Source organism: Streptomyces sp. NPDC054883 (genome assembly GCF_053610645.1).
Window position 1 is genome coordinate 1 of sequence record NZ_JBSGYT010000063.1, and the last position, 41,692, is coordinate 41,692.

The 41,692-nt window shown below is 73.3% G+C and carries 45 protein-coding genes; 13 read left to right on the forward strand and 32 right to left on the reverse strand.

What is annotated here, in order from left to right; translation table 11 throughout:
* Nucleotides 1–54: 54 nt before the first annotated feature.
* From ACWGH1_RS31830 to ACWGH1_RS31865, 8 genes are all read right to left on the reverse strand, one after another.
* Complete coding sequence (locus tag ACWGH1_RS31830; protein WP_453409225.1) at nt 55–525, reverse strand: MarR family winged helix-turn-helix transcriptional regulator; 471 nt, start codon at nt 523–525, stop codon at nt 55–57.
* Between the two features lie 54 nt (nt 526–579).
* Nucleotides 580–1,899: a PP2C family protein-serine/threonine phosphatase gene (locus tag ACWGH1_RS31835; protein ID WP_453355993.1), complete on the reverse strand. Its 1,320-nt coding sequence runs from the start codon at nt 1,897–1,899 to the stop codon at nt 580–582.
* Complete coding sequence (locus ACWGH1_RS31840) at nt 1,896–2,900, reverse strand: SpoIIE family protein phosphatase (RefSeq protein ID WP_453355994.1); 1,005 nt, start codon at nt 2,898–2,900, stop codon at nt 1,896–1,898. The genes ACWGH1_RS31835 and ACWGH1_RS31840 overlap by 4 nt, the downstream gene beginning before the upstream one ends.
* Nucleotides 2,901–2,914: 14 nt before the next feature.
* Nucleotides 2,915–3,388, reverse strand: a complete 474-nt coding sequence (locus ACWGH1_RS31845) for an anti-sigma regulatory factor (RefSeq protein WP_453355995.1) — start codon at nt 3,386–3,388, stop codon at nt 2,915–2,917.
* Nucleotides 3,372–3,779, reverse strand: a complete 408-nt coding sequence (locus tag ACWGH1_RS31850) for an STAS domain-containing protein (RefSeq protein ID WP_453355996.1) — start codon at nt 3,777–3,779, stop codon at nt 3,372–3,374. Before ACWGH1_RS31850 ends, ACWGH1_RS31845 begins: the two co-directional genes overlap by 17 nt.
* On the reverse strand, nt 3,776–4,663 hold the full coding sequence (locus ACWGH1_RS31855) for an STAS domain-containing protein (protein WP_453355997.1): 888 nt from the start codon (nt 4,661–4,663) through the stop codon (nt 3,776–3,778). Before ACWGH1_RS31855 ends, ACWGH1_RS31850 begins: the two co-directional genes overlap by 4 nt.
* 210 nt (nt 4,664–4,873) lie before the next feature.
* Nucleotides 4,874–5,026, reverse strand: a complete 153-nt coding sequence (locus ACWGH1_RS31860; RefSeq protein ID WP_453355998.1) for a hypothetical protein — start codon at nt 5,024–5,026, stop codon at nt 4,874–4,876.
* A gap of 206 nt (nt 5,027–5,232) precedes the next feature.
* Nucleotides 5,233–5,577 (reverse strand): hypothetical protein, encoded by a 345-nt coding sequence (locus ACWGH1_RS31865; protein ID WP_453409226.1) that lies wholly within the window; start codon nt 5,575–5,577, stop codon nt 5,233–5,235.
* Nucleotides 5,578–5,716: 139 nt separating this feature from the next.
* Here ACWGH1_RS31865 and ACWGH1_RS31870 point away from each other — a divergent pair, with 139 nt between their 5' ends.
* From ACWGH1_RS31870 to ACWGH1_RS31880, 3 genes are all read left to right on the forward strand, one after another.
* Complete coding sequence (locus tag ACWGH1_RS31870; protein WP_453357121.1) at nt 5,717–6,130, forward strand: hypothetical protein; 414 nt, start codon at nt 5,717–5,719, stop codon at nt 6,128–6,130.
* A 148-nt stretch (nt 6,131–6,278) separates the two neighbouring features.
* The gene (locus ACWGH1_RS31875; protein WP_453357120.1) at nt 6,279–7,445 is read left to right on the forward strand and encodes a PLP-dependent cysteine synthase family protein; all 1,167 of its coding nucleotides are present in this window, start codon (nt 6,279–6,281) and stop codon (nt 7,443–7,445) included.
* Nucleotides 7,442–8,704 (forward strand): MFS transporter, encoded by a 1,263-nt coding sequence (locus ACWGH1_RS31880; protein WP_453409227.1) that lies wholly within the window; start codon nt 7,442–7,444, stop codon nt 8,702–8,704. The genes ACWGH1_RS31875 and ACWGH1_RS31880 overlap by 4 nt, the downstream gene beginning before the upstream one ends.
* A 473-nt stretch (nt 8,705–9,177) precedes the next feature.
* Here the strand turns inward: ACWGH1_RS31880 and ACWGH1_RS31885 are convergent, their stop codons facing one another.
* Nucleotides 9,178–10,092, reverse strand: coding sequence for a hypothetical protein (locus ACWGH1_RS31885; protein WP_453409228.1), 915 nt, complete (start codon nt 10,090–10,092; stop codon nt 9,178–9,180).
* A 215-nt stretch (nt 10,093–10,307) separates the two neighbouring features.
* Nucleotides 10,308–11,747 carry a hypothetical protein gene (locus ACWGH1_RS31890; RefSeq protein ID WP_453357175.1) on the reverse strand — a complete coding sequence of 480 codons (1,440 nt, stop codon included), beginning with the start codon at nt 11,745–11,747 and terminating at the stop codon, nt 10,308–10,310.
* Between the two features lie 166 nt (nt 11,748–11,913).
* Between ACWGH1_RS31890 and ACWGH1_RS31895 the strand changes: the two genes are divergently transcribed.
* Nucleotides 11,914–12,522 carry a LysE family translocator gene (locus ACWGH1_RS31895; protein WP_453357176.1) on the forward strand — a complete coding sequence of 203 codons (609 nt, stop codon included), beginning with the start codon at nt 11,914–11,916 and terminating at the stop codon, nt 12,520–12,522.
* Between the two features lie 31 nt (nt 12,523–12,553).
* On the opposite strand, the gene cutA is transcribed toward ACWGH1_RS31895, so the two are convergent.
* Together cutA and katG are read right to left on the reverse strand one after the other, a co-directional pair.
* Nucleotides 12,554–12,880: a divalent-cation tolerance protein CutA gene (cutA, locus tag ACWGH1_RS31900; protein WP_453357177.1), complete on the reverse strand. Its 327-nt coding sequence runs from the start codon at nt 12,878–12,880 to the stop codon at nt 12,554–12,556.
* A gap of 97 nt (nt 12,881–12,977) precedes the next feature.
* The gene (gene katG, locus ACWGH1_RS31905; RefSeq protein ID WP_453409229.1) at nt 12,978–15,209 is read right to left on the reverse strand and encodes a catalase/peroxidase HPI; all 2,232 of its coding nucleotides are present in this window, start codon (nt 15,207–15,209) and stop codon (nt 12,978–12,980) included.
* Between the two features lie 395 nt (nt 15,210–15,604).
* Between katG and ACWGH1_RS31910 the strand changes: the two genes are divergently transcribed.
* From ACWGH1_RS31910 to ACWGH1_RS31920, 3 genes are all read left to right on the forward strand, one after another.
* A complete protein-coding gene (locus ACWGH1_RS31910) occupies nt 15,605–16,015 on the forward strand; it encodes a Fur family transcriptional regulator (protein ID WP_453355420.1) in 411 nt (136 codons plus the stop codon).
* A gap of 240 nt (nt 16,016–16,255) precedes the next feature.
* A complete protein-coding gene (locus ACWGH1_RS31915; protein ID WP_453355421.1) occupies nt 16,256–16,747 on the forward strand; it encodes a hemerythrin domain-containing protein in 492 nt (163 codons plus the stop codon).
* Nucleotides 16,744–17,763, forward strand: coding sequence for a cation diffusion facilitator family transporter (locus ACWGH1_RS31920; protein ID WP_453355422.1), 1,020 nt, complete (start codon nt 16,744–16,746; stop codon nt 17,761–17,763). Before ACWGH1_RS31915 ends, ACWGH1_RS31920 begins: the two co-directional genes overlap by 4 nt.
* 27 nt (nt 17,764–17,790) lie before the next feature.
* Here ACWGH1_RS31920 and ACWGH1_RS31925 read toward each other — a convergent pair whose 3' ends face one another.
* Entirely contained in the window at nt 17,791–18,294 is a 504-nt protein-coding gene (locus ACWGH1_RS31925) for a hypothetical protein (protein WP_453355423.1), read from the reverse strand.
* 118 nt (nt 18,295–18,412) lie between these two features.
* The gene (locus ACWGH1_RS31930) at nt 18,413–18,817 is read right to left on the reverse strand and encodes a VOC family protein (RefSeq protein WP_453355424.1); all 405 of its coding nucleotides are present in this window, start codon (nt 18,815–18,817) and stop codon (nt 18,413–18,415) included.
* Nucleotides 18,818–19,052: 235 nt separating this feature from the next.
* Here ACWGH1_RS31930 and ACWGH1_RS31935 point away from each other — a divergent pair, with 235 nt between their 5' ends.
* Complete coding sequence (locus tag ACWGH1_RS31935; protein WP_453409230.1) at nt 19,053–20,534, forward strand: cellulose binding domain-containing protein; 1,482 nt, start codon at nt 19,053–19,055, stop codon at nt 20,532–20,534.
* Here the strand turns inward: ACWGH1_RS31935 and ACWGH1_RS31940 are convergent.
* Entirely contained in the window at nt 20,506–21,105 is a 600-nt protein-coding gene (locus ACWGH1_RS31940; RefSeq protein WP_453409231.1) for a hypothetical protein, read from the reverse strand. The genes ACWGH1_RS31935 and ACWGH1_RS31940 overlap by 29 nt on opposite strands.
* A 193-nt stretch (nt 21,106–21,298) precedes the next feature.
* Here ACWGH1_RS31940 and ACWGH1_RS31945 point away from each other — a divergent pair, with 193 nt between their 5' ends.
* Nucleotides 21,299–21,526: a hypothetical protein gene (locus ACWGH1_RS31945; protein WP_453357774.1), complete on the forward strand. Its 228-nt coding sequence runs from the start codon at nt 21,299–21,301 to the stop codon at nt 21,524–21,526.
* A 37-nt stretch (nt 21,527–21,563) separates the two neighbouring features.
* On the opposite strand, the gene ACWGH1_RS31950 is transcribed toward ACWGH1_RS31945, so the two are convergent.
* The 8 genes from ACWGH1_RS31950 to ACWGH1_RS31985 all read right to left on the reverse strand — a co-directional run bounded on the left by ACWGH1_RS31950 (nt 21,564) and on the right by ACWGH1_RS31985 (nt 30,642).
* Nucleotides 21,564–22,781 carry a phospholipase D-like domain-containing protein gene (locus ACWGH1_RS31950; protein WP_453409232.1) on the reverse strand — a complete coding sequence of 406 codons (1,218 nt, stop codon included), beginning with the start codon at nt 22,779–22,781 and terminating at the stop codon, nt 21,564–21,566.
* A 111-nt stretch (nt 22,782–22,892) separates the two neighbouring features.
* Entirely contained in the window at nt 22,893–24,164 is a 1,272-nt protein-coding gene (locus tag ACWGH1_RS31955; protein WP_453356767.1) for an ATP-binding protein, read from the reverse strand.
* The gene (locus ACWGH1_RS31960; RefSeq protein WP_453356769.1) at nt 24,161–25,477 is read right to left on the reverse strand and encodes an ATP-grasp domain-containing protein; all 1,317 of its coding nucleotides are present in this window, start codon (nt 25,475–25,477) and stop codon (nt 24,161–24,163) included. The genes ACWGH1_RS31955 and ACWGH1_RS31960 overlap by 4 nt, the downstream gene beginning before the upstream one ends.
* The gene (locus ACWGH1_RS31965; RefSeq protein WP_453409233.1) at nt 25,474–26,778 is read right to left on the reverse strand and encodes an ATP-grasp domain-containing protein; all 1,305 of its coding nucleotides are present in this window, start codon (nt 26,776–26,778) and stop codon (nt 25,474–25,476) included. Before ACWGH1_RS31965 ends, ACWGH1_RS31960 begins: the two co-directional genes overlap by 4 nt.
* Nucleotides 26,775–28,118: an MFS transporter gene (locus tag ACWGH1_RS31970; protein ID WP_453355975.1), complete on the reverse strand. Its 1,344-nt coding sequence runs from the start codon at nt 28,116–28,118 to the stop codon at nt 26,775–26,777. The genes ACWGH1_RS31965 and ACWGH1_RS31970 overlap by 4 nt, the downstream gene beginning before the upstream one ends.
* Before the next feature lie 189 nt (nt 28,119–28,307).
* Entirely contained in the window at nt 28,308–29,327 is a 1,020-nt protein-coding gene (locus tag ACWGH1_RS31975) for a PLP-dependent cysteine synthase family protein (protein ID WP_453355976.1), read from the reverse strand.
* 125 nt (nt 29,328–29,452) lie between these two features.
* Nucleotides 29,453–30,064, reverse strand: a complete 612-nt coding sequence (gene epsC / locus ACWGH1_RS31980; protein ID WP_453355977.1) for a serine O-acetyltransferase EpsC — start codon at nt 30,062–30,064, stop codon at nt 29,453–29,455.
* Nucleotides 30,064–30,642 carry an NADPH-dependent FMN reductase gene (locus ACWGH1_RS31985; protein WP_453409234.1) on the reverse strand — a complete coding sequence of 193 codons (579 nt, stop codon included), beginning with the start codon at nt 30,640–30,642 and terminating at the stop codon, nt 30,064–30,066. The genes epsC and ACWGH1_RS31985 overlap by 1 nt, the downstream gene beginning before the upstream one ends.
* A 329-nt stretch (nt 30,643–30,971) precedes the next feature.
* Here ACWGH1_RS31985 and ACWGH1_RS31990 point away from each other — a divergent pair, with 329 nt between their 5' ends.
* On the forward strand, nt 30,972–31,244 hold the full coding sequence (locus ACWGH1_RS31990) for a hypothetical protein (RefSeq protein WP_453409235.1): 273 nt from the start codon (nt 30,972–30,974) through the stop codon (nt 31,242–31,244).
* Between the two features lie 75 nt (nt 31,245–31,319).
* On the opposite strand, the gene ACWGH1_RS31995 is transcribed toward ACWGH1_RS31990, so the two are convergent.
* The 3 genes from ACWGH1_RS31995 to ACWGH1_RS32005 form a co-directional block, all read right to left on the reverse strand.
* Entirely contained in the window at nt 31,320–32,255 is a 936-nt protein-coding gene (locus tag ACWGH1_RS31995; RefSeq protein ID WP_453353843.1) for a D-alanyl-D-alanine carboxypeptidase family protein, read from the reverse strand.
* A 110-nt stretch (nt 32,256–32,365) separates the two neighbouring features.
* Complete coding sequence (locus ACWGH1_RS32000; protein WP_453353842.1) at nt 32,366–32,848, reverse strand: lamin tail domain-containing protein; 483 nt, start codon at nt 32,846–32,848, stop codon at nt 32,366–32,368.
* Nucleotides 32,849–33,122: 274 nt separating this feature from the next.
* Nucleotides 33,123–33,836 (reverse strand): hypothetical protein, encoded by a 714-nt coding sequence (locus ACWGH1_RS32005; RefSeq protein WP_453353841.1) that lies wholly within the window; start codon nt 33,834–33,836, stop codon nt 33,123–33,125.
* 176 nt (nt 33,837–34,012) lie between these two features.
* Here ACWGH1_RS32005 and ACWGH1_RS32010 point away from each other — a divergent pair, with 176 nt between their 5' ends.
* Entirely contained in the window at nt 34,013–34,516 is a 504-nt protein-coding gene (locus ACWGH1_RS32010) for a VOC family protein (RefSeq protein ID WP_453353840.1), read from the forward strand.
* Between the two features lie 117 nt (nt 34,517–34,633).
* Here the strand turns inward: ACWGH1_RS32010 and ACWGH1_RS32015 are convergent, their stop codons facing one another.
* The 4 genes from ACWGH1_RS32015 to ACWGH1_RS32030 all read right to left on the reverse strand — a co-directional run bounded on the left by ACWGH1_RS32015 (nt 34,634) and on the right by ACWGH1_RS32030 (nt 36,494).
* Nucleotides 34,634–35,008 carry a VOC family protein gene (locus ACWGH1_RS32015; protein WP_453353839.1) on the reverse strand — a complete coding sequence of 125 codons (375 nt, stop codon included), beginning with the start codon at nt 35,006–35,008 and terminating at the stop codon, nt 34,634–34,636.
* A gap of 283 nt (nt 35,009–35,291) precedes the next feature.
* Nucleotides 35,292–35,765, reverse strand: a complete 474-nt coding sequence (locus tag ACWGH1_RS32020; protein WP_453353838.1) for a Clp protease N-terminal domain-containing protein — start codon at nt 35,763–35,765, stop codon at nt 35,292–35,294.
* Nucleotides 35,766–35,772: 7 nt separating this feature from the next.
* A complete protein-coding gene (locus ACWGH1_RS32025) occupies nt 35,773–35,976 on the reverse strand; it encodes a helix-turn-helix domain-containing protein (protein WP_453353837.1) in 204 nt (67 codons plus the stop codon).
* Between the two features lie 65 nt (nt 35,977–36,041).
* Entirely contained in the window at nt 36,042–36,494 is a 453-nt protein-coding gene (locus tag ACWGH1_RS32030) for a DUF2000 family protein (RefSeq protein WP_453353836.1), read from the reverse strand.
* A 49-nt stretch (nt 36,495–36,543) separates the two neighbouring features.
* Between ACWGH1_RS32030 and ACWGH1_RS32035 the strand changes: the two genes are divergently transcribed.
* Nucleotides 36,544–37,347 (forward strand): AraC family transcriptional regulator, encoded by an 804-nt coding sequence (locus tag ACWGH1_RS32035; protein WP_453353835.1) that lies wholly within the window; start codon nt 36,544–36,546, stop codon nt 37,345–37,347.
* Here the strand turns inward: ACWGH1_RS32035 and ACWGH1_RS32040 are convergent.
* Nucleotides 37,257–38,447 (reverse strand): DUF5954 family protein, encoded by a 1,191-nt coding sequence (locus tag ACWGH1_RS32040; protein WP_453353834.1) that lies wholly within the window; start codon nt 38,445–38,447, stop codon nt 37,257–37,259. The genes ACWGH1_RS32035 and ACWGH1_RS32040 overlap by 91 nt on opposite strands.
* Before the next feature lie 367 nt (nt 38,448–38,814).
* Between ACWGH1_RS32040 and ACWGH1_RS32045 the strand changes: the two genes are divergently transcribed.
* A complete protein-coding gene (locus ACWGH1_RS32045; protein WP_453353833.1) occupies nt 38,815–40,716 on the forward strand; it encodes an ATP-binding cassette domain-containing protein in 1,902 nt (633 codons plus the stop codon).
* Between the two features lie 78 nt (nt 40,717–40,794).
* On the opposite strand, the gene ACWGH1_RS32050 is transcribed toward ACWGH1_RS32045, so the two are convergent.
* Nucleotides 40,795–41,616, reverse strand: a complete 822-nt coding sequence (locus ACWGH1_RS32050) for a YceI family protein (protein ID WP_453353832.1) — start codon at nt 41,614–41,616, stop codon at nt 40,795–40,797.
* Nucleotides 41,617–41,692: the final 76 nt, after the last annotated feature.

The window sequence follows — 41,692 nt, forward strand, 5'->3', positions numbered from 1 at the left end:
GGATGCTCTTCTCACCCGGGCCGGTCCGGCAGCGCCGGCTGACGAGGCGACCGGTCAGGCGATGTCGCTGACGTCCGCGCCGCCGCGGCCGAGGCCCAGCCGGCCGAGGCCGGTGTCGGCGGCCGCCGCCTCGCGGAACGCCGTCAGACCGTCGAACAGCGCCCGCCGCTGCTCACGGCTGAGACGCTCCAGCACCGTTTCGAGCTCCTTCGCCCGGGCGGCGCGTACCGACGCGAGGACGCTGCGGCCGCTGCGGCTCAGCCGGACCTCCACCTCCCGGCGGTTCGCCGTGGCCCTGGAGCGCTGGACCAGACCGGCCGCTTCGAGCCGGTCGCAGAGCCGGCTCACCGAGGGCGGTGTCGAACCGAGCGCTTCGCCGAGGTCGCGGAGGTTGACGCCCTCCCGCTCGTCGATCACGGTCAGGGCGCGCAGCTGCGAGGGGGGCACGGGGGCGGGTACGGCTTCCTGGCCGCGGCCCCACAGAACGTCCAGCATCTCCAGGAGCGCGGATGCCTCGGTAGCCACCTGCCCGGGGTGCAGGGGTGGCAACGGGAAGCTGTGCGGCATCGCACCACTCTCTCATCCGATAGACCGTTTGTCAGCCCGCCGGCCTTGCGGGGGCAGGTGGCGAAGGCCCCTCGTCCGGGCGGTCACCGGGCCCTGCGCGGTGATCCGCATGGCGAGGGCGAGGGTGTCGTCGGCATGGAGGACGACGGTGTGCATCTCGGCGGCCACGGCGTCGGGGATCTCAGCTATGGCACGGTGGGCGTGCTGCTCGACGGCCTTCACGAGCCGCGACTCGCCCTCGATCAGGTCCCTGCGGCTCTCGGTGAGACCGTCGGTGTAGAGCAGGAGGAGGTCCCCCGGTTCCATCCGGTCCCGGAGGACACCGTCACTGCCGGGGGCGGGGAACCCGATGCCCCGGCCGCTCGCTTCGAGGAACTGCGGTGCGCTGCCGCCCCGTGCGAGGAGCGGGGGCGGGTGGCTGCCGTTGGCCACCTGGAGCTCCCCGGTGGCGGGGTCGAGCCGGACCAGGAGCACCGTCGCCATCAGATCCGGATTGAAGGGCAGGAGCAGGTGGTGGGTGCGCGCGAGGATGGAGTGCAGGGGGTGCCCCTCCAGGGCCAGGGTGCGTACCGCGTGGGTGACCGTGACCGCGCCACGGGTGCTGCGCACGCCGTGGCCCAACGCGTCGACCACGGTGACGTGCACCGTCCCGTCGGGCAGGGTGAACCAGTCGTAGAGGTCCCCGCCGGTCGGGGCGGCGGGGTCGGCGGGCGCGTAGTGCACGGCCAGTTCCAGGCCGTCGACCTGCGGCGGGAGCGGACGCAGCGCGTCCTCCAGTTCCCGCAGGACCCGGCCGTGGGCCTTGCGCACCTGCTCCTCGCGCTCGTCCAGCTGCACGTAGAGGGCGAGGACCCCGGCGTTCGTCTCGGCCAGTTCGTGCTTGAGCAGCCGGTGCTCGGCGCCGAGCGAGTCCGCCCGGGCGAAGGCGGCACGGAGCTCCTCGTCGGCCTCGCGCTCCCGCGCCGGCAGGGAGGCCGGCGTCGGCGTCGGCGTCGGGGGCTCCTCGAACGGTCCGGGGGACCGGTCGGGCAGGGCGATGTGCCAGGTGACCGAGTTCGCCGACGTGACGTGCGCGGTCAGCGGCAGGTCGGCGCCGCGCAGCGGACCGGCCGCCCGCGGGGCGGTGAGGGTGACGTTCAGCTGGGAGCCCTCTTGCGCGCCGTCGAACACGGTGGACAGCGTGACGGGATGCCCGGCCTCGAACTCCGGGGAGGCCAGGTCCGTCACGGACAGCACCAGCCGGCCGCGTACCTCCGGGGGGAGCCGGTAGCCGCGGGCGAGGCCGCGCACCTCCTCACGGAGCACGTTGACGTCCCGGAAGAGCCTGCTCATGACGGTGGGCCGGGGGCTCTGGCCACCAGCACGGTGGCGTCGTCGCGGGTGCGGTGGTAGCCGTGCGCCACGGTCGCGGCGAGCAGCGGGGCGGGCAGCCGCAGGAAGTGGGCGGGCGGGGTGTGCGCCCACCGCAGGTCGATGCCGTCGGTGTGCAGCGCGGTGGTGGTCGCCCCGGTCAGGGGGACCCGGTGCGAGCGCGGGTCGGGCATCCGCCAGCCGACCACGCCCGGCTGACCCGTCAGCCGGTGGTGCACCTCGTCGGGAGAGAGCGCCACCATCCGGACATTGCCGATCCCGCAGTACTCGGCCTCCCCGGCGCGCAGCCGCAGGAGCGCCACGGCGGCTCCCCGGGTGTGCCGCAGCGCCCGGTGCAAGGCCGTCATGATGTCCGGAAGGGTCGCCTCGGCGGCGCCGCGGAAGGAACGCACCGCCGCTTGGGCGGCCTCCGCCGCCTCCTGGCCGTGTCCGAGACCGTCGACGACGAGCGCGGTGCGCACGTCGCCGAGGTCGGCCACGACCGCGGCGTCCCCGCACTCCTCCTGGCCGGCGGCGGGCAGGCAGACCAGCCCCACCGGCTGGCGCGCCGCTTCGCGCTCGTGGGGAAGGGCGAGCCGGGCACAGACCAGGGTGCCGCTGCCGGTGTCGGTCCGCGAGCTGATGGCGACCTCCGTGGCGATGCGTCCGACCGCGCCCAGACCGGCACCGAGGGTCCCCGTGGTGGTGTAGCCGTCGGCCAGGCACCGCGCGACTTCCGCTATGCCCGGGCCCCGGTCCGCGGCCAGTACCTCCACACCGCCGCCCAGCGGCAGCGGCTGGATGTAGAGGACGCCGTCGCGGGCGTGCTTGTCGATGTTGCTGGCCAGTTCAGACGCGACCACGGCCGCCTGGTCGGGCAGCGCGCCGGGCAGCCGGCATTCCTGCGCCACCGCGCGCGCGGTCTCGGCGGCGACGTGCACCGCGCTGTAGTGGTCGATCCGGACCTGACGCGTCGGCGCCACGGGGGCCGGCACCATCAGCGCCGCCAGCGGGTGGTGACGACCGTCGTGCCCTCGCCCGGGACGCTGCGCACTTCGAACTCGTCCATCAGCCGGCGGGCCCCGCCCAGGCCGTGGCCCAGGCCCACCCCGGTGCTGTAGCCGTCGGCCAGCGCGGCCTCCACGTCGGGGATGCCCGGACCGCGGTCGCTGATCGTCAGCCGGAGCCCGGTACGGCCCTCCGCCCGGGCGGAGTCGACGACGAGGTCTCCGCCTCCGCCGTGGATGTAGGCGTTGCGCGCCAGTTCGCTGGCCGCGGTGATCACCCTCGTCTGGTCGATGATGGAGAATCCGGCCGTCACGGCGGCGAACCGTACGGCGTGCCGGACCGCCAGCAGATCGTCCTCGGTGGTCAGGGAGAGCCGGACGGCTTCCGGGCCGGCGTCGGGAGCGGCCGGCCGCGCCGTGTCGGGGCTGCCCACGGTCCGGTTGCCGTCAGCCAGTGGCGTCATGCGGCGCCCCTTCCAGGGGCCGCGGGATCTGGGCCCAGCCCAGCGCGGCCATGCCCTGCTCGGCGTGCAGCGCCGTTTCGACGCCGGTCAGTTCCAGTCCCAGCTCCACGAGGGTGATGGCCACCGGGGGGCGCATCCCGGCCACGATGACCCGGGCCCCCAGCAGCCGGGCCATGCCCGTGAGCTCCATCAGGTTGCGCGCCACGAACGAGTCGATGATCTCCAGGCGGGAGATGTCGATGAGGACGCCCCGGGCCCGGTCGGCGGAGATCCGCTCGGTGAGTTCCCGGGCGAAGGCCACGGCCGACTTGTCGTCCAGCTCGTTGAGCAGGCCGGTGACCAGCACGTCGCCCAGACGCAGGATCGGAACGGCGGATGTGGGTGCGGTCATCGGGCAACCGGGGCGCGCGGGGCCGGCGCGGAGCCGCCGGTGATCTTCATCGCTTCGGACAGGGCCTCGGCGAGCGTGGCCCGGGTCAGGATGTCGAAGAGGTCGATGCCGAGCTGCGCGATGGTCTGTGCGATGGTGGGCCGGATGCCACTGATGATGCAGTCGGCGCCCATCAGGCGTACCGCCCGCACGGTCTGCATGAGGTGCTGGGCCACGGCGGTGTCGACGGTCGGCACGCCGGTGATGTCGATGATCGCGACCTCTGCGTCCTCGTCCTGGATGGCCTGGAGCAGGTTCTCCATCACCACCTGGGTGCGCGCGGTGTCCAGGGTGCCGATCAACGGCACGGCGACCACCTGCCGCCACAGGCGTACGACGGGGGTCGAGACCTCCAGCAGCTGCCGGCTCTGCCGCCGGATGATGTCCTCCCGGCCTTCGACGTACGTGGCGAAGGACAGGGCGCCGGCCGCGTCGAGCAGCTGGTTGATCAGCAACGCCGCCGAGAACAGCCGGCCGGTGTCGTCGATGGTCTCCCGGACGATCTCCAGCAGGACGTCCTTGAGGGCCAGTACGGACATCGAGGTGGCGGTGGGCGTCGCCCCGGCCCGCGCCCTGCGCAGGGACAATTCCCGGACGGCCTCGCGCAGTTCGCGGTGCAGGTTCACCACTTGGTCGACCGGCAGGGTGGTGTCGAGGCCGGCGAGGAGCGCGGAGGCGAGGGTGTCGGCCTCGTAGCGCAGCTCGCGCTCGCTGTTGGCGGGGTCCATGGGGGTGCGCTCCAGCTGAAGCAGAACCCAGCGATCAGCTATGTCGTCCGCGCGTCCCTTCAACGAATCCACCACGAGCTGGCGGACATCGGCCGCACCGGCCGAGCTGCTGACCACGCGGGTCTCCTTTCGCTGTGCCCGGCGTCAAGACTTAACGCATGGCAATGGTTGTCTGACGGCAAATATACGCAGGACGCCACCCAGGAGGGAAGTCCTGGGTGTTTCCGGCGGATCGCCTCACAGATCCAAAAGGATGTCCCCGATTTCGCGGCCGAATCGCCCCGGCCTTGTGGAGGGCGTCACTTCCGCCCCCGCACGGTGACCAGTTCAGCGGCGTTGGGACGGGCCGGCGGCGCGGCCGCACACGGCCGAGACGGTGCTCACCACGCCTATCCACGCGGTGACCGCCGCCCAGGCCATGGCCGCCGAGCCGCTGACGGCGCCCGCGACGAGCAGCACCAGGCAGGTGCCCAGCAGCACCGCGGCGAGCATCCGTTTCGCCGGCGGCCGAGCGGGCGCGGCGGGCCGGTCCGTATGCCGCCGCGGTTCCGGTCGGTCGCGCCACGCGGCGATCTCGCGCGTGGAAAGTCTCCCCCGTGCCGGCATGTGCGCCTCCAGATGGCGGGTCCGCCCTCCGCGGGCGGGCGTGCGGTGGTGCGGGGGCCCGGTAGCCGGGCTCCCGGTGGTCAGAGACGGCCTCCGGTCAGCCGGGAGAGGCGGCCGCGGCGCCGCAGTCCCGCCCGGCGGCCGGCCGCGTAGGAGATGGCGATGACGGCCGCCGTGCCGGTCGCGGCGCCGGCGCTGACGCCCTTGCGGGCGAGTGCGGCCTGCCAGAGCCATCCGGCGCGCCCGACGGTGCCGCGCAGGGCCAGCGCCGCGGCGCGCGTCTTCTCCGCGAGCGGGGCGGGCAGCACGGTGGGTGCTTCCGCGGCCTCGGCCCGCTGGTCCCGCCGCTTGGTCGCGGTCGTCCCGTTGGGGTGGGAACCGGGGGAGGCGGCCTTGGAGTCGGGGGAGTTCTCGTCTGCGCTCATGCAGCGCGTGTGACCGCATCGGCGCGAGTTAACCCGGCGGATTCCGGCCAACCGACCCCGTGCCGCGGCCCTTCGGATGGCAGCCGTGCGGCCGCGGGTCCGGTGTGACTTCCCGTGTCCGGCGCGCTACTTTGTGCACATGATCAGTGCGGCGTCGGCTCCCGCGGTGGATCACCGCACGAGGACCCTCGGCGTCCTCGCGCTGCTGCTGGCGGTCGCCCTGCACCTCCTCGGATGCCTGCACGGTCCGGGCGGCGACGGCCCCCACCTGCGGCCGGATCCCGCCGCGCCGGTTTCCGCCACCGTGCTCCACGGCCCCCCGGCCGACCACGCGGTGCCGGTGGACCGGGCCGAGCCGGGGGAGCAGTGTCCCGACGGGCTCGGCCACGCGGCCGACCGGGTACGGGGGGACGCCCACGCCGCGCCGCCGACGGCCCGTACGCCGCTCGGCTGCGCGGAGCCCGTCTCGTCGGCGGGTACGGCCGGGGCCGCCGCGGCCGGGGGCCCGGGTGGCCGAGGGGTCCTCGCGGCGACGTGCGTGACGCGGACCTGACCGGTCCCGCACGGCCGCCGCCGCTGCGTACCGGTCCGCGCGCGGCTGCCCGCGGCCGCCCGGCGCAACACCCGCCGTGCGTTCGCGCCCCTGATCCCGCCGATGCCCCGCGCCGCCGCGCGCCCCGGGCCGAGGAGCCGTGACACCGATGCCGCACACCTCCGTGTACGAACCCGCCGCCCTGAACGCAGCCTCGCCGAACGCGCCCTCCCTGAACGCAGACCTTCCGCACGGCCCCGCCCCGCAGCCCGCGCACCGGCCCGCGGACCTCGTCGGCCGCACTCCGGTGCTGTGGGTCGGCGAGCCCTTCGCGGAACCCGGCCGCGGATTCTGGGCCAAGCTGGAGGGTGCCAACCCGGGCGGCATCAAGGACCGGCCGGCCCTGCACATGGTGGCCCGCGCCCGGGCCCGCGGCGAGCTCGCCGACGGAGCGCCGGTCATCGAGTCCTCCAGCGGGACCCTGGCCCTGGGCCTGGCCCTGGCCGGAATCACGTACGGGCATCCGGTGACCGTCGTCACCGACCCCGGGCTGGAACCCTCGATCGGGCGGGCCCTGGCCGCCTACGGAGTCCACGTCGACACGGTCACCGCCGCGCACCCCACCGGGGGCTGGCAGCAGGCCCGCCGCGACAGGGTCACCGAGCTGCTGCGCCGGCACCCCGGCGCGTGGTGTCCGGACCAGTACAACAACCCCGACAACGCCGCCGCCTACACCCCGCTGGCCGCCGAACTCGTCGCCCAACTCGGCCGCGTCGACGTACTGGTCGCCTCGGTCGGCACCGGCGGCCACTCCGCCGGGATCTCCGCCGCGCTGCGCCGGACCTGCCCCGGGCTGGTACTCATCGGCGTGGACTCCACCGGCTCCACCATCTTCGGGCAGCCCGCCGGACAGCGCCTGATGCGGGGCCTCGGCTCCAGCATCCACCCCGCGAACGTCGCCCACGAGGCCTTCACGGAGGTCCACTGGGTCGCCCCCGCTGAAGCCGTCACCGCCTGCCGCGCCCTGGCCCGCCACCACTACGCCACCGGCGGCTGGAGCGTGGGGGCGGTCGCGCTGGTCGCCGGCTGGGCCGCGCGCACCCGCCCCGCCGGGACCCGGATCGCCGCCGTCTTCCCCGACGGCCCGCACCGCTACCTCGACACCGTCTACGACGACGCCTGGTGCCACCGCCACGGCCTGCTCGGCGGCCCGCTCCCCGACGCCCCGCAGGAGATCGGCCACCCGGCGGAGCGGGTGGTCACGGCCTGGACGCGCTGCACCGGCATCACCGCCCCGGCGCCGCGCGCCGGCACCGCCCTGGCGGGTGCGCGATGAGGCGGCTGCGCGCCCGGATGCGCTCCTTCGACCCCAGCGTGCGGCTGCTGATGGTCAACCAGTTCGGGATCAACCTCGGCTTCTACATGCTCATGCCCTACCTCGCCGACCACCTCGGGCACGGCCTCGGCCTCGCCGCCTGGGCCGTCGGGCTGGTCCTCGGCGTACGGAACCTCTCCCAGCAGGGGATGTTCTGGCTGGGCGGCACCCTCGCGGACCGGATCGGCTACAAGCCGATGATCCTCGCCGGGTGCGCGCTGCGCACGGGGGCGTTCGCGCTGCTGGCCGTCGCCGACACGCTGCCCGCGCTCGTCGTCGCCTCGGCGGCCACCGGATTCGCCGGGGCGCTGTTCAACCCGGCCGTGCGGGCCTACGTCGCGGCCGGGGCCGGCCCCCGGCGGGTGGAGGCCTTCGCCTGCTTCAACGTCTTCTACCAGGCCGGCATCCTGCTCGGGCCGCTCGCCGGACTCGCCCTGCTGCTGCTCGACTTCCGGCTCGTCTGCGCGGCGGCAGCGGCGGTCTTCGGCGTACTGGCCGTCGTACAGGCCCGGTCGCTGCCCGCGCGACGGCCGGATCCCGACCCGCAGCGGCTGGCCGGCTGGCGGGGCATCGCCGCCGACTGGGGGACCATCGCCCGCAACCGGCCCTTCGTCCTGTTCTCCGGCGCGATGGCCGGCTCCTACCTGCTGGCCTTCCAGACCTACCTGGCCCTGCCGTTGCGGGCGCGGACCCTGTTCGGAGACGGCGCGGGCGCCGCCATGGGCGTCGCCTTCGCCGTGTCGGCGCTGGTCGCGGTCGTGGGCCAGCTCCGGCTGACCGACTGGGCCCGCGAGCGCCTGGACGCGCCGAAGGCCATCGCGACCGGCCTCACCGTCATGGGCGCGGCCTTCCTCCCGCTGCTGCTGCCCGTGGGCCGCTGGGGCGGGGCGGCCGCCCTGATCGGCTGCGCGGCGCTGCTGGCCGCCGGGTCGGCGCTGCTGTACCCGTTCGAGATGGACACCCTGGTCCGCTTCTCCGGCGAACGGCTGGTCGCCACCTACTACGGCGCCTACAGCACTGCCTCCGGGATCGCCGTCGCGGCGGGGAACCTGGGCGTGGGCGCCCTGTTCGACCTCGCGACCCGGCTGGACGCCCCGTGGCTGCCGTGGGCGGTGCTGGCCGCCGTGGGCGCCGCCTGCGCGGCGGCCCTGACCGCCCTGCGCCGCAGCGCCTGCTTCGCCCCGGATCCGGCCCCCGCGCCGAGGGCCGCCCCGGTCTGACGCCGGGGCGGTCCCGCAGTCCGCACGGGCGCCACAAGGGTGATGACGTAGCAATCACGAGTCGCGCTCGGCAAGTGCAGCCGCCGCGACCTCGCCGACCGGCCGGACACAGCGCCGGCCCTCCTGGCGGAACCCGTCGCCGCCGCGCGCCGCATGTACGCACTGGACCCCCCCGATCCGCGCTGGTGACAACGGCGTTGGCCGCCTACCGAGACCAACTGGTGTGTGGGGCGCCAACCGGAGATGCGCGCCGTGGACCAGGAGGCGGCCCTCGTCGCCGGGTCCGCACCCGCCTCCCTGTCGCAGGTACCGAGGAGGGGACGTGGGCGATCGTTCGGTGCGGAACGGCACTCGCGGCAGCGGCAGCGCTCCGCGGTGCCGCAGCACTCGCCCCCGGTACGGGGCGCCGGGGGCGGTCCGCGGTCGGTGGGCCGGCGCCGCGGCCGTGCGGTCGTGGCGCCGGCCGGGCCGCCCTACGGGGCGGTGGTTTCCGCTTCGGCGGGGTCCGGGGCCGCGTGCTCGGCCGGCGGGGCGGTATCCAGCGCGTCCAACGCCGAGTACGCGACGACGGGTTCCGGGAGCGCGGGAGCGGGCGCCGGTTCCTCGGACCGGTAGAGCAGGGCCATGCCCGCGAGGGCGGCGCCGAGGACCGCCAGGAGCACCGCGAAGCCCGTGGACCACGGCAGGAGCCCGCCGACGGCGCCGCCGAGGGGGGAAAGCCCCGTCATGGCCGCCAGCGCGTGCACCGACAGGATCCCGAGACAGGTGAGGGCGGCGGCCGCCCAGACCCTGGTGCGGTCCCGCACCACCAGGCCGACGGCCAGCGCCAGGCAGACCGCCGCGACGCCGAGCAGCAGCCAGGTCCCGGCGCCGCCCTCGGACATCAGCCGGGACGGGCGCCGGGGCAGGTACAGGAGCGCTGACCCGCTCAGGGCCGCCACGGCGGGCCACCGCAGTCCCCGGCCGGGCGCCCCGGCAGGCCGGGGCGCCCTGGGTTCGTCCTGTTTCTTCGCGCGGGCGCCGCGCTTACCGGAGCCGCGCCGCCCGGCTTCGCCGTCATGTCCTATTCGGTCGGGCTGCGGCGCGGGGGCCTCCTCGTGGTCCTCGCTCAGGAGGAGCGCGAGCGAGACGACGTCCTCGACGGGGCGACTGACCGCGGCGGCGCGCAGCGCTTCGTTCGCGGCGTCGGGAACCTGGCCGGACCGCCTCAGCAGCGTCACCAGGTCGGCGACCTCGTCCAGGGGCCGGCAGGCGACCGCCGTCTGCAACAGGGTCCGCAGGCCGTCGTCACCGACGGCGGTGACCGGAGTGTCACCGGAGCCGGTGACGGCTTCCGCCGCCGGGGCCGGCTCCTCTTCCCCGGCCTGGGGTGGGGGGTAGTCACTCATAGAACGCTCCGTCCGGGTTGACCGTCGCGTGACGACCGCGCACGGCTGGGGCCTCGCGGCCCCCACAACGTGAGGAGATGTCCACTCGCCGTCACGATGCAGCACATCGGCGGACCCCACCATGCGGAGCAAGCAAACGAGTGCAGCCTCCCGCCCGGCTTGCGCCGCGCGACGTTCCGTGCGACCGGCCCGCCCCCCCGCCGCCGGTCGCGGCACTAGCGGCCGGACTTGCCGCTCGTGAGCGGCCACTCGCGGTTGAGGGAGCCGAGCGGGATCCGGCGTTCGAGGACGGGCGTGCCGAACAGGGACAGCTGCAGGTGCAGCTGCCCGCTCAGGTCGAAGCCGCCGTAGAGCGCCCACGCACCGCTCACGGAGGTCTTGCCGTCCGTGGCGGCGGAGGCCTTGGCGTCGGCCTCGCCGCGCAGGTAGGGGGCGAAGTCCGCGGAGACGCCGACGGCCCCGTACAGGCCTACGGAGGCCTCGGCGCCGAGGGCGCTCTTGACCCGGCCGGCGGCCGTGACCTCGGCCTTCACCGGGGAACTGTGGACGTTGGACGTACTGACCGGGGTCCAGCCCCGGCCCGTCGCGTAGCTGCCGCCGACCCGGAAGTCGCCCTTGACGTCCTGCCGCACGTCGAGGGTGACGCGCCCGTCGGCCTCCACCTGGACGTAGCAGGTGAGGTCGAGGTTGACGACGACCGGTACGGGGCCCACCTGGATGACCGGGGCGCTGTGCAGCTTGGCGAACGGGATCCGCTTGGGGGCGCCGGTGCCGGCGGCGGCGTGGCCCTTGAGGCTCCACTGCGAGGACCAGTCGCCGCTCATGCCGAGGAACGCGGAGCGCGGGCCGGAGCCGCCCGATCCGTCGTACGCGAACTCGACCGTGGGCGCGAGCTGGACGAATCCCGAAACCGAAGCGCCGGCCCGGACGGGGGCGTCCGGGGCGGTGTCCACCGGGGCGTCGACGTCCAGGCGCAGGCTGCCGAGGGGCAGCTTCGTGCCCTCGGGACCGAACCGCACCCCCTGGCTCTTCGCCCAGGAGAGGGTGACGCCCTTCATCAGGGGCTCCACGGTGACCGACGCCGGGTCGACGGGGACCTTGCCGTCGGCCTTGTCGTCGTTGAGGGCCGAGGACAGCGTGGTGGCAGCCGTGGTGACCTCGGTACCCCGGTCGGTCTGCCTGCCGACTTCGGTGACCCTCGCGAGCAGGCCGTCGGGGGCGCCCGGCGCCGGTGCACTGGCGATGACGTCGCCGACGGCCACCGGCTTGTCGGCGGCGGGGGAGCGGTCCGGCGAAGGGCTCGCGGAGCGGTCCGGGGAGTGCCCGGAAGAGCGGCCCGGGACCGGCGAACCGGCCCTCGGCGACGAGGCTATGACGGCCCGTCGGGTGGCCGGGTCGTAGGAGGCGACCTTGAGCGACGACTTCACCGGCGTCCCCTTGCCGGCGCCGTCGGCGCGGGTCACCGCGGTCGTCTCGACGGCTCCTTGCGGGGCCGCCGCTACGTCGAGCTGCCGGGTTCCGTCGGCAACCGGGCCGAGGACGGCGGGACTTGCGGCGTCCGCCGCTGCGGTGTGCCCGGCCGAGGAGCAGCCGGTGGCGGTGAGCGCCAGGGTGGTGAGACCGGGGAGCAGGAGGCGTCTGGCGAGCTTGCGCACGTACGTGAAGACCTTCTGGTGAGGGGAGTTGCGCTACTGATGAGTAACGTGAGGCCCGATCATGCCAGGCCCGCCCACCGCGCCGATGACAACCGGCCACCGGTCCCGGACATCCGCGTCCCGGACGGGACTTGATCGCGGGCCGGGGGCAGGTCAGCATCCCTGTATGACAGAAGTGATCGCAGTCGCAGTCATCACCCTCCTTGCCGTCATCAGCCCGGGCGCCGATTTCGCGATGGTCGTCCGCAACAGCTATCTGTACGGGCGCCCCACGGGGCTCTTCGCCGCCGCCGGAGTCGCGGCGGGCGTGCTGGTGCACGTCTCGTACACGATGCTCGGGGTCGGGCTGCTGATCGCCTCCTCCACGGCCCTGTTCACGGCGATCAAGCTGGCGGGCGCCGCGTACCTCGTGTGGATCGGCGTCCGTACCTTCCGGGCCCGGGCCGAGCTCACCGTGGACCTGGAGTCGAAGCCGCAGTTGACGCGGACGGGCGCGCTGCGCAGCGGGTTCCTGACCAACGTGCTCAACCCGAAGACCACGCTGTTCGTCGTCTCGACCTTCACCCAGGTCGTCCACGCGGACACGCCGGTGTGGCAGCAGGCCGGATACGGACTCTTCATGTCCGCGGCGCACCTTGGCTGGTTCGGTGCGGTGGCGCTGTTCTTCTCGAACGAGCGGCTGCGCGACCGCATGCTGCGGGCGCAGAAGGCGCTGAACCGGGCGATCGGCTCCGTGCTGGTGGGCCTGGGAGTCGGGCTCGGCTTCGCCCGCTGACGGGCGAGCGCGCCGCGCGCCCCGCCGGTCCCTACTCCGGGGCGGATTCCGCGGCCACCCACTCCAGATAGGCCGGTGAACCGTCCAGTACCGGCAGGACGATCCACTCCGGCACCTCGTACCCGTGGTGCTGCCCGATCCACTCGGCCAGGGCCGGCAGCCGGGCCGACGACGTCTTGTACGAGACGCGCCACTCGGTCGCCGTCTCGACGGCGTCCTGCCACCGGTACACGGCCGTGAGTGGCCCGTCGACGTGCGCACACGCCGCGAGCCGGGCTGCCACGGCGCCCCGGGCCAGGCCCCTGGCCCTGTCCTCGTCGTCGATCGTCGTCTGTGCGAGCACGATGTCCGTTGCCACGTCGGCCCCTTGCAGTCGGTGTGGTTCCACCGTAAGGGCGCGCCGCCCCGGGCACACGTCAGGGCCGGCCCGTCACGGGCCGGCCCTGACAGGGCGGTCAGACGAGGTCGAACCGGTCCAGGTTCATGACCTTGTCCCACGCGGCCACGAAGTCCTTGACGAACTTCTCCTTCGCGTCGTCGCTCGCGTAGACCTCGGCGAGGGCGCGCAGCTCGGAGTTGGAACCGAAGACGAGGTCGGCACGGCTGCCGGTCCACTTGACCTCGCCGGTGGCGGCGTCGCGGCCCTCGAAGGCGTTCGCGTCCTCGGACGTCGCCGTCCACGTCGTGCCCAGGTCGAGCAGGTTGACGAAGAAGTCGTTCGTCAGCTTCCCGGGGGCCGTGGTGAGCACACCGAGCGGCGACTGCTGGTGGTTCGCACCCAGCACGCGCAGACCACCGACGAGGGCCGTCATCTCGGGGGCGCTCAGGTTCAGCAGGTTGGCCCGGTCGATGAGCAGGTACTCGGCCGGGAGCCGGTTGCCCTTCCCGAGGTAGTTGCGGAACCCGTCCGCGGCCGGCTCCAGCGCGGCGAACGACTCGACGTCGGTCTGCTCCTGGGAGGCGTCCACCCGGCCGGGGGTGAAGGGCACCTGGACGTCGAAGCCGGCGTCCTTGGCGGCCTTCTCGACGCCGGCGGCGCCCGCGAGCACGATCAGGTCGGCGAGCGAGATCCGCTTGCCTCCGGTCTGCGCCGCGTCGAAGGACTCCTGGATCCCGGTCAGCGTGCGCAGCACCGCCGCCAGCCGGTCGGGCTCGTTGACCTCCCACCCGCTCTGCGGCTGGAGGCGGACGCGCGCGCCGTTGGCGCCACCGCGCTTGTCGCTGCCGCGGAAGGAGGAGGCCGCGGCCCATGCGGTGGAGACGAGCTCGGACACCGACAGGCCGGAGGCGAGGACCTGCTCCTTGAGGGAGGCGACGTCCGCCGGGTCGACGAGCTCGTGCGTCAGCGCGGGCAGCGGGTCCTGCCACACCAGCGTCTCGGACGGGACCTCCGGGCCGAGGTAGCGCACGATCGGGCCCATGTCACGGTGGGTCAGCTTGAACCAGGCGCGGGCGAACGCGTCCGCGAACTCGGCCGGGTTCTCCAGGAAACGCCGGGAGATCTGCTCGTAGGCCGGGTCGAAGCGGAGCGAGAGGTCGGTCGTCAGCATCGTCGGCGCGTGGCTCTTGGCGGAGTCGTGCGCGTCGGGCACGGTACCGGCCCCGGCGCCGTCCTTCGGCCGCCACTGGTGCGCGCCGGCAGGGCTCTTGAAGAGCTCCCACTCGTAGCCGAACAGGATCTCGAAGAAGCTGTTGTCCCAGGTGATCGGGGTGTTCGTCCAGATGCCCTCGAGGCCGCTGGTGATGGCGTCGCCGCCCTTGCCGGTACCGAAGGCGTTGCTCCAGCCCAGGCCCTGCGCCTCCAGCGGCGCGGCCTCCGGGTCGGGTCCGACGTTGTCCGCCGGGCCGGCGCCGTGGGTCTTGCCGAAGGTGTGCCCGCCCGCGATCAGGGCGACCGTCTCCTCGTCGTTCATCGCCATCCGGCGGAACGTCTCACGGATGTCGCGGGCCGCGGCGAGCGGGTCCGGATTGCCGTTGGGACCCTCGGGGTTGACGTAGATCAGGCCCATCTGGACCGCGCCGAGCGGGCTCTCCAGGTCCCGGTCGCCGGTGTAGCGCTCGTCGCCGAGCCAGGTGGTCTCCGGACCCCAGTACACGTCCTCGTCGGGCTCCCAGACGTCCGCGCGGCCGCCGCCGAAGCCGAAGGTATCGAAGCCCATGGATTCCAGGGCGACGTTGCCGGCGAGGATCATGAGGTCGGCCCAGGAGAGGCTCTGGCCGTACTTCTTCTTGACCGGCCACAGCAGGCGCCGGGCCTTGTCGAGGTTGCCGTTGTCCGGCCAGCTGTTGAGCGGGGCGAAGCGCTGCTGCCCGGCTCCGGCGCCGCCGCGGCCGTCGCTGATGCGGTAGGTGCCCGCGCTGTGCCAGGCCATGCGGACCATGAAGGGGCCGTAGTGGCCGAAGTCGGCGGGCCACCAGTCCTGCGAGGTCGTCAGCACCTCGGCGATGTCCTGCTTCACGGCGGGGAGGTCGAGGGACTTGAAGGCCTCGGCGTAGTCGAAGTCCTCGCCGAGCGGGTTGGCCACGGCGGGGTTCTTGGCCAGGATCTTCAAGTTGAGGCGTTCCGGCCACCACTGGCGGTTTCCGCCGCCCTGCGTGGGGTGCGGGGCGCGCTCGTGGGCGACGGGACAGCCGCCGGAGCCCTCCGTTTTGGCGTCTACGACGATTGCATCATGGTTCTCAGACATGGGAATCCTTCCGGACCAGGCGGATCGTGGTGCTCAGGTTCTGCATGCGGTGGATCAAGCGGGGCACGGGCCCCCAGTAGCTGGCCTAGGCCTCGTCGGTCGCCTCGGCGCCGAGGTGGTCACCGTCCCGGACGGTCTCGGGCAGCGGGACGCGGGGCCGCCGCCACCCGCCCGACGGCACCGCGCGGTGCCTCGGCGGTGGCCGCTCACGCTCCGTCTCCTGCCGCTGTGGAATCTTCGTGTCCCTTGGCTATCAACGGAACCGATCCTACGATGGACGCAATCCAAGTCAAGAAGCACACCAAGCCCGTATCGAACCGGATTCCGCGCGTTCACGAGTGGAGTTCGAGAGGTCCCGCCGGACCGGAAGACCGGACCAGAAGAGGTGAGCCGAGATGAGTGACCTGCTGGAGCGCCTGCGCGCACGCGGCTGGCGAATGACCGCCCAGCGGCGGGTCGTTGCGGAGGTCCTCGACGGTGAGCACGTACACCTCACGGCCGACGAGGTGCACGCCCGCGCGGTACGGCTGCTGCCGGAGATCTCCCGGGCGACGGTCTACAACGCCCTGGGTGAACTGGTCTCCCTGGGCGAGGTGGTCGAGGTCTCCACCGACGGCCGTGCCAAACGCTACGACCCCAACGCCCGCCGTCCGCACCAGCACTTGGTCTGCTCCGGCTGCGGACTCATCCGCGACGTCCACCCGGCCGGCGATCCGCTGTCCCGCCTCCCGGCCGACGAGCGCTTCGGCTTCACCGTCTCCGGCGTGGTGGTCACCTACCGCGGCCTCTGCCCGGACTGTTCCTGAACGTCCGAGACGCCTGCTCCTTGCGCCTGCGACGGGCCGGCGGCCGCACGGGCGGTGACCCGACGTGGGGGGGGGCGGGCCGCCGGTCCGGCCCGTGCCCACCACGTTTGAATTCCGCCGCAGCGAGCACCTCCGAAGGGGACCGAGCGCAGGCGAGCGGCCGCGCCCGGGCAGGTGGAAGGGGCCCCGGCGGCTGCCCACCGCCCGGGCGGCGCGGCGCGGAACGAGCAGGAGTGGACCATGGCTGTGGAGCAGGACGTCGTCGCGGTGATCCTTGAGGACCACCGGCGCATGGAGGACCTCTTCCGTCGGATGCGGAGCGTGGAGGCGGACCGGGCGGCGGCGCTGCGCGAGTTCGCCGCGCTGCTCATCGCCCACGGCGAGGCCGAGGAGGCGGAGGTCTACGTCGCTCTCAAGCGGTTCAAGGGAGTCGACGACGAAGAGGTGGAGCACGGCTCCGAGGAGCACGCCGAGGGGAACGAAGCCCTGCTGGCGCTGCTCGAAGTGTCCGAGGTCGGCTCGGACGAGTGGGACGCGCGTCTGGAGGACCTGGCGAAGGCGGTGTCGCACCACATCGACGAGGAGGAGCGGACGATCCTCAACGGCGCCCGGGAGAGCGTGCCCGACGACCGGCGCGCCGAGCTGGCGGCGGCGTTCCTGCACGAACGCGAGCGGCAGCTCGCCGCGGACTGCGGCAGCGTCGAGAACGTGCGCGCCGTGGTACGGGGATGAGCGCTCAGGGGACCGCGCCCGCGAGCGGGGCCGGGCACCCGGCGGGAAAGACCTCCGGCCAGGACGGCGAGACGCGGCTCACCGTATGGGTGGCCCTCGCGGCGAACCTCGCCATCTGCGTGGCCAAGGCCATCGGCGGCGTCATCGCCGGCTCACCGGCCCTGCTGTCGGAGGCGGCGCACTCGGTGGCCGACTCCATCAACGAGGTCTTCCTGCTGGCGTCGGTCAAGCGCAGCAGGCGTCCCGCCGACACGCGCCACCCGTTCGGCTACGGCAAGGAACGGTTCTTCTGGTCGCTGCTCGCCGCCGTCGGCATCTTCGTCACGGGTGGCTGCTTCTCGGCCTTCCAGGGAGTGGAGGCATTCCGGTCCGGCGGCGGCGAATCGCACAGCGGCTACGTGATCGGCCTGATCGTGCTCTTCGTGGCACTCCTCGCCGAGAGCGTCTCGCTGCTGCGGGCCGTCCTCCAGGTACGCCGCGCGGCCCGCGCGGCCGGCCGCGGCCTGGCGGCGGAGGTGCGCGCCGGGCGGGATCCCGCGCTGCGCACCGTCCTGGCGGAGGACAGCACGGCCTGCCTGGGCGTGGTCCTCGCCATGGCGGGGATGGCGCTGCACATGGCGACGGGTGAGGTGGCGTTCGAGGCGTGCGCCTCCATCCTCATCGGCATCCTCCTCGTGTACGTCGCCTACGTGCTCGGCAAACAGGCCCGGACCCAGTTGATCGGCGAGGCGGTCGACCCCGGCCTGCAGGACGAGATCCGCGCGCTGCTCGAACGCCAGGCGGAGATCGATTCGGTCACCTCCCTGCTGACCATGCGCCTCGGGCCCGACTCGGCGCTGCTGGCCGCCGGCATCGACCTGACGGCCGGCTACGACAGCGAGACCGTCGAGGACGCGATGGTCCGCATCCGCACCGAGCTGAAGGAACGCTGGCCCGAACTGGACCAGGTGTTCCTCGACGTCACGGACGCCGCGTCGGCCCGCCGCACGGGCGCAATCCCCCGCCCCCGGCCCTGACGCCGGGGCGCCCGCCCGCGGGCCGGTTCAGTAGACGAGCTTGATGGTCACGTCCTTGGGGACCGGGGACGGCACGGTGTGGGTGTACAGGAGCCGGATGGTGGTGAAGCGCTGGACGCCGGGGCGACCGGGCCACGGCTGCGGCTTGCTGAGGGTCACGGTCACGGGATAGGCGTGGAAACGGCCCGCCGCGCAGTAGGGGAGGCAGTCGTTCACCATGTCGGTTCCGGTGGCCGTCGCGGTCCGCGGGCCCCAGGACTCCCACCGCAGCCGGACCAGGTTGTTGTTGCCGTCGCCACAGGCCAGCAGGTACTCCTCGGGGCGCACCTGGGCCTTGGAGAAGCAGTCGACGACCACCACCGGATCGGCCGGCGGGTCGCTCGTCACCGTGGGCGCGGTCCGCGCCGAGGCCGGAACGGCGGTCGCCGCGAGGGCCGCCGCCGCACAGAGCAGCCCGGCCGTCCGCGGTCCGGCCCACCGCACGCCGGCCCGGGGCGCGGGGGCGCGCCGGCCTTCTCCTGAACCGTCCACGAGGCCTCCTCGCCCGTCGTCTCCCGTCGGAGTACGCCCTGCCAGCTTCCCTCATGTGAGCGGACCCCGCATCCGGGTGACCTCCGATCCCTTCCGGGCGCCGCCCCGACGGCCCGGGTCAGGGGAGCGCGACGAGTTCGACCTCGAAGCCGTCCTCGTTCTCCAAGTACGCCGCGTAGTGCCCCGCGCCACCGGCGTGGGGGTGCCGGTCCCCGAACATCAGGCGCCAGCCGTGCCGCACCGCCTCGGCGGCCAACGCCTCGACCGTGGCGGCGTCCTCGACGTGGAACGCCAGATGGTTCAGCCCGGGGCGGCGGCGGTCGTGGTGGACGGCGGTGCGGGCCGGCGACTCTTCGAAGACGAGGTAGACCGGGCCCAGCCGCCAGCTCCTGCCGTTGCTCCAGCTCTGGAACGGCGCATAGCCCAGCGTCTCCAGCAGCCAGCCGAACGCGTCCACGGCGCGGCCGAGGTCGGGCACCCAGATCTCCACGTGGTGCAGCGCGCCGTGCGCCGGCCGGCTCATCCGGTCACTTCCCGGGGGTGCTCGAACGGCCGGCGGAGGCTGTCGGTGAGGAGCAAAGGCGTCATGCCGGTGATCCTCCCAGCCGCCACCGACACCCGGGTCATTAACGTCTTCCGATCTCTTCCTTAAGCCCGCCTCAAGGTCTCCGACCGAAGGACCGAAGCGCACATTTGTCCGTTTCGTGGTCGCTAGCGTGCTGGCCATCCCCCATCCCACACGCAGAAGCAGGTCCTCCATGGCTGGCAACTCCCACCGCCGCACCACGAGCACCAAGACGAAGGCGGCAGCGGCCCTCGCCGTCGCGGCGGCCGTCGGCGGCGCCGCCGTCGCACTGACCGGTACCGCCCAAGCGGCCTCCGTGGGCGCGGCGTTCACCAAGTCGAGCAGCTGGGCCACCGGTTACACCGGGCAGTACGTCATCACCAACCGGACCGGCGCGGCGCTGCGGGACTGGACCCTCGAATTCGACCTGCCCGCCGGCACGGCCCTCGCCTCCCTCTGGAACGGCGAACAGAGCGTCAGCGGCCGGCACGTGACGGTCAAGCCGCCCCGCTGGGACTCCGCGGGCCTCGCCCCCGGCGCCTCCGTGACCATCGGGTTCGTCACCTCCGCGACCGGTGGCGCCGGCAACCCCACCGGCTGCCTCATCAACAAGGAGAAGTGCTCCCCGGGCACCGGCCCGACTCCCGCGCCCAGCGGGCGGCCGACCACGTCCCCCACCGCCGCGCCGACACCGGCCCCGTCCACCGAGCCCACCACCAAGCCCACCGTGCCGGCCCCGTCCAGGCCGGCCCCCACCGGCGCCCCGGGCGGCGGGAGCACCGCCTCGGCCGGATTCGCGCCCTACGTGGACACCTCGCTCTATCCGGCCTACGACCTGCTGGACACCGCCGCGAAGACCGGCGTCAAGGAGTTCAACCTCGCCTTCGTCACCTCCGGCGGCGGCTGTACCCCGCTCTGGGGCGGGACCACCGCGCTCGGCGCCGACCGGGTCGCCTCCCAGCTCCCCGCCCTGCGGGCCAAGGGCGGTGACGTACGGGTGTCGTTCGGCGGAGCCGCCGGGTCCGAGCTGGCCCTGGCGTGCGACTCCGCCGGCAGTCTCGCGGCCGCCTACGGCAAGGTCATCGACGCGTACGGGCTGACGAAGGCCGACTTCGACATCGAGGGCGGGGCCCTGCCCGACACCGCCGCGAACACCCGCCGGGCGCAGGCCATCGCCCAGCTCCAGAAGACCCACCCCGGGCTCGACGTCTCCTTCACCCTCCCGGTGATGCCCGAGGGCCTCACCCAGGCAGGGCTGGACCTGCTCGCCGACGCCCGCCGCAACGGAGTGGCGATCGCCGCCGTCAACATCATGGCGATGGACTACGGGCCCGCGTACGCCGGGGACATGGGCGGCTACGCCATCCAGGCGGCGACCGCGACCCAGGCGCAGATCAAGGGCGTCCTCGGCCTCTCCGACGCCGCCGCGTGGAAGACGGTGGCGGTGACGCCGATGATCGGCGTCAACGACGTCGCCGTCGAGGTCTTCACCGTAGAGGACGCCGCGCAGCTGGCGGCGTTCGCCCGCACCAAGGGCCTCGGCCGGCTCGCGATGTGGTCCGGGGCCCGGGACGGGCAGTGCGCCGGCGGCGCCAAGAACTACGCCGACCCGACCTGCTCGTCCGTCCTCCAGGCGCCGCTCGCCTTCACGAAGGCCTTCGCGGCCCGCGGCTGACCCCTGCCGGCCCGCGGCGGACCGCACCGCGCGGAGCGCGGCCCGCCGCGGGCCCCCGCCGCACCGGGTTCAGTGGCCGGCCACTTTGACCAGGGCGACCGCGGTGCCGATCGCCGCGTACGCGACGCCCGCCAGCAGGGCGCCCGCCGTACCACCCCCACCCGAACAGCACCCACACGTCCACCGCGGCCGCGGCGAGCAGTGCCGTGTGCAGCGCCACCACGCCGAGGGCGGACAGCAGGATCATGAGCAGCGGGCCCGCGGCCGACAGCAGCAGCGGAGTGGAGACGAACAGCGTCTCGCGCAGCCACCGCTCCCCGGAACCGCGCCCGTGCACCACCCGGTGCGCCTGCCAGTCCGCCACCAAGGTGGCCAGCCACAGTCCCACCGCCGTCCCCGCCACCGATACGGCCACGCCTCCCGGGGTGCCGTGGCCGGAGTACGCCAGTCCCACCACCACCGCGATCATGGTGATCGTCGCGTACAGGCGCTCCTTGAGCTGGGACGCGATCAGGACGGCCCGCTCCGCCTCCTTCTCGGCCGGCGGGGGTACGGGGACCGCGTCGTCCATGGCGCCCACCGTAGGGCGGCCCGCCGGGGCCGCGGGCGAGCCGTTCCGCCGGGTCGCCCGATCAGGGCAGTGCCCGACCGCGGCGCCGCGGTCCTGCCGCCCCTCTGCCCTGCTTGGGATCCCTGCGACCGGGTAGGCGGGGTTACGCCTGTCGGCGCCTTCGCCGGCCGGCGGAGAGGAAAGGAACCCGACGATGACCGACCGCGAACGGAACGAGCCGCCGCGCACCACCCCGTCCCACGCTCCGGGTGAGGCCGGTGACGAGGAGGCACGACGGGAAGCCGAACGGGCCGAGCGCGGTCCGCAGGACGAGGTCGCCGACGGCGAGCCGGGAGAGGCGGCCGACGCACTCTCCCCGAGCCCCGGCGCCCAGCGCCGCTCCCGCGCCCACGCGGAATCCGACGACTCCGACTCGCGCTGACCGCGCTCCGCCCGCCGCCCGTCGTGCCCCCGCTCCCTCAGAGGAAGCGGCGGATCGGCACGACGCCGGCTTCGCGGGCGCGCTGCACCAGTGAGCGGTTCTTCCACCTGCCGGTCCGGATGGGATCACTGACCTTGAGGTCGGTGTCGTAGTGCGAGTCGAGAACGGCGGTGAAGCTCCGGTCCATGACGGCGAGCATCACCTCCTCGTCGTGGTCGAGGGAGCGCCGGTTGAAGTTGGTGGAGCCGATCAGTGAGACGACGCCGTCCATGGTGATGACCTTCGCGTGCATCATGGTCGGCTGGTACTCGAAGACCTCCACGCCGCTGGCGGTCAGCGCCTCGTAGTAGCGCTGACCCGCCAGCCGGCACACCCGCTTGTCGGTGTGCGGGCCGGGCAGCAGGATCTGGACCGCCACGCCGCGGCGTGCCGTCGCGCACAGCAGGTCGACGAAGTACGTGTCGGGCGCGAAGTACGCCGTGGCAAGGCGGACCCGCTCCTCGGCGGACTCCAGGACGACGCGGATCAGGGTCTGCATGTCCTGCCAGCCGAAGCTGGCCGACCCGCGCACCACCTGCACGATCGCGCCGCCGGCCGGCTCGTGGCCGACGAAACGGTCCCGGTCGTCGAAGAGCTCCGTATGGCACTCCGCCCAGTTCTGGGCGAACGCGGCGGCGATGCCGTCGACCGCCGGACCGCGCACTTCGACGTGGGTGTCACGCCATTCCTGTGCGTTGCGGGCGTCGCCGCACCACTCCTGCGCGATGCCGACACCGCCGGTGAAGGCGGTCCGCTCGTCCACCACCAGCACCTTGCGGTGGCAGCGGTGGTTCTGCTTGAGCGGGGACAGGTACAGGGGCTTGCGGAACCAGGCGACCTGTACGCCCGCCGCGCCCATCTCCTCCAGGAGCTCGGGCTCGATGAGACGGCTGCCGAACCCGTCCAGCAGCAGCCGTACCCGCAGGCCCGCCCGGGCGCGGCCGGCCAGGGCCCGGGCGAAGCGGCGGGCGATGTCCCCGCGCCAGTAGACGAACGTCATCATGTCGACCGTGTGGCGGGCCCCCTCGATCGAGGAGAGCATCGCGGCGAATATCTCGTCGCCGTTGCGCAGCGGACGCAGACTGTTGCCCTCGGTCGCGGCGATGCCGATGAGCCGCTCCAGGCGCCTGCGGATGCGCAGGATCCGCTCGTCCCCGCCGTGGTCCGGACCCGGCAGTGCCGTCTCACCCGGGGCCGAAGGCTCCACGCTGGTCATCCATGCACTCCTCGATCGGTCCCGTGCGACCCCGGACCTTATCGAACAGTGCTTCGGTGGGGGACCACCGGCCCCTGTCGGGGGCCGGCCGGCCCGTACCGGCGGTGCGGTTCAGTCGATCAAGATTTCCGACTCGAACCGGGCCCCCAGGGCCCGCAGGCGCCTCTCGCACTCCTCCCGCGTCGGCGCCGACAGGACCGCCGCGGCCAGGAAGTCCGAGGACAGGGCGGCCTCGGCGAGCACCTCCCCCGGCTCCGCGAAGACACCGTAGAACTCCACCCACGGCTCCTCCGGCGTCACCGGGATGCCGCGCACCGTCCCCGGCCGCTTCATCATCAGCACCTGACCCGCCATCCGGACCGGCTGCAACCGCCGGCCGCCGCCGTCCGGGCGGCCCTGTGCGAGCCGCTCCAGGGCCGGCAGCCGCAGCCCCGCGTACGCCCGCGACGCCAGCTCCACCGGGTGCACCCCGAAGACGGCGGTCAGCACCTCCCGGATGCGTGCGCCCGCCGGCCGCGCCGCGACCTCGCAGACCACCAGCCGGTCGTCGGGCGTGTGGAACACCTCCGCGTGGAAGGCGAAGTCGGCCGGTCCGCCCAGCGCCGCGAGCGCCCGCTCCGCCAGCTCCAGCAGCCGCGGCGTCAACGGGTCCGAGGGGTCCAGGGTGAGGTCCACCCGGGCGCCGCTGTCGGCCTGGAAGGAGGACAGCTCGTACTGGTACTGCGACGGCCAGGCCATGACGGTACGACCGCCCGCCACCACCCCGTCCACGTGGCACATCCGGCCCGGTACGTACGCTTCCAGCAGCAGGTCCTCGCGGGGCTCCGTGCCCGCCGCGAAGGCCTCGGCCAGCTGCTGCTCCAGCTCTTCCCCGGTGCGTACGACCCGCAGCCCGATGGAGCCGAAGCCGTCACGCGCCTTGAAGACCAGCGGCAGGCCGTGCTCCGCCGCGAAGGCCCGCGCCTCGTCTGCCGTCGCCGGCAGGGTGTGCGGGGCGACGGCGATGCCGGCCGCCGCCAGCTCGCGCTTCATCAGGACCTTGTCGCGGAAGGCCAGCACCTCCGCGGGGAGCTGGCCGGGCAGGCCGAACTTCTCCCGCAGCGTCGCCGCCCGGATCAGGTCCGCCTCGTGGTGCGCGATGACGTGCGTGACCCCGTACTCCTGGATCAGGTCACGGGCGAGCCGGTCGACGAGGTCCTCGTCGTCGAAGGTGTCGATGATCTCCAGGTGACGGTAGCCCCCGGGGCCGTCCGGGACCTGCTCGCGGCCGGCCACGATCTTGTCCCGGGCGGCGATCATCACCACGCCGCCGTCGAGCTCCGCCAGCCAGCGGTCGTACGGGAAGGGTTCCAGCGGGAACCGGTGCAGTACGAGCGCGGTCACGCCGCCACCCCCACACCGTGCGGGGCGAACGCCTCCGCCGGTCTCACGTCGATCCGGATCTGCGCCGTCAGCCGTTCGCAGAGGGCGATGGCGGCGTCGGTGTCGGCCGCCGTCACCGCGGCGAAGCCGAGCCGGTCCCAGTTGTCCCGCAGGGGTCGGACCTCGTCGCCGGGGCTCACGGAGACCTCCACGGCCAGTACGTCCGCCCGTGCCGCGACCTCTTTCACGCCGGACACCGCCGTGACCGTTCCGGGGTCCCGGAGCACGAAGCGGGTACAGGCGCCCGCGCGGGCGATCGGGGGCTCGGGCAGCTCCTCCACGAGGCCCAGCGGCCAGGCGACGCCGTACCGGAGCAGGTCGATCCCGTAGGCGGCCTCGACCAGTTCGTTGATGTGGCCGCCGCCGACCCGGTTGTGGGACTCGATGACGACGGGCCCGCGGGAGGTCAGACGCAGTTCGGTGTGGCTCGGGCCGTCGGTCACGCCCATGGTGTCCAGGAAGTCCGCGACCGTGCTGGTGACCTGGGCGTACGCCTGGGGAGTGAGCCGGGCGGGCAGGGCGTGGCCCAGCTCCGCGAAGTGCGTGTCGTCGACGAGCTTCTCGGTCACCGCGACCACCACGTGGCGACCGCCGAAGCTGAACCCTTCCACGCTGAACTCGGGGCCGTCGAGGTAGGACTCCATCAGGAACTCGCGCACCGTGAACAGGGTGGAGCCGCGGTCGGTGCGCCGGCCGCGCAGTTCCTCGATCCGCTCCCAGGCCGCTTGCAGGCCGGCGGCGCCGTCGACCCGGATCAGACCGAAGCTCGCGGTCGCGTCCGTCGGCTTGACGATGAAGGGGAAGCCGGCCTCGCGGGCGAACGCCTCCAGCGACTCGCGGTCGGTGACCCGGCCCCAGTGCATGGCCAGCTTGCCCTGTTCGGCCAGGTGCCGGCGCATCAGGTACTTGTTGCGCATCCGGCGGCTCACCTCCGGCCGGGTGCCCGGGAAGCCGAAGTGGTCGTTCAGCCGGGCCGCCATGTCGAGACCGCCCTCGGTGAGGGAGACGATCACGTCGAAGCCCCAGACCTCGCGGGCCGCCTCGGCCAGCGGCCGTACGGTGTCCCATTCGGTGTAGTCGACCATCAGCAGCACGTCGGCCAGGCCGGTCTGGAAGGCGCTGATCTTGTCGGGGTGCTGGAGCAGTACCACGCGGACGCCGAGGGCCTTCGCGCGTTCGAGGTGCTGGTCGGTTCCGCCGACCAGCAGCATCGTCCGCTCGGCGGCGGGCGTCGCTGGTGTGGCGGCTTCGTTCGTCGCGGTGCTCGCGCTCATGACAGGGCTTCCTTCGTGCTGGGCGTGTCGGAGGTGGCGGGTGCGCCGGACGGCCCGGGCGCGTCCGGCGGGCCGGGCGTGATCGTGGTGCGCAGCGCCGCGAAGGCCGCGTCGATCCGCTCGGCGGCCTCGGCGGGGCTCGGTGCGTCGACGACGGCGTAGCCGTGCCGGGTACCGGAGTCGGTGGTGCGCGGCAGGACGTCGCCGGGCCCGTACGGGAAGTGCACGGCGTGCACGTGCTCCGCGGCGCCCAGCTCGGCCAGGCCTTCCACGGACTCCAGGCGCCCGGCGGGCAGTCGGAAGAAGCCGACGCAGGCGTACCGCCGGGGGGCCGGCGTCCTGACGTCCTCGCCGGCCAGGGCCCGGAAGACCGCCGATTCCAGGTCGAGGCCGGTGGCCACCTCCACGAGCAACGGGATCCGGTCGCCGCCCAGACGGGCCTGCGACTCCACGATGCGCGGTCCGGCCGGGGTGAGGATCACCTCCGTGTGCGCCGGGCCGAACGCGTATCCGGTCAGGTCGAGCAGGGCGGTGACGGTGGACCGGATCGCGGCCGCGTCGGCGGCGGGGAGCGGAGCCGGGTGAACGTGCCCGGTCTCCACGAATCCGGGCGGGCCGCTGGTCTGCTTGGCCGTGATCCCGACGATCTCGTGCCGGCCGCCGACGGTCAGCGTCTCGACGCTGAACTCCGGGCCCTCCAGGAAGTCCTCGATGATGTAAGGGCCTTCGATGCCGGCCGACTTGACCCGCTCGGTCCACTCCACGAGGTCGGCGGCCGCGCGGACGAGTGCGATCCCGCGGCTGCCCGCCGAGTTGGCGGGCTTGACCACGGCGGGCAGGCCGAATTCCGTCAGCAGCGGCTCCACTTCGCCGAGCGTCTCGGCTTCCCGGGCGCGGACCACGGAGACGCCGCTCCGGTTGAGCAGACGCCGCATCGCGTTCTTGTCGTTGAGCAGCCGGACGGACTCGGCGCGGTTCGGGGACAGGCCCAGGGCCTCGGCTTCGGCGACCACCGGGGCCATGCTGGACTCGCTGCCCAGGTGCAGGACGTGCTGGATGCCGTTCTCCGCGGCCATCCGGGCCACCAGTGCGCGCAGCGCGGCCTCGTCCTCGAAGTCGACCAGGGCCAGTTCCTCGGAGTGGGCCGCGACCTTGTCGAGGTAGGCGGCCGGGCGGAGCGCCGGATCCCAGATGGACCAGACCCGGAAGCCGGCCTCCACGGCCTTGCGGACGAGCTGCTCGTACGGCATCACCATCAGGAGGCGGCCGGGGGCCGAAGTGTGGGTGGGGGCGTAGCTCATGACGTGGCTCCGTTCGGGGCCGACGTGACGACCGGCCGGGCCGGCTCCGCGTCGGCGGTGTGCTGCGCGGCGTCGGCGGTGTCCTGCTGCGGGGCCGCCTGCGCCGCCTGGCGCGCCTCGCGCAGCGGCAGCAGGGAGCGGTAGACCAGGATGGCGCCGAGGCCGAAGGCCGCGTACAGCAGGCTCATGCCGACCGGGGAGAGGAAGGCTCCGACGGTCACGCAGAGGGAGCCGATGAGCAGCCCGATGCGGGCGTTGAGGCCGTAGGCGGCCAGGTACTTGGTGCGGGCGGCCGGATCCACCAGGTCGGCCAGGAGTGCCTGCTTGACCGGGACGTTCGCGATCTCGCCCACGGTCAGCAGGACCGCGGCGGCGATCAGGACCCAGCCGCTGTTGCTGACCGCGAGGACCATGTAGCCGGCGGTGAAGACCGTGAGGCCCGCGTAGAGCCGGACCCGGTCGGGCAGCCGGCGGAACATGCTGCCCGCGAAGAGCGCGAACACGACGATCAGGGCGGTGTTGACGGCCCGCAGGATGCCGAGCATCGCGACGCCGTCGACCGCGGGGAACCAGCGGTCCAGGCCGGCCAGCGCCTGCTCGGGGAAGTCGTCCGCGAGCCGGACGGCGATGTAGTAGCCGATCTGTACCTCGATGGCCCGGCTGAACGTCGCCGCGGCCAGGAGCCGCAGGAACACCCGGTCCCGGGAGACCGCGAGGTAGCCGCGGAGCATGGCCGGGACGCCGGCCGCCTGGTCCTTGGCGGACTCGGGGGCGCTCTCGGCGATCCACCACCAGGTGACCAGGGCGGTCGCCGCGGACAGCGCGGCCGCGGCGGTCAGCAGCAGGGTGAAGTGCTCGCCGTAGAAGAAGCCGCCGATCAGGGCGCCGGCGGTGAACGCCAGGTTGATCGACCAGTAGTTGACCGTGTAGACGAAGTTCCGGTTCTCCGGGGTGGAGACGTCGATCATCATCGCCTCGGCGGCCGGGGTGGCCGCGCTCGCCAGGCAGGTGTTGAGCAGGAAGAGGACGAAGGTCACCGCTCCCGACTGCCACCAGGGCGAGTTGGCCAGGGCCAGCAGCCCGAAGGTGAGCGCGGCCCCGACCTCGCCCGCGACCATCAGCGGCTTGCGGCCGTACACGTCGGCGAGGTGGCCGCCGAGGAAGTTGCTGGCGATGCCCGCGGCCGCCACCAGCAGGGTGAGCACGCCGGCCGCCGCCGCGCCGTACAGCGCGGCCAGGTGGATGACCATCAGCGGCATCAGCATGATGCCGAGCAGCCGCTGGACGAAGCCGACGCCCAGCCTCAGCTTGATGTTCGGGTGCAGCTCGCGGAAGTTCATGCTCCGCCTCCCTCACGCGCGGGTCCGGCGAGCGGGGTCCCGCTCGGTGCGGTCTCGGTAGTTGCGCGGACGAGCTCGGCGCGCGGGGCACGTGCGGTGCCCTGCCACCGGTCGACGGTGTTCACCGGCATGTCGGATTCCTTTGCGGAGTGGGGGAGTCGGGCATCGGACGGCGTGGCGGCGGTGGGCTCAGGGCTTGGCCGTCAGGGCCCCGGCCTGCTCTGCGGGCCGGGCGACGGGCTGTTCGACGGTGCGGGCGGCCGGGGCGTCGTTCTCGTTCCACAGGCTGAGGTAGCGCTCGCCCGTGTCGGGGAGGACCGTGACGATCGTCGCGCCGATGTAGTCCGGGTGTCCGGCCAGCTGGGCACAGGCGTGGGCGACGGCGCCGGAGGAGACCCCGGCGAAGACGCCCTGGCGGCGGGCGAGGGCGCGGGCCGCGCGCATGGCGTCCTCGTCGGACACCGTCACCACGCTGTCGATCAGGCCGACGTCGGTGGTGGGGGCGATGAAGCCGCCGTTCAGCCCGGGAATCCGGTGCTGCCCGCCGACGCCCTGGGACAGCACGGGCGAGTTCTCGGGCTCGACCGCGACGACGCGTACCTCCGGGTTCTGCTCCTTCAGGTACTGCGCGATGCCGCTGAGGGTGCCGCCGGTACCGACGCCGCAGACCAGGACGTCGACGCGCCCGGCCGTGTCGGCCCAGATCTCCGGGCCGGTGGTCTCGTAGTGGGCCCGTACGTTGTCGGGGTTCTCGTGCTGGCAGGGGAACCAGGACCCGGGCGTCGCCGCGTGCAGTTCCGCCGCCTTGGCGATCGCCCCGGAGTACCCGCTCTCGCGCGGGGTCTGCACGACCTCCGCGCCCAGCGCCTTGAGCAGCGAGACCCGCTCGGCGGTGGCGCTGTCGGGCAGCACGATCACGCAGCGGTAGCCGCGGGCGGCGCAGAGCGCGGCCAGCGAGATGCCCGTGTTGCCGGACGTCGCCTCGATGACGGTGCCGCTGCCGGGCCTGAGGTCACCGCGCAGCTCCGCGGCGCGCAGCATGTACAGGGCGGCCCGGTCCTTGCTGCTGCCCATCGGATTGGCCGACTCCAGCTTCGCCAGGACCTCGGTGCCCGGGGCGGTGTCGTCGAAGCGCAGTCGGATCAGTGGGGTCGAGCCGACCAACTCCTCGATGCTGTCGGCTATGTTGCGCTTCTGGCGGCTTTCCACGTCTGTTCCTCACAAGTCGTTCGGTGGGGCGGTGTGTCGGTCGGGCGTACGGGGTGCCGTACGCCGCGGGGTCCTCGCGGGGGGATTCCGCCGGGGGACCGGGGCCGCGGGACGGGGAGCGGGGCCTACCAGGAGCCGGCCGACGCCGTGACGGCGTACAGGTCCTCCATGGGCTGCGGAGCCTCGCCGACCGCCTTGATCACGGCAGTGGCGGCGAGTACCCGTGCACCCGGCGGCACGTCCTTGTTGACCAGGGCCTGGGCGCCGATGACGGCGTGCTCGCCGATGGTGACGGGCCCCAGTACGGTCGCGTTCGTGCCGAGTACGACGTCGTGGCCCACCACCGGATGGCGGCGTTCGCCCGCGGCCCGGTTGTTGTCGCTCCACCAGCCCACCGCGCCGAGCGTCACCTGGTGGTAGATGGTCACGTCGTCCCCGACCACCGCGGTCTCGCCGATCACGACGGCCGCACCGTGGTCGATGAACACCCGCCGGCCGAGCACCGCACCCGGGTGGATCTCCACGGCGGTGCCGCGGCGGGCGTACCAGGCGATGGCCCGCGCGATGAACCTCAGTCCGCGCCGGTGCAGCCGGTGCGCGACGCGGTGCGCCCACAGGGCGGGCAGCGCGGCGTGCAGCAGGGCTTCCCGGCGGCTCCGCACGGAGGGGTCGCGGGCCACCACCACGTCCAGGTCTTCCTTCATGATCCGCAGCAGGCCGGGCCGGTCGGCCGCCATCAGACGAGCACCTCGGCGCGCTCACCGATGCGGCTGAGCTCGGTGAGGACGGCGCGGGTCAGGCTCTCCAGCCGGGCCACGACCTCCGGGTCCGTGTAGCGGCCGCCGTCCGCGGCGAGCGCGGCCGCGCCGCCGATGGCGACCGGCTCGTGCTCCACCACCCGCGCACCGCACCGGCCGAGCACCCCGACCAGGCCGGGCTGGGCGTCGAGCCCGCCGCGCGCTCCGGGGGAGGCGCTGGCCACGCCCGTCACCTTGCCGGTCAGCGGGCTCCGGCCGCCCGGCCGGGACAGCCAGTCCAGGGCGTTCTTGAGCGCGCCGGGCATCTCGCCGTTGTAGGAGGGGGTGCTGATGAACAGCGCGTCCGCACCGGCGACCAGTTCCTTGGCCGCGCGCACCGCGGCCGATCCGTCGGCACGCTCCAGCCCGGCCTCGTAGAACGGCAGCTCGGAAACGGGAAGCAGCACCGTCTCGTGGTCCCCGGGCAGCTCCGCCAGGATGTGGCGCACGGTCGCCAGTACAGCCGTGTTCAGCGAGTCCCGGCGCGTGCTGCCGGATACCAGAACGATCTTCGCCACATCAAACCCCTCTCCTCGGTCCGGATCGTCCGCCTGCGCTTCCCGGACCCCTCTTGTCGCGGCCTTGACGGTCAGGCCGAACCCGCGGACCCGGGGAGCGCACCGGCCCGGACACCGAAGTGTCCGGGCCGGGCGGCTCCGGCCCACGTCGTCTTCGACACGGTCCCAGCCCGGACTGTTGGCAGCCTCGATCGGGACTCGCGCCGCGGCGGAGAACCCCAGGAGTGTGCGTGCACTTCCGGTCCGGCCGGGTGGACCGCCGCCGTCAACCGGTCGAAGGGGCCTGACCTGCGCGGGGTTTCGGTCGTTGCAGGGGCATGACCGATTCCATGGTGACGATTCCCGCCGATTGGCTCGCCCGCGCGTTCCTGTCCCTGCGGCGCAGCGGCTCGGACGAGGCGCAAGCGGCGGCGGTGGAACTACAGCCGTTCACGGAGAGGCCCGGCCAGCGCGTCCCCGTACCGCGCGCGACGGTGCTGCGCACCGAACTGGCGTTGCGCGGCGCGCTGGGCGGCGAGGCGCGAGAGGACCGACGGGCGCGGCGCACGCGGCTGTCGGAGGAGGCCCATTACCTGATCAGCGCCCGCCTCGACGACCACTGAAACCACCTCCCTCGCACGTGAGGCGGATACCGGGGGTATCCGCCTCACGTCCTCACATCACCGCCTCATCCCACGTCAGTCGAGGACGTCCGGCACCGGCTCGGTGTTGCTCCGCTGGAGCGCGGTCTTCGAACCAGCGGCCGGCCCGAGGGCCCAGTCGGAGAGCGCCATCGAGTCCGGGTACCGCTCCTCGTCGTTCAGCAGCACGCCGATGACCGTCTTGCCGTTCCGGGTCACGGAGAAGACGAGGCACTTGCCCGCCGCAGTGCCGGTGCCGGTCTTGACGCCGATCGCGCCGGGGTAGGCGTAGCCGGTCGGCCGGGACCGGATCAGCAGGTTGCTGTTCGACCACGTCGCGTCGGTGGAGGTGGCACCGGTGCTGATCGAGGTGGTCTTCACCAGCGTCCGGAAAGTGCTGCCGCCCATCGAGTACTTGGTGAGCTTCGCGAGGTCGCGCGGGGTGGTGAGGTTGTTGCCCGTCGGCGAGATGCCGTCGAAGGAGTCGTACACGGTGTTGGCCATGCCCAGGGACTTCGCCTTGGCGTTCATCTTCGCGATGAAGTCCGCCGTACGGGCCTGGCTGGTCGTCCCGGTGCCGAAGGCGTCGGCGAGCGCGTACGCCGCGTCACAGCCCGAGGGCAGCATCAGCGCGTACAGGAGCTGGCGGACCGTCGGCATGGCGCCCGCCTTGAGGTGGGCCGAGCTCGCGCCCTCCCGGACCACGTAGTCCAGGTACTCCTGCTTGACGGTGACCTTCTTGTTGAGGTCCACGTTCGGCGAGCTGGTGACCACCACAGCGGTCATGATCTTGGTGGTGCTCGCCATCTGCCGCTTGGTGTCGGCGGCCTTGGAGCTGAGCGTCGCCCCGGTGCCGGCGTCCATCAGGAACGCGCCGGCGGCGCTCACCGGTGGCGCGGCGGCCGCCTGGGCCGGCGCGGAGACGGTGAGCAGAGCGCCGGTGGCGATGGTGAGGGCGAGCGCGCCCCGCCCGCGGCGCAGCAAAGTCGATATCAAGTCGAGCCCCCCCTGTGGCTGGAAATCCGGAAGGGCGGAAACACCGAGGTGTCTCCGCCCGTGCGGGATCCTAGCCGCCGCGCCGAGAACGCGGGTAGGGCGATCGGTCAGCTGTGGTGACCGCGGCCCTGGCGGCCGCCCCAGGACTCGGTGTCGATGACGCGGCCACGGTCGTCGCGCAGGGTCGCGGTGTCGCGCGCGTCCCAGATCTGCTGGCGGCGGTTCTGGTAGACGTCGCTGTGCGTGTTCCGGCCCTGACCGGTGTGGACCTTGACGCTGTGGCCGCCCGCGAGGCGCAGGCCCGCGAAGCGGTAGCGGTTGCCCTGCTGGTCGGTGAGGGTGTATCCGCGCAGGTCGACCCCGTGCCGGCCGGTGTTCTTCACCTCGACCCATTCGCGGTTCAGCGCGTGGTTGGAGCGGTCGTTGCGGCCGCGGCCCTCGTGCTGGACGGAGCCGATGACGACCGAGGAGTGCGCGCGGCGGTCGTTGCCGTGGTCGGCGGCGGTGGCCGGCAGGGCGGCGGCGCCGACCAGGGCGCCGGCGGCCAGGAACGCGGCGACGAAACGGCGGGGAGTGAGAGAAGCAGACATGACAATGGCCCCTTCCAACGTTGGCCCGCCCCGGGGTTCGGACATACGGGCGGGCACCGAGCGGTTCTCGGCATATGGCCGAGAAGCCATACTTTGGCCCACATCAGCTGCCGAACACGGCGAAATCGCCCCGTGTTGCTTAATGCAGACATGTCGGAAACCGTCCCTTTGCCAAAGGGGCGCCGTCAAAGAGCAGGTGGCAGCGGGTTCGGCCGGTTCTTCGCACGTATGTACGCAAGCCGTTGGGGTACCCGCGCGCCCTGCGCGTCGCGTGTCAGGAGACCCCGTACCACTGGCTGCCCCAGCCGGTGTTGATGGTGCTGGTGGACTGTTCGGCGAGGTTCACGGTGGCGGGCAGCGAGGTCTGCCCGGTCAGGACGGTGCTGTACCGGAGCTTCGGCGGCGCGAGACCGGCGTTGACCGAGATCCCGGCTCCCGTGGACTTCAAGGTGAGGGCGTTGGTGGCCCAGTTGCCGTTGAGCAGCAGGGCGATGAAGTAGGTCCCGGGGGCGGCGGTGAACGGCTTGCCGAGGTGCAGCGGCTTGGCGATCGCCTCGCTCATGAGCTGCGGCGAGATGTCCGCGGTGGCGGCGCGCAGGGTGCCCGCGCCGTCGTACACGCCGAGGTGGCAGTCGGCCAACTGCGCGTTGGGGTCGAGACCGGCCAGGCCCAGCCAGATGTCGGACCAGGTGATCTGCTCGCGCAGGACGATGCGTACGAGGGTGACCCGGCCGCCGACCCCGGCGGCCGACTGGGCGGTGACGTGCCCCGCGTCATTGGGGTCGCCGGTCCAGGCCAGCAGGTTCTGGTCCTGCGGCCGGGGCCCCTGGTACCCCTCGGACGCGGGCCCGCCGCTCTGCCCGGGCGCGGGGCCGGCGCCCCCGTGGTCCCGCCCGCCCGGTGCGGTGCAGCCGGCCAGCAGGAGCAGGGCCGCGAGCGCTGCGCCGAGGCCCTTCGCGGCGGTGACGGTGATGGTCCGGGTGCGCATGGTCCCCCCATGAGGCGCGGGTGTGCCGACGGGCCATGATCACACGATCCGCCGGAACGCCCGAGCCCGGCTGCCGGCCGCGCCCCCGGCAACCGGTTGACCTCAACCGGACTTGAGCTTCTAGGTTCGTTCCCGGGCCGCGGGAACCGTCCGGCGGCCCGAGGAGGAGGTTCACCATGACCGAGCGCACGGACCACGCCGACGGTACGGCCCACGCCGTCATCCCCGACCGCTACCGCCACGCCGTGATCCCGCACATCATGGTCGACGACGCCGCGGCGGCGATCGACTTCTACCGGCGGGCCTTCGGGGCACGTGAGGATTTCCGGATCGACGCTCCCGGGGGCGGGATCCTGCACGCCGAGATCACGATCGGACGGTCCGCCCTCATGCTGGGCGACGCCAGTGTGGAGGAGGCGGAAGCGGCCTCCTTCGCGGCGCCGACGGCCCTCGGCGGAGGGACGTCGGTCACGCTGCACGTCTTCGTACCGGACGTCGACGGTCTCGCGGAGCGTGCGCGGGCCGCCGGAGCCGAAATCCTCCAGCCGCCGCGGGACATGTTCCACGGCGACCGCACCGTCATCCTGAGAGACCCCTCGGGCCACATCTGGGTGTTCCTGACCCACCTGGAAGACGTCTCCGAAGAGGAACTGAGGCACCGCCTGGCCGCCACCGCATGACGGCCCCGCACGCACGGTGACCGGTCCCCGCACCCGCGGAGACCGGTCACCCGTCGGCCGCTCACCGTCGCGCGGAGCCACGTGGACGCGCGACCGGACCCCGCCTGCCCGTCATCACTACAGGTAGGGGCGGGTGATCAGCTCGATCGCGTGCCCGGCGGGGTCCTTGAAGTACACCCCGCGGCCCCCGTGTTCGGTGTTGGTCTCGCCCGCGCGGCGCATCTGGGGATCGGCCCAGTGCTCGATGCCGTGGTCACGGAGCCACCGGTACGACCGGTCGAACAGCTCGTCGTCGATCAGGAACGCGTAGTGCTGCATCTGGATGTCCACCGGCGGCTCTGCGAACTGGAGCAGCACGCCGTCGGGGAGCCGGATGTTGGTGAACGGGCCCCAGGACGGCGCTTCCGGCAGTTCCAGCAACTCGCGGAAGAAGCGGGCCGACTCGTGGCGGTCCTTGGCGGCGATGATGGTGTGGTTGAACGAGACAGTCATGCGGTAGACCTCGGTGTGTTCGGCGGAGATACGGACGCGTGGTGCAGATGCGCCGGGTGGTCCGCGTGCCGAACTGTGGGGGTGCCTGTGTCGCACCCACGGAGGGGTCAGCCCTCCACCGGGTAGCCCGTCCGTGTGTGGCGTAGCGCCGGTCCGGTGTTCACGTCGGTCACCCTAGGTGAATCAACCGGGCACGACAAGCGGGGATTTGCGGCTCCCGCCGACCGGTCCCGACGCGTCGCGGCCGGTCGGCTGCCCCCGGCTCAGCTCCGGGGTCCGCGCCTCAGGCCGCGTCCGGCTCCCGGAGCCGGTCGCGGACTGCCGTACGGTCGACGCCCAGCCGCTCCATGAGCTCCGCCGCGGGGTCCGGCCGCCCGCAGTCGAGGATCGCGAGCAGCAGGTGCTCCGGCCCGAGGCGCCGGCCGCTGCCCTTCTGCAACTCCACGAGCGCGCGCGGCAGGACCGAGCGGGCGCCGGAGGTGAAGGGCGTGCGCTTGCGCGAAGCGGGGACGGGCGGCCGCTCGACGCCCCGGACGTCGATCCCGATGACGGCCAGCGCCGACCGGTCCAGGTCCGCCAGGGCGGTGCGCGCCTCGTCGAGGCCGACCCCCAGGCACCTGGACGCGGCCGAGCCCGGCTCGTGGAGGACTCCCAGGAGGAGGTGCTCGGTCCCGATGCGGCGGTCGCCGCGCAGCCGGGCTTCTTCCAGTGCACAGGTGACGGCCGCGCGGGCGCCCGCGGTGAACTTCTCGAACACTGTCGTCTCACTTCCCGTGTTTGGCGTGTGCGGACTGCCGGGACACGCCGAGGGCGTCCCCGATCTGCTCCCAGGACCACCCCTGGTCCCGGGCGCGCGCCACCGCCGCCGCTTCGACCTGTTCGGCCAGCCGGTGCAGGGCGCCGACCGCCCGTAGTCCCACGGCGGGGTCGTGCGACCTGAGACGTTCCGCCAGATCTCCGGTTTCCATACATGTCAGTCTGGGCTGACAGCGTCACCTCTGTCAACCCAGCCTGACAGGTTTGGAGTGCCGGCTCAGGGGTGCATGCGCGCGCCCTTGAGGACCTTGTCCACAGCGTTCCGCGGCCCGTACACGGCCATCCCCACCAGGTCGAGGTGGTCCGTGCCCACCGCCCGCACGGCCGCCCGGTTGTCGCGGTCGTTGCCCGTCCCGAAGAGGTCGGAGGTGAACACGGCGGTCGGCAGCGCACGGTGCAGCGCACGGCCGTGCGCTGCCGTCAGGTGCTCCTTCGCCGCCTCGAAGACCAGCACGGGCTGGCGGAACATCGGCAGGTAGCCGGCGCCGTCGGCGTCCGCGTACGGCTCGCCGATCACCTCGGGCGCGGCCGTGCCGAGCCCGCTGACCAGGAACGCGGTCACGTTCAAGCGCTGCCAGGTCTCGAGGTCGTCCCGCAGCACCACGGCGATCTTGGTGTCGAAGCGGACGGGCGCCTTCGCGTCGCCGTCGGTCTCGTTCGTGATTCTCATGCTTCGAGACTGCGCGGCGCACACCCTCCGCGTCTTGTACGTTCCTGGCATGACGCCCCGGCAGGAGACCTCGGCCTGGCGGCCGTCGGTGGCGGGTGTCGTGGAGGTGTTCCACGCCCGCTTCACCGAGCACGCCTACCCCATGCACGTCCACGACGCCTGGACCCTGCTGATCGTCGACGACGGCGCGGTCCGCTACGACCTGGGCCGCCACGAGCGCGCCACCCCGGGCGACACCGTCAGCCTGCTCCCGCCCCAGGTCGCGCACAACGGCTCGCCCGCCACCACGGACGGGTTCCGCAAGCGGGTGCTCTACCTCGACATGACCCACCTCGACGCGAGCTTCATCGGCCCCGCGGTGGACGGACCGGACCTCGCCGACCCCCTCCTGCGCCGCCGCGTCGGACAGCTGCACACGGCGCTCGCGCACCCCGGCGACGGGTTCGAGGCGGAAAGCCGGCTGGCCCTCATCGGCGAACGGCTGCGCGCGCACCTGCGCCCCGGGTCCCGGCGCGGCGCGCGGCCGGACCACGGCGTTGCCCGGACCCTGCGCGACCTCCTGGACGCACGGCTCCTCGAGCCCCTCACGCTGGACGAGGCCGCCCGCCTCCTGCACGCCCACCCGACCCACCTCGTACGGGCCTTCAGCAGTGCGTTCGGCATCGCACCGCACCAGTACGTGACGTCCCGCCGGGTGGACCTGGCCCGCCGGCTGCTGCTCGACGGGCAACCGCCGGGCGAAGTGGCGGCCGCCGCCGGCTTCTACGACCAGTCGCACCTGACCCGGCACTTCAAGCGCGTCGTGGGCACCACCCCCGGCCGGTACGCCCGGCCCACCGGTCCGCCGCCGTAGTGGGCAAGGCGCGGTTCGGCCGGCGGGCAGGACGTTGCCGTCCTCGTCGAGCCCGAGGTGGATCCGGACCGGGTCCTGGCTGTTGACGTCGGACGGGCGCGGGCCCTCCGGTCCGTCGGGGCCCCGGCGCAGGAGACGGCGGGACGATCTGGTAGACGCCGTCCTGGAACTCCAGCCGGTTGACGCGCCCGGCCCGCAGGGCGGTGGCGGCGTCGGCGTACTCCGCAAGTTCCGCCGCCCCGGCGGAAGTCGCCGCATCGCGGTCCGCCGGGAAGGTGTGGGCGTCGGCGGTCGGGTCGGTATCGAGGGATGAGTCCGTGCATCCGGGGCCATGCCCACGTCAGGGCGAAGTCCAGGGACTGGCGGGCCTCGTGCGCCGTCGCGTGCGGGCCGCTGACCGCCTTCCAGCCGTTCGCGGTCCGCTCCACCACTTCGAACGTCGCCGGGAGCAGCAGCGCGTCCGGGCGGGTGTCCAGCGCCCGCAGCGAGTCCGCGCGCACGTCCTCGGGGAACCGCTCACCGGTGTAGCGAAGCCCGCGCAGCGCCAGCCGCTCCACGGCCCGGGCCGGCGTGACCGGCGCGTCCGGATCCAGGACCAGGCCGTCGTCGACCGCAGGGCCCTTGACGGTGCGGTCCCAGTCGGGGACGGGGGGCTCCGGGCCGGTCGGGCGCGGCCCTTCCATCCCGCCCGGGCCCGATCCCCCGTACTCCTCCGCGCGCACGACCCGGTAACGGGCCCCGGCGACGCCGAGACCGTCCACCCGCTCGCTCTCCAGCCGGGCGACCGCCGCCAGCAGTGCGCGCCGCTCCGCCCGGTCCTTCGCATGGTCCTCCGCCCGGAACCACAGCTGCGAGTTCAGGGAGCCGCGCGCCAGTTGCGGGCAGCCGTTCGTCACCGCGACGACCAACCGCCAGCGCTGCCCCTCCCCGGCGTCCTGCGTCGCCACTCCGAACAGGGGCCCGCGCACCACCACCCCGCCCGCGCGCGAAACGGCGTCGACGGCGTCGGCTTCCATCGCCGCCTCGACCGGCTCCACCGGCACCCGCACCACCACCGGCCGCGAACCGCCCGGCCCCGCACTACCGATGCATGCCCCCATCCTCGCGACCACGGCGCGGCGCCACCGCCGATTCGCCGATTTCCCCACCCGTACGTGAATGGGACGCCACCGGGCCGAAAGCTCCCGTGGGGCGCGCGGACACCCGCGCAAGGGCGTTTCGAGCTGCCGGGCAGCTCAGCGGCCGGTTCCGGCCATCCTGCCCGCCGTGCCCCGGCGGGGACGCGGTGGCGGGCCCGACCGCAACGGTCGGCGGACCGTGGCGGCAGGTCGGCCAGATCCCGCTGCTCCGTCCCCGGCACTGCTGTGTACTCACTCACTCCAGTTCCCCGGACCCCCTGATCGCCTCCCCAGCGGCGTCCGGCCGGGCAACTGGCTCCTCTCCACGTCGAGTCGAAGGAGCAGCGCCATGTCCCAGCAGCAGACCGGAAAGCCGGAAACCGCCGCCCCACGCGCCACGCCCATCCCACCCGAGCCGCCCGAGTTCAAGTACACCTGGGGCCGGCACAGCAAGACCATGGAGCGGCTCTCGCTCGGGCAGATGGCCCGGCGCGTACCGTCCGCCCTCGCGCAGACCGCCCGGCTGGCCTGGGCGGTGAACCCCGCGGCGTTCGTCTGGCTCGTCTCGGCCCAGGTCCTCGGCGGGATCTGCACCGCCGCCGCCCTCGCCGCGGTGTCCAGGGCCATGGGCCCGCTCTTCGCCGACGGCACCGTCGAACAGCGGATCGCGGCCGCCGCCTGGGCCCTGCTGCTCGCCGCGACCATGACCGCTCTCGGGGCCCTGGCCTCCATCGCCTCCGGCAGCGCCGCCCGCCGGCTCACCCCCGGCATGTCGACCATCGCCGACCTCGCCATGGTCGACGCCCACATGGACGTCGAACTCGCCGCCTACGACGCACCCGACTTCACCGAGCGCTCCGAGGCCGCAGAGACCGGATCCGCCCGCTCCGCCATGCTGCTCCAGGATGCGCTCGGCTTCACCGGAGGCCTGATCGACATGGTCGCCGTCGCGTCCGTCCTGTCCGTGGTCCACCCCGTACTGCTGCCGCTCCTGCTGCTGTCCGTGATCCCCCGGGGACTGGGGTCGGTCTATGCGGCCCGCCTCGACTACACCCTGCACAACCAGACGATCGCCTCCCGCAACATCCGCCACATGATGCGCTGGCACCTCACCACGCCCAAGCTCGCGGACGAGCTGCGCGGCAACGACATGAGGCCGTACGCGCACCACTGGTACGCCGCCGTCTGCGCCCGCATCGACTCCAAGATGGTCGGCTCCGCACCGCGCTACCTTGCCGTCCACCTCGTCGCGGCCGCCGCGTCCGGCCTGTTCGTCCTCCTGACCTGGGTGTCCCTGGGGGCGCTCGTCATCGGCGGGTACATGGCCATCGGCGCCGCCGGCACCGCCGTCGTCGCCATGCGGACCTCCACCGCCGCCCTGTCGTCGCTCGTGGTGTACGGGGCGGCGATGTTTCAGCACGCCCTCTACCTCGGGGACTACGCCGCCTTCGTCAGCCAGGCCGCCGAGCGCTCCGCGCCCCGCGGGCCGCACGCGATGACCGCCCCCGAGAAGATCCGGCTGGAGGCCGCCACCTACACGTACCCCGGCAAGGACACCCCCGCGCTCGGGCCGGTCGACGTCACCCTGAGCCGCGGCGAGGTCATCGCCCTCGTCGGCGAGAACGGCGCCGGCAAGTCCACCTTCATCCGCCTGCTCACCGCGCTGACGACACCCACGGCCGGCACCGTGGCCTGGGACGGCGTGCCGACCTCCGCGGCCGACCAGCGTTCCGCCTGGGACCACGTCGGGCTCGTCACCCAGTCCTACGGGCACTGGCCCTTCTCCGCCCGGGAGAACATCACCCTCGGCCGGCCCGACGTGCGCGGGGAGGAAGCCGTCTGGGAGGCGCTGGAAGCCGTCGGGATGAAACGGGCGGTCGAGGAGTTCCCCGACGGACTGGACACGCTGCTGGCCCGATCGCTGTGGGGCGGCCACGAACCCTCCGGCTGCCAGTGGCAGCGCCTCGCCTGCGGCCGGGCCTTCCACCGCCGCCCGGCGCTCCTCGTGATGGACGAACCGACCTCCGCGATGGACCCGCGCGGCGAGCACATGGTCTTCTCCGGCCTGCGGGAGATGAAGGACGACCGGATCACGGTGATCGTGACGCACCGCATGGAGAACTGCCGCCTCGCGGACCGCGTCATCGTCCTCGACGGCGGCCGGATCGTCGAGCACGGCACGTACGACGAACTGGCCGGGGTGGCGGGCGGGACCTTCGCCGAACTCGTCCGGCTCTCCATGGACCGGTAGCCCGCCCCGCGCGACCGAACGGCCGCGCAGGGCGGCCAGGCGGCCCGGTCCCCGGTCAGCCGCGCCGAGGGACCGGGCCTACGCCTGTGGCAGCGCGTCCCCCTGGACGGCCTGGATGTCCAGCTCCACCCTCAGCGTCGCGCCGATGGCGGCGATCCCCGCCTGGACGACCTGGTTGTAGTTCATCGCGAAGTCCTCGCGGTGGAGTTCGGCGGTGGCGCGGAACGCGGCGCGCGTGCCGCCCCAGGGGTCGGCGCCGGTACCCAGGTAGGCCAGGTCCAGGTCTACGGGGCGTACGACGCCGCGCAGCGTCAGGTCGCCGTGCACCGTCCAGCGGTCGGGGCCGGCCGGGGTCAGGCCCGTCGAGCGGTAGGTGATCCGCGGGTACGCCGCCACGTCCAGGAAGTCCGGCGACTTGAGGTGCCCGTCGCGCATGCCGTTGCCCGTGTCGATGGACGCCGCCTCGATCACCGCTTCCACCCGCGACGCGGCCACCTCCCGCGCGGCGATCTCGATCCGGCCGGCGAACCCGGTGAACCGGCCGTGCACGCTGGAGATCCCCAGGTGCTGGGCGACGGCGGCCACCGACGAGTGCGCCGGGTCGATCGTCCACGGCCCGGGCGGCGGCAGTTCGGCGCCGCCCTGGCGGGCCAGGACCACGCTGCCGACCTCGGCCCGCCCGCTCGCCGTGACGATGGTGCTCGACGCGGTGGGCGCGTATCCGACCGCGGTGACTATGACCGTGTACGCCCCCGGGGCGAGCGCGGTCGCGTCGCGCACGGCGCCCTCGCCGTCGGCCTCCGCGCGTACGACCTGCGTGCCCGTCATGTCCGTCACCGTGACGACCGCGTGCGACACGGCCCATCCGTCGCGCGTGCGGATCCGTGCGGTGAGTCCCATCCCGTTTTCTCCCTGCGAAAGCTTCGAGTCAGCTGAAAGAGGACCGGCCCGTGGGGCGCCCCGCTCCGGGGCGCCC

Bases quoted from the DNA above. Each gene is read 5' to 3' on its own strand.
- ACWGH1_RS31835 (WP_453355993.1), bottom strand. From the start codon at position 1,899: ATGAGCAGGCTCTTCCGGGACGTCAACGTGCTCCGTGAGGAGGTGCGC.
- ACWGH1_RS31845 (WP_453355995.1), bottom strand. From the start codon at position 3,388: ATGACGCCACTGGCTGACGGCAACCGGACCGTGGGCAGCCCCGACACG.
- ACWGH1_RS31850 (WP_453355996.1), bottom strand. From the start codon at position 3,779: ATGACCGCACCCACATCCGCCGTTCCGATCCTGCGTCTGGGCGACGTG.
- ACWGH1_RS31865 (WP_453409226.1), bottom strand. From the start codon at position 5,577: ATGAGCGCAGACGAGAACTCCCCCGACTCCAAGGCCGCCTCCCCCGGT.
- ACWGH1_RS31870 (WP_453357121.1), top strand. From the start codon at position 5,717: ATGATCAGTGCGGCGTCGGCTCCCGCGGTGGATCACCGCACGAGGACC.
- ACWGH1_RS31875 (WP_453357120.1), top strand. From the start codon at position 6,279: ATGCCGCACACCTCCGTGTACGAACCCGCCGCCCTGAACGCAGCCTCG.
- ACWGH1_RS31880 (WP_453409227.1), top strand. From the start codon at position 7,442: ATGAGGCGGCTGCGCGCCCGGATGCGCTCCTTCGACCCCAGCGTGCGG.
- ACWGH1_RS31885 (WP_453409228.1), bottom strand. From the start codon at position 10,092: ATGAGTGACTACCCCCCACCCCAGGCCGGGGAAGAGGAGCCGGCCCCG.
- ACWGH1_RS31895 (WP_453357176.1), top strand. From the start codon at position 11,914: ATGACAGAAGTGATCGCAGTCGCAGTCATCACCCTCCTTGCCGTCATC.
- katG (WP_453409229.1), bottom strand. From the start codon at position 15,209: ATGTCTGAGAACCATGATGCAATCGTCGTAGACGCCAAAACGGAGGGC.
- ACWGH1_RS31910 (WP_453355420.1), top strand. From the start codon at position 15,605: ATGAGTGACCTGCTGGAGCGCCTGCGCGCACGCGGCTGGCGAATGACC.
- ACWGH1_RS31915 (WP_453355421.1), top strand. From the start codon at position 16,256: ATGGCTGTGGAGCAGGACGTCGTCGCGGTGATCCTTGAGGACCACCGG.
- ACWGH1_RS31920 (WP_453355422.1), top strand. From the start codon at position 16,744: ATGAGCGCTCAGGGGACCGCGCCCGCGAGCGGGGCCGGGCACCCGGCG.
- ACWGH1_RS31930 (WP_453355424.1), bottom strand. From the start codon at position 18,817: ATGAGCCGGCCGGCGCACGGCGCGCTGCACCACGTGGAGATCTGGGTG.
- ACWGH1_RS31935 (WP_453409230.1), top strand. From the start codon at position 19,053: ATGGCTGGCAACTCCCACCGCCGCACCACGAGCACCAAGACGAAGGCG.
- ACWGH1_RS31940 (WP_453409231.1), bottom strand. From the start codon at position 21,105: ATGGACGACGCGGTCCCCGTACCCCCGCCGGCCGAGAAGGAGGCGGAG.
- ACWGH1_RS31945 (WP_453357774.1), top strand. From the start codon at position 21,299: ATGACCGACCGCGAACGGAACGAGCCGCCGCGCACCACCCCGTCCCAC.
- ACWGH1_RS31950 (WP_453409232.1), bottom strand. From the start codon at position 22,781: ATGACCAGCGTGGAGCCTTCGGCCCCGGGTGAGACGGCACTGCCGGGT.
- ACWGH1_RS31960 (WP_453356769.1), bottom strand. From the start codon at position 25,477: ATGAGCGCGAGCACCGCGACGAACGAAGCCGCCACACCAGCGACGCCC.
- ACWGH1_RS31965 (WP_453409233.1), bottom strand. From the start codon at position 26,778: ATGAGCTACGCCCCCACCCACACTTCGGCCCCCGGCCGCCTCCTGATG.
- ACWGH1_RS31970 (WP_453355975.1), bottom strand. From the start codon at position 28,118: ATGAACTTCCGCGAGCTGCACCCGAACATCAAGCTGAGGCTGGGCGTC.
- epsC (WP_453355977.1), bottom strand. From the start codon at position 30,064: ATGGCGGCCGACCGGCCCGGCCTGCTGCGGATCATGAAGGAAGACCTG.
- ACWGH1_RS31990 (WP_453409235.1), top strand. From the start codon at position 30,972: ATGGTGACGATTCCCGCCGATTGGCTCGCCCGCGCGTTCCTGTCCCTG.
- ACWGH1_RS32000 (WP_453353842.1), bottom strand. From the start codon at position 32,848: ATGTCTGCTTCTCTCACTCCCCGCCGTTTCGTCGCCGCGTTCCTGGCC.
- ACWGH1_RS32005 (WP_453353841.1), bottom strand. From the start codon at position 33,836: ATGCGCACCCGGACCATCACCGTCACCGCCGCGAAGGGCCTCGGCGCA.
- ACWGH1_RS32010 (WP_453353840.1), top strand. From the start codon at position 34,013: ATGACCGAGCGCACGGACCACGCCGACGGTACGGCCCACGCCGTCATC.
- ACWGH1_RS32015 (WP_453353839.1), bottom strand. From the start codon at position 35,008: ATGACTGTCTCGTTCAACCACACCATCATCGCCGCCAAGGACCGCCAC.
- ACWGH1_RS32025 (WP_453353837.1), bottom strand. From the start codon at position 35,976: ATGGAAACCGGAGATCTGGCGGAACGTCTCAGGTCGCACGACCCCGCC.
- ACWGH1_RS32030 (WP_453353836.1), bottom strand. From the start codon at position 36,494: ATGAGAATCACGAACGAGACCGACGGCGACGCGAAGGCGCCCGTCCGC.
- ACWGH1_RS32035 (WP_453353835.1), top strand. From the start codon at position 36,544: ATGACGCCCCGGCAGGAGACCTCGGCCTGGCGGCCGTCGGTGGCGGGT.
- ACWGH1_RS32040 (WP_453353834.1), bottom strand. From the start codon at position 38,447: ATGGGGGCATGCATCGGTAGTGCGGGGCCGGGCGGTTCGCGGCCGGTG.
- ACWGH1_RS32045 (WP_453353833.1), top strand. From the start codon at position 38,815: ATGTCCCAGCAGCAGACCGGAAAGCCGGAAACCGCCGCCCCACGCGCC.
- ACWGH1_RS32050 (WP_453353832.1), bottom strand. From the start codon at position 41,616: ATGGGACTCACCGCACGGATCCGCACGCGCGACGGATGGGCCGTGTCG.